Here is a 57,671-nt window from a genome sequence, read left to right as displayed (position 1 = left end):
TTTGTAATGTCGCAGCCTTCTTCGATAAGTAAACGCTTAACTTCCTTGCCTGCAGGACCTGTTTGATGGGTCACCAATGTCTTGCCAAGAATCTCTTCTGCATATGTACGCGCTTCATCAAGATTCTTCGCTACCTTGACTCCGCCGGCTTTCCCGCGGCCACCCGCATGAATTTGAGCTTTGACGACAACAACTTCCGTACCTAACTCCTTCGCTGCTTCCACTGCTTCTTCAACAGTAAAGGCAACCCGGCCATTTGGAACGGATACCCCGTATTGTCGCAATATCTCTTTCCCCTGATACTCATGGATATTCATTTCCCATCCTCCTTATCTACTAAAAAACAACTTTTTAATTTAATGCGTGTTTTCTCTACCATATTACAACAAAATTCTCCTTCGTGCATAATTTTCTTTCACATAATTTTTAAAATATTATTATAATATACTTCTATATCCAGGTTTAAAATGGAGAAAACCTTCTTCTCCGTTGTGTTTTTTCCTTATTAAATTCATATATTTTGGATCTGAAAATCTATTTTCAAAAAAGTCATTACCGTTATAAATCTTTTAAAAACACCTTCATGAAAGCCTTTTCACTATATTAACCCAAAGGTCGATTCATTGATAAATTACTATTACCCTTGTGTTGATTCAAAGGAAAAGCAAAAGGACAAAGCCATGGCCTTGTCCTTTTACAAATACATTAGTATTTTTTTAATATAATGAAAATTCATCAGTGATTTCCCTAATATTCTACATAAACCAACAGTAATCCATTTAGCGATATCATCTGGATAATTTAGGAAACTACCGATTCAGGTCCTTGTCAACTTTATAAATGAATGCGAATACCTCTGCAACAGCTCCATACAATTCTTCTGGAATCGTTTGATTTATATCCAATTGACCTAAAAGTGCAGCAAGCGATTCGTCCCTTTGGATTGGTATATCCAGTTTCATCGCCTTTTCCAGAATAATATCAGCGGTTTTACCTTTTCCCTTCGCCAATATGACGGGCGCTTTAGATGTCTTTTGATCATACTTTAAGGCAATCGCTTCTTTTCGTTTATCATTCATCATATTCGAATATCCACTCCACTATACGAACCGGTTTCTGAAAAAGGAATCGGTTTCCCCCCTTGGTCCCGCTCTTTTTCATTCACGGGATTTACAAAGGAAACCCCTGACAATCTGTAATCCATTTTTTCGAGATTCTCTCTCAGGATGTCAAGATATTGACCGGCTGCCTCTTCAAGGACCGCACCATTCCCATTTATGACCGTCACTTTGATGATTCGGTTTTGAACCTGCATGTCGATGACCGTCTCTTTAAGGCGTTCCAATTCTAAATAAAATAGGACACGGCAGTAATCCGGGTCAATTTTGCCATCTTTTGTTTTTCTTCCGCTCCATTGTAAAGTCAGATCCGTTTGAGCAGATCCCAGATTGAGTGGAACTGTAAGAAGTAAATTCTGAATCGGTCCATTCTCCTGTGAAAGGATCTGTTGCGCAGTAATCCGATTTAGGATTTGCTCGGCCATCTCCTTCATAGATGCCGGAATTTGTTCATTCAGCAATTTAAGCAGCAGCGGTTTAAGTGTCTCCAAATCCTTCGGGAAATCCGCCATATCTTCTCCAGAAAGGTTAATGAGTGCATGTTCCAGCTGAAGACCAAGGATCTTGGTCATTTCTTTCAGCTGATGTGCAACAGAAGGTCCATCGGTGAAATCGATTGTTTGAAACTCAGCTTCCAATATAAGTGAAAGGACTAGCTTCTCATTATTCCTAGCGTATTGGGCCTCAGGAAGCCTATTAAGCGACTGGAACAATAATTCAGCCGCCTTACCCTTCGACTCAGCTATTTGATCTGTGTCCTTATTCAAGTAGCCTATAAGGTCATTCACTTCCATATTTCCTCCTAGTGCCTTTTTAGCTGTTGCTTCGGTAAAAGAACTCTGGAGTAAATGAAAGGCATGAGAGGAAAGTTTTTCTGCAGTAATGTTTTTTCTCGGCATCGAGTGGATATCATGTGGCAGTTTTGCCCCCTCATGTTCATGACCGTTCAATATGCGATTAATAGCAGTATCGATCTCTTCAACTTTTGCAAATGCTCCGCTTTTTGCCTCGGAAAGCAGCTGCAATCCTTGATGTAATTTATCAACCGCTGAATTCTTAGCAATACCTGACCTAGCCTCAGATCCATCAATTAAATTCTCCAGAAAGACAGATTCCGTCATTCCCTTTGGAATGAAACCCGTCTTTTGGAGCAGGGAAAATGCACCGGATTTCATTTCTGGTGTTGAATCGGAATCCAGCCAAGTGGTAACTAGTTTTTGCAAACCGATTTGTTGAAACTGGTTCTGTTTAGCAACGTGTAAGGAGTCCAATACTTCCCTCAGCTTGCCGGCAGTCCTCGTTTCTGCTTCACCATCCTCCAGCTTTTGCTTGAAGCAACTGAGAAGTTTATGGAAAGGTTCACTTTTGGACTGTGTAAATAAAGCATCAAATACATCTTTTACAAAAGGCAGTTGCTGAATGAACATCGTTTTTATTACAGGCAGACCGGCTTCTGCAGCATCAGCAGCTTTTAACCATTGCATGGCGGGCTGAAAAGTATCCTTGGTTATCGGGAGGCGATTTGTCAGGAGATATTCGGCAAGCTTCAATGCGGACGGTTCGGGCGTTATGCCGAGATGAGCGATTAATTTTGCAGCCGTTCCCTTTATGCCGGAATCGTTCAAATCGGGGGAATTTAAAGCTTTTAACACGAGCCGCCCCTCAATTGGGTGCTGCACATGAAACCAATGCCTTTCTCCTGTCCGAAGCGGGATATCGAGAGTGGCAATCATTTTTTGGTGGCCAATCTGTACCTCGGCCGTTTGGTTAGGAAAAACTTTATTCACCTTCCCGAAAAGGATTTGCCCGTTTTTCCAACTAACAATTCCTTTTATTTCAATAGGTGAAGATAACGGTTGACCGATTGTTATGGATTGCACCACTCATCTCCCCCCTTAATCCTTCGTTCTTGCAGCTATTTCCTTAACTGGTGCAAAACTTCTTCTATGCCAAGGTGTAAGCCCGTGCGTGTCGAGCGCTTCTAAATGTTGGCTTGTCCCGTAACCCATGTGCTTTTCAAAACCATATTCCGGATATTTCTCACCATATTCCTTCATCATTCTATCACGGGTCACTTTCGCTATTATGGAGGCCGCAGAGATGCTAATGCTTCTTGCGTCCCCCTTTATGAGCGAAAGCTGCGGAATCGGCACATCCAATTCCATTGCATCGATCAACAAATGATCAGGAAGTTCCGACAGATCGTTCAATGCGGCCACCATTGCCTTTTTCGTGGCTTGATATATATTGATTTCATCAATTACTTCGCTATGTACAACACCTACACCTATGGATAGTGCTTCCTTAAAAATCATTTCATAAAACAGTTCCCTTTTTGCCTCTGGAATCTTTTTGGAATCATTAAGCCCAGGCAAATAAAAAGATTCAGGCAAGATGACTGCACTGGTCACAACTGGTCCTGCCAGAGGTCCTCTTCCCACTTCATCGATACCAGCCAGAATGGAAAACCCCTGTTTTCTCAATTGACGCTCAAACTCCGTCATTTCCGTGAAAACATCCCTTACCTGTTGTTCTTTTTCATAAGCTCTTTGCCATTTGCTTACTAAGTCGGTTACTCCCTTTCGTCCGTCCTCCCGGCATTTCTGTAAAAATAAATCTTCAGGCTCTCTTATTGTCTTTAACTTTGAGGAGATTTCCTTAATGCTCATTTCGGTTATCATCTTTATCACCCATCATATTAATTATCGGCAGCCTTGCTCCCTTTCTACAGTTCAAACAAAAATACGGAGCGGAAAAGAGACATCAAAAAGAGTAAGCCTTTTCGACATCCAATGCTCCAGCTCCGTATCAATCCTTTTCACTGATTGTCTTCAACAATCAGGTCATCGTTAATGTTATTCGGGATATCATTCTCTTCATAATCCAAAGGGACCTCAAACGTAAGCGGACCCATCTTTTCTGAACGGATTTCACGTACGACCAACTCTGCGGTCTTGTCATAATCGATGAACCCTCCAGATGCTAAACAGCCCCTGAACTTTCCGACCGCATCGAACAATTCGAGTGTTTCCTGCGGAATTACATCCAGATTATAACGGGATTTCAATCTATCCGGATATTCTTTTTCCAAAAAGCGAAGGCCGTATAATGAGACTTCATGCAAGTTTAAAATCGTATCTTTGATCGCACCTGTCAACGCAAGCTTCAAGCCTACTTCTTGATCCTCGAATTTCGGCCAGAGAATCCCCGGCGTGTCGAGCAATTCCAATTCCTTGCCAACTTTTATCCATTGTTGCGCTTTCGTGACGCCAGGCGTATTCCCTGTTTTGGCAATGTTCTTTTTGGCAAGCCGATTGATTAAAGTCGATTTCCCCACGTTCGGAATGCCGACTATCATGGCACGGATCGCTCTCGGCTTTATTCCTCTTGACTCCATCCGCTCATACTTCTCTTTTAAAAGTTTTTTGGAAGCAGCTGTAATCTGGTTTAAACCGTTTCCGGCCTGTGAGTTAATGGCAATCGCCGTTTTCCCCTGCGATTTATAATGTTCAAGCCACATATTCGTTTTTACCGGATCGGCCATATCAGCTTTATTCAAAAGGATGACCCTCGGTTTATGCTGAATGATTTCATCGATCATCGGATTTCGTGAAGATGCCGGTATCCGGGCATCCACAAGTTCAAAGATGATGTCGATCAGTTTTAATTTCTCTGTTACTTCCCGTCTTGCTTTGGCCATATGGCCAGGGAACCACTGTATTGTCAATGGAATGCACCTTCCTACTATTCCGCCAATCGAAAGTCTTCGATCGGCCAATAAACTAATTTAGTTTTTCCTAACACTTTATCGTAAGGAACGACACCTACGCCAAAATGGCGGCTATCCTTACTAAAACGGCGATTATCCCCCAGGACAAATAGGTGGCCTTCAGGCACCGTTTCTTGTTCTATGACATCACTTAATGTAAAAGGTTCCGTCAAGTCCCCGCCATCAATCAATTGTTCTTTATATTCATCCAAGTATGGCTCATCATAAGCTTTTCCATTCACGTAAAGAGTATCATTTTTATATTCGACTTTTTCCCCAGGCAATCCAATGACCCGCTTTATGTAATCCTTGCCTTCTGGAGCTTCGAAAACGATAATGTCGAATCTTTTCGGTTCACCGATCGAATAGGAAATTTTATTAACGATCATGCGGTCCGTATCCTTTAATGTCGGCATCATGGAATTACCGTCCACAACAATAGGAGCCAGAAGGAAATAACGAATCAGCGTCGCCGCTATAACCGCGATTATGACCGCCTTTGTCCATTCCCACAATTCATTTTTCTTTTTCGCCATCCTTACACACCCTTTTTGAAGCATATCAACAATTATTTTAACATGTTGCGGACGCTATAGCGAGCAGGATTCTATATAGTTTTCACCGTAAGTGTATTCATCGTTTCTTAAAGTGCAAAAAGGGAGCCTGATAAACAAGCTCCCTTTTTGCATGATACTGTTTGGTTATTCACCTTATGTGGATCATGGTAAACCCGCATGAAGATATTCGAAGAATTAACGACGAATTTCTTTAATACGTGCTTTTTTACCACGAAGTTCGCGTAGGTAATAAAGTTTCGCACGACGTACTTTACCGTGACGGATAACTTCTAGTTTCGCAATTTTTGGTGTGTGAACAGGGAAAGCACGTTCTACTCCAACGCCGTAAGAGATCTTACGTACTGTGAAAGTTTCACTAACTCCGCCGCCACGACGTTTGATTACAACGCCTTCAAACAACTGGATACGTTCACGAGTTCCTTCAATAACCTTTACGTGTACACGTACTGTGTCACCAGGTCTGAATGATGGAAGATCTGAGCGAAGTTGTTCTTTTGTGATTTCGTTAATAAGATTTTGCATCGATTTCAACTCCTCCTGGACGCTCTTGCAAATACTTATTGTTTGCAGCGGAACATCGTTATAAGACTGAGCATTTCGCCCAAGTCACAAGGTATATCCTATCATACTATAAACGTCGATGCAATAGAGATCAGTCTTCTTTTTTAATCTCGGACAATAATTTTTCTTCAACTTCCGATAGTTCATAACTATCGAGCAAATCCGGACGCCGAATCCAAGTTCTGCGCAGGGATTCCTTCATCCGCCATTCATCGATTTTTTTATGATTCCCGGATATTAGCGGATCGGGAACTTTCATCCCCCGGAAATCTGCAGGTCTAGTATAATGTGGATGCTCTAACAAACCAGAAGAATAGGAATCAAGAATCGGGGAGTCAACATTTCCAAGAACGCCAGGCAGCAAGCGCACAACGCTGTCAATAATGACCATTGCGCCCAATTCCCCGCCTGTAAGCACAAAGTCGCCTATCGATATTTCATCAGTGACGACATGCTCCCGGATCCGCTCATCATACCCTTCATAATGCCCGCAAATGAAAATGAGATGTTCCTCTTCAGCTAACTCTTCGGCTTTTTTCTGCGTGTAACGCTCTCCCTGGGGGCAAAGCAGGACTACCCTTGGGGTTAGCTTACCTTGCCCTTTAAGAGCTTCCACGGCATCAAAGATCGGTTGTGCCTTCAATACCATTCCGGCACCGCCGCCATACGGATAATCATCAACCGTCGAATGCTTATTATCTGCATAATCTCGGAAATTGGTCACCTTATAGCTGACAGCCTGCTTTTCCGCAGCCTTTTTTAAGATTGACGAACCAAATACCCCTTCGAACATTTCTGGAAAAAGCGAAAGCACATCGATTTTCATCAGTCTAAAAGTCCTTCCATCGGTGTAATGATGACCTTTTTAGCGGAAATATCCACTTCTTTAACAATTTGTTCAATATACGGAATCAAAATGTCCTTACTGCCAGCTTTCTTAATGACCCAAACATCATTTGCACCAGGCGTAAGAACCTCAATGATTTCCCCAACTTCAATGCCTTCATCCGTAAATACCGAACAGCCGATGATTTCATGGAAGTAGAACTCACCTTCGTCCAATTTACCAAGCTGTGCTTCCTTGACTTTCAGGACCCCGTTCTTAAAAGCCTCGACTTGTCCGACGTTATAATAGTTCTCGAACGTCAATAGGTTAAAGTTTTTATGGGTGCGATGCGACCTGATGACAAGCGGCAAAGGTTTTTTCTCAGTGTCCCTGAACAAATACAGAGTATTTCCCATTTTGTATCGTTTTTCCGGAAAGTCTGTTGAAGAAATAACACGGACTTCTCCTAAAAGACCATGTGTGTTGACAATTTTACCTACATTAAACCATTTTTCCATTCTTTCACCTCTAACGAATTTCCGAGACGATTCCATCTTTAATGACAATGGTCTTCGTTGCCATGATTTCGTCCCAATCTGCCCCAATTTCCACATCAATGATACTTTGAACTTCCCGTTCCTTCAATTCACTTCCGGCAGGAAGGATCTCCAACTGCTCCATTTGAAATTCAAGCAGTTTAATTTTTTCTTGCCTCTGGTTTATTTCTTTTTCGAAATGAGCACGGAGACTAGCAGGTTGGAGAGTTCTTGTTTTTTCAAGTTTTTTCAGTTCAAAGCGAAGCTGTTCACTCTCTTTTTGAAGCTGAAGGCGTTTTGACTTGTATTTCTCGAGGAGCTGATTCTTGCTGGATTCCGTTAATACTTGGTTAACGATTACATTTTGGAGAATTTTCATTCCAGCACCTCCTATTATCTATGATTTCGTATTTCCTTCTAAAAATATGTATGATGGGGTAATCTTTTTGAAATGGGGGTCATTCTCTTAAGTATAACGTAAATCGGTAAAAGATGCGTCTTAAAAGGCGTAAAGTTTAAAGCCCGAATTTGATCAATTGGGATCTAAGCTTTCTTGAAGTACAAAAAAAGGAGGGGAATTAACCCTCCTTATTCGGAAATCTCCAAATAGATTTTCTTCTGCTGTGAAGATCCTGCTGCATATACCACAGTCCGAATCGCCTTAGCAACACGCCCTTGTTTACCGATCACCTTGCCCATATCCTCTTTATGAACGGAGAGGATATAAACAATCCGGTCGGATTCTTCCTTGGAGGTCACGATGACCTCTTCCGGATAATCCACAAGTGCTGAAACAATCGTTTCAATCAGTGCTTTCATCAACTACCGTCGATTACTTGCTGTTTTTTGCAACATGGAATTTTTCCATGATGCCTTGTGTTGAGAATAAGTTACGAACTGTATCAGATGGTTTAGCTCCATCTTGTAACCATTTAAGAGCAAGCTCTTCGTTGATATCAACTTTTGCTGGTTGAGCCACCGGGTTATAAGTTCCTACCACTTCAATGTAACGTCCGTCACGTGGTGAACGAGAATCTGCAACTACAATACGATAGAAAGGAGATTTTTTAGCTCCCATACGTTTTAAGCGAATTTTTACTGCCATTTTAAATAAGCACCTCCGAATAGTTTCACACAAGATAGTATAATATCAAATGTCTTGCATGTTTGTAAAGGTTTTTTTCTTAACAGGTAAAAAAAGTGTTGAAATACATGGCTTCGACCCGTATTTCACCTTAGTTCCGAGCTGAAATAAACCTTACATGAACGGGAATTTAAATCCCTTTTTCTTTCCTTTTTGCATGTTCGTAACCTGTTTCATCATCTTTTTCATTTCTTCGAATTGCTTCAGTAGACGGTTCACTTCTTGAATCGATCTGCCGCTTCCTTTGGCAATCCGTTTCTTGCGGGATGCATTCATGGTTTCCGGATGTTCCTTTTCATGCGTTGTCATTGATCGGATGATAGCTTCAACATGACCGATTTGTTTTTCATCGATCTGAAGGTTGTCCATCCCTTTCATTTTATTCGCACCTGGAATCATTTTCAGAATATCATCAAGCGGTCCCATATTCCGCACCTGACCGAGCTGATCAAGGAAATCATCAAAGGTAAAAGTGGCTGTACGCATCTTTTTCTCTAATTCTTTCGCTTTTTCTTCATCAACATTGGCCTGTGCTTTTTCGATAAGGGTCAACACATCACCCATGCCGAGGATCCTTGACGCCATCCGTTCTGGATGGAACGCTTCAAGTGCATCCAATTTTTCACCCATACCGACGAATTTAATAGGCGTGTTGGTGACTGAACGAATTGAAAGTGCCGCACCACCACGTGTATCCCCATCAAGTTTCGTTAATACGGCTCCTGTCAGGCCCAGCTGTTCATTGAAACTTTGGGCTACATTGACCGCATCCTGACCGGTCATCGCATCGACAACCAGGAAGATTTCATCTGGTTTTGTCAACTCTTTGATATCCTTCAGTTCGCCCATCAAGTTTTCATCAACATGAAGGCGACCTGCGGTATCAATCAACACATAATCATGATGTTCTTCCTTAGCTTTTTCAATTGCCTGTTTAGCAATTTCAACAGGACTGACCTGGTCCCCAAGGGAGAAAACAGGCATGCTTAATTGTTTGCCAAGTGTTTCAAGCTGCTTAATCGCCGCCGGACGGTAAATATCAGCCGCAACGAGCAATGGCTTGCGGTTGTATTTTTTCCTTAGAAGATTGGCAAGCTTTCCGGTGGTCGTCGTTTTACCTGCACCTTGAAGACCTACCATCATGATGACAGTCGGTGGTTTCGAGGCAACGGCAATCTTGCTTTGTTCGCCGCCCATCAGCTCCGTCAATTCTTCCTTGACTACCTTTATTACCTGTTGACCGGGGGTTAAGCTTTTCAGCACTTCCTGACCTACCGAACGTTCACTGACACGTTTTACAAAATCCTTCACGACTTTAAAGTTAACATCCGCTTCAAGCAGGGCCAATCGAACTTCACGCATCATTTCTTTAACGTCCGCTTCGTTGACTTTCCCTTTTCCACGGATCTTTTGCATCGTGCTCTGCAGTCGGTCGGCCAATCCTTCAAATGCCATATTGCCGCCTCCTAATCCAACTTCTCAAGCGTTGTGATTGCTTCTAGCAGCTTCTCTTTTGAAAAGGAATCCTTTTCTATGAGTCCCTTCATATTCGCAATCCACTGGTTACGCTCTTGAAATTTTTGAAATAACAACAGCTTTGCTTCATATTCCTCAAGCATCGCTTCTGTTCTTTTTATATTATCATAGACTGCCTGCCTACTGACTTCGTATTCATCGGCAATCTCGCCAAGAGAGTAATCATCCAGATAGTAGAGGGACATATAGCTCTGCTGCTTCTCTGTTAACAACGATTGGTAAAAGTCATACAAATAATTAATCCGCGTTGTCTTTTCAAGCATCTTAGCAAGCCTCCCTGCTGTTAAGTGAAAACCCTTTACAAGTTTATATTGTAAAGCCTTGTTTATTTGATGTCAAGTTAAACTCCTTACCACTTGTTTGCAAAGCATTATTTTTTTCTTTATTCCGCTTTTTTAGACCTTTATGCAATTGTTTCCCTAATTTGCACAGTGAACGAAAAACCAGAAGAGAATTATCTCTTCCGGCTTACAATTTTTCTTAAACCTCTTCTTTATCGATGATATCAGCAAAAAGGCCATAAACGTATTTCTCAGCATCGAATTCCTGTAGATCGTCCATTTTTTCACCTAGCCCGACAAATTTAACGGGTATGGCCAATTCATTGCGAATTGCCAAAACAATTCCGCCTTTTGCGGTGCCATCAAGCTTTGTTAAAACAATACCGGAAACATTGGTCGCTTCCTTGAATGTTTTTGCCTGAATGAGGGCATTTTGTCCAGTTGTTGCGTCAAGGGCAAGCAACACCTCATGTGGTGCACCAGGTACTTCACGTTCAATTACACGTTTCACCTTTTCCAATTCCTTCATTAAGTTCACTTTATTCTGTAAGCGACCGGCAGTATCACAGATCAGGATATCCGCTTTTCGTGCCTTGGCGGCCTGAATGGCGTCGAACATGACCGCTGCAGGGTCAGAGCCTTCACCCTGTTTGATTACACTGACGCCGACACGCTCTCCCCAAACCTCAAGCTGTTCAATCGCACCGGCACGGAAGGTATCCCCTGCAGCCAATACGACTGATTTACCTTCCATTTTGAATTTATGGGCAAGTTTACCAATGGTCGTCGTTTTACCTACCCCATTAACCCCTACAAACAAAATGACCGTCAAACCCTCTTCTTGTATATTCAGGCTTGAAGTCGCTTCATCATCACCTTGGTAGATTTCCACTAGCTTTTCGGAAATAACGGACTGCACTTCCCTCGTATCAGAGATATTACGAAGCTTTACTTCCCTTTTCAATTGATCAATCAGTTCCATCACAGTATCAAAGCCTACATCTGCCTGTATCAGGATTTCTTCAAGTTCTTCAAAAAAGTCCTCATCCACTTTCCGATAACGGGCAACAAGTTCATTAACCCTTCCAGTAAAGGAATTCCTCGTCTTTGTCAAACCTTGCTTGAATTTTTCCCCTATGGATACTTCTGCTTCGACTGATTTTTCTTTTTCTTTTTCTTCCTGGGTCGTAAATTTCTCTTTTAGCTTTTTGAAAAAACTCATTGTCCCACTTCCTCTAATTCATGAATTTTAAACTTCAATAAAGTTTTCTGATTCTTCCATCCGGACGGAAACAAGTTTGGAGACGCCTGACTCTTGCATCGTAATGCCATATAGGACATCTGCTTCTTCCATCGTGCCTTTGCGGTGAGTAATCACGATGAACTGCGTTTCCCTGCTGAACTTCCTTAAAAATTGACTGAACCGGACAACATTCGCCTCATCAAGCGCTGCCTCGACTTCATCAAGGATACAGAAAGGCACCGGACGCACTTTTAGAATGGAGAATAAAAGGGCTATGGCTGTCAATGCTCTTTCTCCCCCGGATAAGAGACTCAAATTTTGCAGTTTTTTCCCGGGAGGCTGTGCAATGATATCCACACCTGTATTTAGTAAATCATCCGGATTTGTCAGTTTCAGCTCAGCTCTGCCTCCGCCAAATAAAGCTTTGAAGACTTGTTCGAATTCTTCACGGATCGAATAGAAGGTATCCGCAAAGCGCCGCTTCATTTCATCATCCATTTCATCTATGACCTGGAATAATGTATCCTTCGCCTGTTGAAGGTCTTCCTTTTGACTTAGAAGGAATTCATAGCGTTCAGCTACACGTGCGTATTCATCAATTGCACCTAGATTCACCGTTCCCAGTTCCTCGATTGCAAGCTTGATGAGCTTCACCCTTTTTTGAGCTTCTTCTGCAGGCATCATCAATGGATACTGTTCTTTAGCACCTTCAAAGGAAAGGGTATATTCTTCTCTCAAGTGCTCGAGACGATTTTCCAGTTCGACATCCAGACGAGTTAATTTCACTTCTTCATCCTTTATCACTTCGACAATGCCTCTATAAAGTCGATTTTCTTCTTTTAAGGACAGTTCAAGCGATTCAACTTCCTTTAGAAGCTCGTTTTTTTCCTGTTTTTTTATGGTGATTCCTTCAATTGCCCCATTTTTGTCAAGCAATTTCTGCTGAGCCATATCTTCCAGTGACTCTTCCCCGCTTGAGCTGTCTGTCATTTCATTGGTAAGGAGGCCTAAATCATCTTTGTTTTCGGCAAGCCTGCTTGTTTCCTTTGAAAGATCCGATTCAATGCGTTCCATCTTCTCTTTTTGGTTTTGCAGCTGGCCACGCTTGGAGGCAAGCATTACCCTCAGTTCATTCGTTTCTTCAGCAAGGTTCTCCTTTGAGGATTGTTGGGATTGCTTTTGTTCCGTCATTTCGGAAATCAACTTGTCAAGCCCCTCAATTTCCGATTTACATGAGTCCAAAAGTTCTTCCAGCTCTTCAAGTCTTGCTGTTTTTTGCTGCTGTTCTTCTAAATATGAATTTTTATCCAAATCATAAAGATGCAGCCGTTCATTCACATTTCTTTCCTGCAGCTCCACTTCACGGAGTTCACCCTTAAGGGTTTGTTCTTGTAAACGAAGTCTCTCTCCTGTTTTTCTGGTTTGTTCAAGCGTTTGCTCTTGAAGACCCACATCCACTTTGAGCTGTTTGACTTGCTTTTCTAGCTGATTCGTTTTAGCTTCCATGGCAGCAAGTTTTTGTTGGAGCTCTTCCAATTCCGTTTTCCTTGAAAGCAGGGAGGTCGTTTTTTGCTTTAAGGCTCCGCCTGTCATTGAACCGCCTGGATTGACGATATCCCCCTCAAGCGTTACGAAGCGGAAACGGTGCTGCATCATTTTCGCCAAGTCATTTGCGCCTTTTAAATCAGTGGTGATGATCACGGTTCCCAATAGGTTTTCAGCAATCGCTGCATGCCTATCATCATATTGGATCAATGAGGAACCAGTCCCTACAAAAGCGGAATGGCTCTTCAGCATCGATAATTGGTTAGCTGATATCTCTCTTGCCTTTATGACTGATAAAGGCAAGAACGTCGCACGCCCATACCTATTTTTCTTCAAGAAGGAAATGGCTTCCCGTGCATGCTCCTCGCGTTCCACGACAACATGCTGCATGGCTCCGCCCAGAGCCGTTTCGATGGCCGTTTCATATTCCTTTGGAACCTTTATCAATTCCGCAACTGCCCCTTCAATGCCTGGAAGGGTTTCTTTCGCTTTCAAAACCTCTTTTACACCCTGAAAGAAGCCTGCATAATCATCTTCCATTTCTTCAAGCAGTTCCTTACGTGATTTTGCCTGTTGAAGGAATTGATAGGCCTTATAAAGGGTGGTTTCTTGTTTTTGATACGTATCTTTTGCCGCATTCAATTTATTCTGCTGATTTCGGAAATAAGTGACATGCTCTTCAAGTTGCTTGGTCATATTGTCCATCAGCTTTGAATATTCCACTTTTTTAGCAGTGATATCCATTCTTTCGGTTAAGAACTTTTCATTTTCCATGTCAAGTTTAGCATTTTTATGTTCCTGCTGTGTTAGCTGCTGGAGCAGGTATTGTTTTTCGTTTTTAGCCGATGCCTGCTTGTTCAACCACTCGATATAGTCACTCTTTTTCGCTTCGATCATCGCTTCGATATCACTATTGAATAGGCCCAGGCTTTTTTGTTTTTCATGTAAGGTTTCAGAAATCCCCTTCACTTCCAAGTTCAGTGCATTCAGGATTTCCGTTTCTCTTTCCTTTTGCAAAGACAGACGCTCGACAGCAGCCTCACCTTCCACAATCGCTTTTTCCAGCTGTGACTTGTTTTGGGCGGCATTCTTTTTCCGTTCTTTCAAAACTTCTTTACGGCCTTCAAGCTTTTCAAGTTCTTCGCTGGCATTCAGGAGAATTTCCTGAAGACCATTGATCGATGTCTCAAGCGTCGCAAGACTATCCCTTAGCTTTTTGAGATGCGCTTCCCTATCATGAAGCTGTCCTGCCATTTGCTGTTCCATTTCATTATGTTTTTCAAGTTCCTGTGATAGTTTTTCCCATTTTTCATAAAGTTCTTCTATTTCAAAAACGGTTAAAGCCACTTCTATTTGCTCAAGCTCGTCTTTCTTCGCCAAAAATTCCTTGGCGAGGGAAGACTGAATTTTTAATGGCTCCACCTGCCCCTCCAATTCATGGAGGATATCATGGACACGGTTTAAGTTATCCTGTGTTTCCGTCAGCTTCGATTCCGCTTTTCGTTTTCTCGTTTTATACTTCAGGACACCGGCTGCTTCTTCAAAAATCACTCGTCTTTCTTCAGCCTTACTGCTAAGGATTTCTTCCACTTTCCCTTGGCTGATGATGGAAAACGCTTCTCTCCCAAGACCAGAATCCATGAAAAGGTCTATGATGTCTTTCAGACGGCAACCTTGATTATTAATGAAAAATTCACTTTCTCCCGATCGATATACACGTCTTGTCACACTGACTTCATGAAAGTCAATCGGCAGGGAATTGGTCTCGTTATCAAGGGTCAATGATACTTCCGCAAAATTCAACGCTTTCCTCGTGTCACTTCCCGAAAAGATGATATCTTCCATTTTTGCTCCACGCAGTGATTTCGCAGACTGCTCTCCAAGTACCCATCGGACTGCATCGGTCACATTACTTTTACCGCTTCCGTTTGGTCCAACCACTGCCGTGACACCAGGTACAAAATCAATCGAAATTTTCTCTGCGAAAGATTTAAATCCTACAACGTCCAAACGTTTGAGGAACATGACCTTTCCCCCTCTACTGTTCAACTATCTTGTTGATTTTTTTTCTTTTAAAACGATCAATGCATGCTCGGCAGCATGCTGCTCCGCTTCTTTTTTGGACTTTCCTATTCCAGAGCCCAGCTCTTCCCCATTCAAGGAGACGGTCGAAACAAACTCCCGATTATGAGCCGGTCCTTTTTCCTGCAAGATCTTATATTGCAGGACACCGATGGCATCACGCTGGATCAGCTCCTGAAGCTGGCTCTTATAATCCATCACATGAGAAAAAGCACCCTCGTCTATCTTCGGAAACACGACATTCGTCAAAAACTGAACAACTGGCTCTAATCCTTGATCAAGGTACAAAGCACCAATATAGGCTTCGAATACATCCGCAAGCATGGCAGGGCGTTCTCTTCCGCCTGTCATTTCTTCCCCTTTTCCGAGCAATACATATTCCCCGTAAGAAAGACTATTGGCAAAAGCAACAAGTGAAGGCTCACATACAATGGCTGCCCTCAGTTTGGTAAGTTCACCTTCGCTCATCATCGGATATTTTTGATATAAGTATTTAGAGATGGTCAGTTCAAGTACAGCGTCTCCCAAAAATTCAAGCCTTTCATTATCTTCATAAGGCTTACGGCGATGCTCATTCACATAAGATGAATGTGTAAAAGCTTGTTTCAATAAATTTTCATCTTTAAAATAAAAACCCAGATTTTCTTGCAACTGTTTAAATTTATTATCCTTGATTGATGGTTTACGATTATTTCCGTTCCTACGCATCACACAAAACCCTCCACAACGGTTCAAAAAGCATATTTTTCCAATATATAAAAAGAAACCTGGCAGGAATTCCTGTCAAGCTTTCCTATGTACCATCATACATTATTATCCGCTTAAAGAAAACCAATGGCAAAAGACCACTGCCATGCAGGCGGTGCTTACCCGCGTACATGCTCATTCCCTTATCTGACGCGGCATCAAACTTCTTTAGCAATAAGAGAAAGCCCCGTTAAAAAACGGAGCTTTTAGTCAAATGACAATTCATTACATAGTGCTTTGTATGTAATTCACAGCATCACCTACTGTGGCGATTTTTTCAGCGTCATCGTCCGAAATTTCCATATCAAACTCGTCTTCGAATTCCATGACTAGTTCAACTACATCCAGGGAATCGGCACCAAGATCCTCTTTGAAAGAAGCTTCAAGTTTTACCTCTGATTCTTCTACGTTCAAACGATCTACAACGATTTTGGTTACTCTTTCTAATACATCTGCCAATGTGTTCACCTCCCCTCAAGACATTATAAATTAATTTCGAAAAAAATCAAGAAAACTTACATTACCATTCCGCCATCTACATGAAGTGTTTGCCCAGTCATATATTTGCTGGCATCGGAAGCGAGGAAAGACGCCACTGCAGCAATATCTTTAGGGTCACCGAACCGTGCAAGCGGAATTTGGTCCAGCATGGCTTTTTGGACGTCTTCAGGCAATTCCCCGGTCATATCCGTTGAGATGAAACCTGGGGCAATCGCATTGACCGTAATGCCTCTTGAAGCAAGTTCCTTTGCCGTGGTTTTAGTCAAACCGATCACACCAGCTTTAGCCGCTACATAATTAGCCTGCCCTGCATTTCCGCTGACGCCGACGATCGATGCCATATTGATGATCCTGCCGCTGCGCTGCTTCATCATTTGCCTTGTAACCGCCTTTGTGCATAGGAACACGCCTTTAAGATTCGTATTGATCACAGAATCCCATTCATCTTCTTTCATACGCATCAATAGGTTATCACGTGTGATACCTGCATTATTAACCAGGATATCCACTCTGTCAAACTGTTCGATGACCTCTTTGATCATGCTTGTCACCGATTCACTATTTGCAACATCGCATTGGATGGCAAATGCTTTACGGCCCAATGCCTTGATTTCATCAACCACTTCATTCGCTTTAGCTTCACTGCCGGAATAGTTGATGGCAACGTCTGCTCCCTGACGGGCAAGTTCCAATGCAACTTCCCTCCCAATACCTCGTGAAGCTCCAGTTACAAGTGCTTTTTTACCTTCGAGGATCATGCTTGTACCCCCTTCAATTTTTCAATTGTTTTAGTTAGAGTATCTATATCGGAAACCGAATGAATTTGAACGGAACGATCGATTTTCTTTATCAATCCGCCCAATACTTTCCCCGGGCCCACCTCGATGAACGTATCCACGCCCAATTCAAGCAGATTTTTCACGCTGTCTTCCCAAAGGACCGGTGAATACAGCTGTTCGATTAATTTTTCTTTAATTTCAGCAGGTGCTGTAATGGGCTTAGCCGTTACGTTTGAAATGACAGGAATTTCAGCCTGTTTTAAGCTTACTTCATCGAGGACACCCTGTAACTTTTCTGCTGCCGGTTTCATTAATTCCGAATGGAACGGTCCACTCACTTCAAGAGGAAGAGCACGTTTAGCCCCATTTTCCTTGGCTTTTGCACTTGCAAGTTTAACACCTTCGGAGGTGCCTGAAATGACAATTTGCCCTGGACAATTGATATTGGCCAATTGAACGGATTCACCAGCGGCCGTAATTTCAGAAGTGACTTCAGATAGAGCTTCACGTTCCATTCCCAATATCGCAGCCATTGAGCCTTGGCCATTCGGTACCGCAGCTTCCATGAATTCACCACGTTTACGCACTGTATATACGGCATCTTCAAAAGAAATTGCGCCAGATGCCACTAATGCCGTATATTCACCTAAGCTGTGCCCGGCTGTATAATCGGGTTTGATCCCCGCTTCTTCCAGCTCCTTGACAAAAGCATAACTCGTGGTCAATAAAGCAGGCTGTGCATTATAAGTCACCGTTAATTCTTGTTGTGTGCCATTAAAGATCAATTCGGAAAGTGGGAAATCAAGTTTTTCATCTGCTGATCGAAATATTTGCTGAGCACGCTCGTTTTCCTGAAATAAGCCATGCCCCATTCCTATTGATTGTGATCCTTGTCCTGGAAAGACAAAAGCAATTTTACCCATATGTTACTCCCCTGCCTCTATGATTTATTATTGTTTTTCTATCGTCTCCGCAATTGTCGATATGACGTCATTTCCAACCATATCGCGAGTCTGGCGTATTGCATTATAGACTGCATTCGCATCTGAAGAACCATGAGCCTTAATGACAGGGGCCTTCAAACCGAAGAGGCCGGCACCGCCATACTCCGAGTAATCCATTTTATTTTTTATGCCTTTTAGTTCAGGCTTTACCATTGCTGCAGCCAGCTTACTCTTTAGGTTGCTCATCAAGGCCGCTTTCACCATTTTAAATACACCCATAGCAGTACCTTCAAGCGTCTTCAACACCATATTTCCCGTGAAGCCGTCGGTCACGACAACATCTGCCGGCCCGCTTAGGAGGTCCCTTGCCTCTACATTTCCTATAAAGGATATCTCCGATGATTGCTGCAGTAATGTAAAGGCATGCTTAGTCAGTTCATTCCCTTTTTTTTCTTCTGTTCCGATATTAAGTAATCCGACACGGGGCTTTTCGATTCCCCGCACTTTTTGAGCATACACAGACCCCATTATGGCGAATTGAAGGAGATGCTCCGGTTTCGCATCGGAGTTCGCGCCTACATCCAGTAGTACAAAACCTTTGCCATCGATTGTCGGAAGGGTTGGAGCCAACGCCGGACGCTCAATGCCTTCTATCCTTCCGACCACAAACAAGCCTGCAGCCATTAGCGCCCCTGTATTGCCTGAAGAAATGCATGCATCCGATTCTCCGTCAGCCACTTGCTGTGCAGCCAAGACCATCGAGGCGCTTTTCTTGCGGCGAACCGCACGAACAGGTTCATCGGTGCTTAATATTTTTTCATCAGTATGTATAACCTTTATACGGCCATGTTTCACTAAGTATTGGTTAATCTCCGATTCATTGCCTATCAAGGTGATTTCCACATCGGAAAAAGCCTCGACAGCTTTCATCGCTCCCAAAACCTGTGCCTTGGGAGCATTATCGCCACCCATTGCATCTATCGTTATCTTCATTTTCTTTCATCCTTTACTAGCAAGTTAAGAGCGATACATTTCGAACTCGCCTTTAAAAACCAGTTCATTACCCACGTAGCTTCTAACCTCCACCACGGAACGATCGTTGGTGTGGTCCACGTTTTTAACCCTAGCTTTAGCTACCACTCTTTCATTTTCCTTTACAGAACGAGTAAATAAAATGGATGCTTTCGCAGTTAATGCCAATTCATCATTTATGACTGCTACAGCCAATGAATTTGCTTGGGCAAAAAGGTGATGTCCCCTCGCAATTCCATTCCGCTTAAAGACATGCTCCTTATTTATATCCAAAATAGAAATTGCATTGTCATCTAAATTAAGATCAATTACTTCCCCGATGATTTCATCCAAAGGCAATGCCCTGATTTCGTCACTGAATTTTTTCTCGGCCACGCTTTTAATACGTTCACGCAGTTCCGGTATCGATAATTCAAGACGGTCAAGCCTAATGGTCTGGACGCTCACCGAATATTTTTCAGCCAGCTCCTCATCCGTTACAAAAGGATTCTGTTTAATCGTTTCGATTAATAATTGCTGGCGTTCCTTCTTATTTCTTCGCATTTGAAGGTCACCATCCGTAGTATTATGACTAGGTACTAATAGTAGTATATATATTTTAAAAACAGATTGCAAGATATTGAGTAAAATCTCACAATCTGCTATTGGGTTTTTGATTCAGTTCAGTCCAGCTTTTCTCCCGTGAATACTCCCGTTCCCGCTAAATAGTTCCGCAGCGGTGCATACTCAGGGGAATGCCAAAAGCTTTGGGAGGCAATCAATTTTGCAGCATCTTCCCTTGCCACTTCCAAAGTCCTGTAATCATGGACCATGTCGGCTACCTTGAACTCGGGAAGGCCGCTTTGTTTTTTACCGAAGAAGTCCCCGGGGCCGCGTAGTTCCAAATCTTTTTCGGAAAGGGCGAATCCATCGTTTGTCTCGGTCATGATTTTCATCCGTTCTTTGCCGACTTCCGTTTTCGGATCAGCCAGCAGGATGCAAAAGGACTGATCGCTTCCCCGTCCAACCCTTCCGCGCAACTGATGCAACTGTGAAAGCCCAAAGCGCTCCGCATCATAAATGACCATTACCGTTGCATTTGGAACATTCACCCCAACCTCGACAACCGTCGTGGAAACAAGGATTTGAGCTTCATTGGCACTAAACTGCTGCATCACTTCGTCTTTTTCATCCGCGGGCAGCCGGCCATGCATAAGTCCAACTTTGTACCTGTTCGCAAAGTATTGAGTCAGCATTGCATGAACATCGAGAACATTCTGTAAAGAATCGAGTTTCTCCGACTCCTCAATCAATGGACAGATAACGTAAGCCTGTCTCCCTTTCTTTAGTTCCTTTTCGACGAATGTTAAGATCCGATCAAGCATTTGGTGTTTTGCCCAATAGGTTTCTATTGCTTTACGCCCGGCAGGCATTTCATCGATCGTCGAGACGTCCATTTCCCCAAACACTGTAATTGCAAGCGTTCGCGGAATCGGGGTAGCCGTCATGAAAAGTACATCTGGATTTGTACCCTTTTCACGAAGGATCCGGCGCTGCTCCACACCGAAACGATGTTGTTCATCCGTTATGACAAGTCCGAGATTCCGAAAATTCACTTCATCCTGTATCAATGCATGTGTTCCTATCAAAAGATCTAGCTCCCCGGATTCCAGCATTTGCAATAGTTCCTTGCGCTTTTTGCCTTTTACCGAACTTGTCAACAATGCGACCTTCACTCCACTTGGTTCCAACATCGCCTTTAGCGATTGAGTATGCTGCTCAGCCAAGATTTCCGTCGGGACCATTAATGCACCTTGGAAACCTGCTGTAATCGTCGCCTTCAGGCATATCGCGGCAACCACCGTTTTTCCAGACCCGACATCCCCTTGAAGCAGGCGATTCATCCTGTAGGGGGATTTCATGTCATTCATTATTTCCTCGACGACCCTATTCTGAGCGTTCGTCAAAGGAAAAGGGAGAGTTCCAACAAAGGCTTCCAGCTGCTCCATGTCAAACTCCTGGCCAATTCCTTTTGACTGCTCCCGCTGCACTTTACGAAGTGCCTGCATTTTAAGTTGAAACAATAAAAATTCTTCATACACAAAACGGCGGCGAGCCTTTTTCACCTCATTGGCCGATTGAGGGAAATGCATGGTACGAAGAGCGTCGTTACGCGACATCAGCTTGTATGCGGACAATAATTGCGGAGGCAGATTTTCTTCTATCATTGCCCCATATTCAGAAAATGCATTGGAGATAAAACGGCGGAGCCCTTTGACAGTAATGCTGCCCTTCACAGAGTATACCGGTTCGAACTCTTTCTCCCGGCTACGATCGCCAACGTGGCATTCCGAGCCTGTAATGGTTTGGCGATGACGATCCCACTTTCCTGTTACCGTTACGGTTTCGCCTATCGCAAGCTTCGGCTTCAGATATGGCTGGTTAAAAAAAATCACATTTATTAAATATCTCCCAGTTAACACTTTAATCGTAAGCCTGGATTTTTTCTTTCCGAAGTACCCTAATGTAGGCACCGTATGAACTTTGCCTTCTATGGTAACCCGCTCATCATGCTCGACCGTTTCTAAATCCCTCAATCGGTAATCTTCATAGCGATATGGGAGGTGTTCAAGGAGATCCGCGACGGTATGGATCTCCATTTCCCCCAAAGTTGCCGCCGTTTCGGCCCCAATGCCCTTTACTGCTGTTATGGGTTCCTGTAAAGCGGGACTCACTTCTTATTCAGCGGCAAGCCAAAGATTTTGGCTTCCAACTCCCGTCCAGTCGGTGTAGCCGCTAAACCTCCTTGTGCAGTTTCCCTAAGAGCCGATGGCATCGTTTGCCCGATTTTGTACATCGCATCAATCACTTCATCACACGGTATGCGGCTTGTGATCCCCGCTAGCGCCATATCTGCGGCAACCATAGCATTGGCTGCCCCCATGGCATTACGCTTCACACAAGGCACCTCCACAAGCCCAGCAACAGGGTCACACACAAGGCCAAGCATGTTCTTTAATGTGATTGCCATCGCTTCTGCACTTTGTGCAGGTGTCCCTCCTGCCATTTCAACGATGGCTGCCGCCGCCATGCCCGAAGCAGAACCGACTTCAGCCTGACAGCCTCCTGCGGCTCCTGAGATAGAAGCATTATTCGCTACAACAAAACCAAACGCCCCTGCTGTAAATAGAAACTCAATTTTCTGTTCCCGATTCGGCTTTAACTTATTTTGCAAAGCAAAAAGGGTCCCAGGCACAACACCGGCAGATCCGGCAGTAGGTGTCGCACAAATCGTTCCCATGGCTGCGTTCACTTCGTTTGTTGCCACCGCTTTGCTTACCGCATCCAGCAGCAGTTCACCGGATAAGGAATTTCCTGATTTAATGTATGTCTGAAGAAGGACTGCATCCCCTCCCGTCAGGCCGGAAACGGACCGGACACCTTGAAGTCCTTTTTCAACTGCCTGTTCCATTACATCCAGGTTGACTCCCATCTGGCGGATGATTTCTTCACGGCTTTTTCCCGTTACTTCCATTTCCTGTTCTATCATCAGCGTTGAAATTTTTTTTTGCTTTGATTCAGCTAATTCTACTAATTCCGCTACATTACGAAACATGATTTCTTCTCCTTCCTAAGTGGAAACGATTGCCCTATTAATCCACAATCCTCGCTACTTGAGTGATGTCGGGGAGTGCTGTAATTTCAGCGATGACGTGATCCTCCAAGTTTTGGTCCACTTCAATCGTCATCAAGGCCATCTTCCCTTTTTCTTTTCGGGAGACTTCCATCTGGCCAATATTGATTTGATGCTTGGCTAAAATGTTTGAAACATTTGCGATGGCACCGAACCGATCATCATGAACGACGAGTATGGCAGGGTTGTGCCCGGAGAGCCTCAATTTAAACCCGTTCAGTTCGACGATTTCGATTTTTCCCCCGCCTATCGATATTCCGACAAGTTCCAGTTCACCATCATCATCACCAACCGTTATTTTTGCTGTATTGGGATGCTCCGGTACGGCTTCTTCTTCCCGAAAAGTAATTTTCATCTTTTTTTTACGGGCTATTTCCAGCGATTCTTTGATTCTCTCATCAAATGTATCAAAATCAAGTAAGCCTCCTACAATAGCTACATCCGTTCCATGGCCTTTATAGGTTTTGGCAAATGATCCGTAAAAAGAAATGTGGGCCCATTTTGGTTCCCGGTCGAATAAATTCCTGGCAACCCTGCCAATCCTTGCAGCTCCTGCTGTATGGGAACTAGAGGGGCCGATCATAACAGGACCAATTATATCGAATACACTTCTAAATTTCATGACTTGCTCCTCCTTCTATACACTGGGAGTCAGTTTAATAATAAAGCGTGATACATTGTAATTACAATTAAGCTGTCCGTAATCCTTCTTTTCATAAAAAATAAAACTGCATAGCCTAATGACATATGCAGTTTATTGCCTTTTATTTTTTTCAGGACCCTCAAACATTGTGACGATTAAGTCTCCCTCATTTTCATTGATCTCTACTTATTCAATTGAAAAAATGAAAGAATATAAAGGTTGTTTCCCATTATGCACTTCAACTTCAACGTCTTCGAAATTCTCATTACAAAACGCAACAAGACTTTCGACATTTTCAGCAGTGGCATCTTCTCCATATAAAATGGTAAGGATTTCTGAATCTTCGTCAATCATATCGGAAAGAAGATCTTTTGCCGCTTGGGTCATGTCTTTATCCTTCACTTTGATGGTGCCTTCAGCAATTCCCATGAAGTCCCCGGTCTCGATTGCAAGACCATCAATGTTGGTATCTCGGACAGCATAAGTAATCTGGCCCGTTTTCACATGCGAAAGGGCTTCGATCATCGCTTTTTTATTCTCTTCAGCATCAAGTGAAGGGTTGAAAGCCAGCAATGCAGCCATTCCCTGTGGTACTGTTTTCGTTGGGATGACAGTCACATGATCCCCAAGTACATCTGCAGCCTGATTGGCCGCCATGATGATATTTTTATTGTTAGGCAAGATGATCACATGATCTGCATATGCCTCTTCGACAGCTTTAACGATATCCTCCGTGCTAGGATTCATCGTTTGTCCGCCTTCGATGACGGACTTAGCGCCGATGCTTTTGAATAATTCGCTGATGCCAGCACCCATCGCCACTGACACTACAGCGTACTTCTCTTTGGTCGACGGTTTAGTTTGAAGCGGTGTTTTCGTCTCACCTACAATCGCAGTATGCTGTTCACGCATATTATCGATTTTCATTTTTATTAAGCTACCATATTGCTGTCCATAATTCAGGCACGTGCCAGGCTGTTCAGAGTGAATATGTACCTTGACGACTTCATCATCTGATATGACTAATAAAGAATCTCCGTATTCACTTAAATCATTTCTAAATTTTTCTTCATCAAATGATTTATTGACAAGTTTTTCATTTTCCAATCGGACCATGAATTCCGTGCAGTAGCCATACACGATATCTTCCGTGTTCATATGCCCTTGAACATTCATGTGATGTTCGGCATTGATCATGTCATCCATGCTTGGGCCATTTGCAGGTCGGACTGGAAGTGCCTCACCTTTCAGCTCAGCAAGGAAACCTTCATAAACGAATACCAACCCTTGCCCGCCGCTATCAACGACTCCCACTTCTTTTAAGACTGGAAGAAGATCCGGTGTACGTTTTAATGAAGCATTGGCCTCCGTAACGATTTCTTCCATCACCTGAATAAGGTCTATATGCTTTGCTGCTGATGAAACCGCTTGCTTGGCTGCATCTTTTGCAACCGTTAAAATGGTTCCTTCAACAGGTTTCATAACGGCTTTATAAGCTGTCTGAACCCCCGCTTCAAAAGCTTGGGCAAATTCTTCACTATTTATTTCCGATTTATGTTCAATCGCTTTAGCAAAACCGCGGAACAGTTGCGAAAGGATAACTCCCGAATTGCCGCGTGCTCCCATTAGCAGTCCTCTTGAAAGTGAGGCACCCACTTTCCCGATGTGTTCCTGGACGTTATTTTGCACTTCCTTCGCACCCGAAGTCATCGATAAATTCATATTCGTTCCTGTATCCCCATCTGGAACAGGGAAAACATTCAACGCATCAACCATTTGGGCATTAGCCGCTAAATGGTTGGCACCTTGAATGATCATTTCTGCAAAGCGCTTTCCGTTCAAACTTGTAATTGACACAAAACTTTCCTCCTATACTTAAGGGTTCGTCACACGAACTCCCTGTACAAAAATGTTGACGGAATCAACAGCTAATCCTACAGTTTTGTCCAGGGTGTACTTTACCTTTGATTGCACATTATGTGCAACTTCCGAGATTTTCGTTCCATAACTTACGATAATATACATATCGATATGAACTTCTTCCTCTTCTTGTCGGACAATTACACCTTTAGTAAAGTTTTCTTTTCTTAAAATTTCGGCAATGCCGTCTTTAAATTGTTTTTTGGAAGACATTCCTATAATTCCGTAGCAATCCACGGCTGCGCCGCCTGCTACAGTAGCGATAACCTCATTAGAGATATCAATTTGTCCATACTTCGTTTGTAATTCGATAGACATTTTCTTTTCCCTCCCAAAAATCAAATCAACTAAAGACATTTTACTATAATGTCTATGGTTTTAAAAGTAAATGTCTTACGGTACTATATATAATTCAATTTTGAAGTATGTATGTCAAGGTTTTTTTCTTGAAAGTAATTAACTGAAGTATTGCATTCTAACGGTAGGTATGATAAATTATTAAAGTATTTTACAAAGACTTAAGACGACTGCGAAAAACTTAAGCTTGTTGTAGTTAGGAGGGAATTTGACATGGCACGTAAATGTGTAATCACTGGAAGAAGAACTCGTTCTGGTAACAGCCGCTCTCACGCAATGAACGCTAGCAAGCGTACATGGGGCGCTAACCTTCAAAAAGTACGTATTTTAGTTGACGGTAAACCTAAACGTGTATACGTTTCTGCAAGAGCTCTTAAATCGGGCAAAGTAGAACGCGTATAATGTTACGGCATCCTCTTAGGATGCCTTTTTACTTGTAATGGCCAGTATTTAATGGGGATGGTTTCAATTCGTTGATCAGGTCTTTCCTGCATCAAGGAGGGGGCCTTCACCCATTAATGGATGGCCGCCCCTTTTTACCGAAAAAATAACACCTCCCTTAATTTGAGAGGTGTCATGGAGATAAGTATCAGCCTTTTTTAAACGCTCCGAGCATAGCCCTTACCAAACTGCCCAGAACTTTTGGCAATTTAATCGTATAAAATTTCATCATGCCCCTCCTCTTTGCATCCCACAATTAAAGATGAAGTGGAATTTTTCTATTACAACATAAGCTTTTAAGCGGATATAGGATGATCGTAATTATATCCGAATCTGCTCTAAGCATGAATTTTAATCACTGCTTCTTATCACCATTAATATGCCTTTCTCAAATGAAACATTCCCAGATTCGGAAATTAGTTCATTGCTGATGCAAAGCGTCGAACCTATTTCCAAGCTTGCATCATCCAGCGGGTATTTGAAACCCGAAAGTGTAATGCCGGTGACTTCAGCCGTTACGGGGAGCAATGACAAGTATTTCTTATCTTTTAAAGCAGTGACCTCATATGAACCTGCTGTCTTTACCGTGAATATATTTTGCCGATCGACTATGTATATATCCATATCGCCATGATGAGGGAGGACACTTTCTTTTTGGAGCAGCTGGATATTCCCAAGAAAATGGTCCATTCTTCCCCCTGTTGCGCCCAGAATGTGAATTTCACTTGGCTTTTGCCCTATTGCCCATTTAAATGCGATCTCTAAATCCGTTTCATCCTTTTCCGAAGAATATAGATTGATTTGTTCCAGCCTTTGCTCAATTTTCCTGTATTCACCTTCCGAAACTGAATCAAAATCCCCAAAACCGAATCTAGGTTCGATACCTTTTTCAAGCAAAGACCATACTCCCCTGTCAACCCCGACCCAAAGGTCAGTCTTCTCCTTATACCATGTCAGATCCGGCCAAAAACATTCCGGACCTCCAGCCATAATACTAATAATCATCGAAATCATCCTTTTCTTTACATATTCATATCAAAGATCCCTATGTTTGATTGATAAAAAAAGCCGATCACCATCATACGAATATGATAGTGTCGGCTTATATCACTTTCCCCGAATCTTTTGAATCGCTGCTTTTCGATCTTCTTGATTATATATTGCCGAGCCAGCCACAAGGATTGTCGCCCCTTGTTCAATACATAATTTAGCCGTTTCTTCATTTACTCCACCATCAATCTCTATTTCCAGATTTTGATTATACATTTCCGCCATCGCCTTCACTTCGGCAATTTTGGGAAGAACGGATTTAATGAACTTTTGTCCGCCAAAACCAGGATTGACCGTCATCAACAATACCATGTCAATATCTTCGATTATAGGTTGGATCAATGAAGCTGGAGTGGCTGGATTAAGCACCACGCCTGCCTTTACACCAAAAGATTTAATCAATTGGATCGTCCGATGCAAGTGTGTGCATGCCTCTACATGAACAGTTATATAATCGGCTCCTGCTTTCGCAAAGGCTTCGATATAACGATCTGGTTGTTCGATCATTAAATGAACATCAAGCGGAAGCTTTGTTATGGGACGGATAGCATCGACAATTAGTGAGCCTATCGTTATATTCGGCACGAAATGCCCATCCATGACATCTACATGGATTAAATCCGCTCCGCCCCTTTCCACATCAAGAATTTCTTCTCCCAATTTTGCAAAGTCAGCTGATAAAATGGATGGTGCGATTTTAACCATTTTAATACCTCGGCTTTCTATCTCTGATTTCTTCTAGGAATTGCATATAATGTTCATATCGATAACGTGGAATTTCCCCGGCATCAACCGCTTCCTTCACTGCACACTTTGGTTCTTTATCGTGCAGGCAGGCCCTGAATTTACAGTCTTCCCCATGCTTATGCATTTCCGGGAAGCAATAGGATAACCTTTCAGCTTCCATTTCCATGAATTCAAGTGAACTGAACCCTGGAGTATCCGCGACAAGTCCAGAGCCGATATGAATCAATTCAACGTGGCGGGTGGTATGCTTCCCACGTCCCAAGTGTGAAGAAATATCATCCGTCTTTAAAGCCAATTCAGGATTGATTGCATTCAGCAAAGACGATTTCCCAACACCTGACTGCCCGGCAAATACACTGGTTTTTCCTTCTAAATACGGCACTAGTTCTTCAATTCCTCCAGCGGTAACAGAAGATGTTTCCAGGACAGTATAGCCAAGTTTCTGATAGTCTTTGATATACTGAGACAATTTCTTTTGGTTTTCAGCTGTAACCAAGTCCAGTTTCGTCACCACGATAATCGGTTCAATTTCGTTATCTTCAATCAGTACGAGGAATCGATCAAGCAATGCCGGACTGAAATCAGGTTCTACTGCCGAAAAGACAAGGATTGCCTGGTCTACATTCGAGATTTGCGGACGTATCAATTCATTCTTTCGCGGTTTTATTTCGGTCACGGTCCCGTCCGTTTTATTTTCCGCTTCAAAAACAACATAATCACCCACGAGCGGGGTTACCTTATTCTTCCTGAACAGGCCCCTTCCACGGCATTGATAGACCTCATCACCATCAAGGACATAATAAAATCCACTTAATGCTTTGATAATTTTTCCTTCGGGCATAACCACACTCCTAATTAATAAAATTATTCTGGATATGAGACGGATTCGTCAATGATGACCTGATTGTCCCGCATGACTTTATATCCTGCTTTCTTATCTGGGGTAACCATTAATTCGATCGTTCTCTTCGCATCTTGCAATATATAGAATGTTTCTTGTGGCTCCGTCATGCTATTGTCGATATCCTCGATGAAAATTTGTATTTTTTGTGATTTGCCTGGCTCAACAGGATCATACTCGATTTTGATTTCCTCCGTTACACTCTTGGGAGGAATCTCCTCTTTCCCTTTTGAAATGACCACTTTCACAGTACTGCCCTTTTCCACCTTCGTAGCAGGTTCCGGTGACTGGGAAATGACAAGCCCCTCCGCTACGGAATCATCATAGATTTCTTCTTCGACATCGATCTTTATACCACTTTCACTGGAATAATCATCCAGACCAGCTTTATTGAACCCAGTTAAGTTCTTCAAGCTCAGGAGATCTGCCCCTTTACTGACCGTTAGCTCAAGCTCCGTTTCGGATGGTACGACCTCAGTGGCACCCGAGGGCGTTTGTTCAATGATCGTGCCGGCTGCACTGTCATCATATTTTTCGGTCACGCTTATGTTTTTGAATCCCATTTTCTCAAGCAGGGATTTAACATCAGAGTAGTCTCGACCTTCATAGCTTGACAATGAAATCGTCTCTTTACCAATGCTTTGATAAATATCGATGACTGCACCTTCCTTGACCGTCTTACCTTCCTTAGGGTTGGTTTTGATCACAAGACCAGCTTCAACCTCTTCATCTTCAATCTCGATCGTATCTCCAACTTTCAAATCCAATTCAAGCAATTCAGTAATGGCATCATCCAATTCTTCCCCTTTAAGGTCTGGGATCGTCACTTCCTTCGAGACAAGGAGGGGGGGTACAACAAAGACAGATAAAACAGCAAGCAGGGCGAGAACTAAAAAGGTGGTCACCAGGATTGCAGGCATGTTTCTTCGTTTTTTACCTTTATGATCCGACTTGTTTTTTTGTTTTTTCTGTTTCTTTTGTTTCTTCTGTTTCTTTTTCGATTTACTCTCTGCTTCAGAATCAGTTTCCTCATCATCCACATAAACTAAAGTGTTTTTTTCAGGACCCCTTATAATTGTCTCATCGACGCTGGAAAGCTGATCGTCCGTTATGACGGGGATGGCTTTTGTTGCATCATGATCTTCGGGAATGGCAAAAGGCAGTTCATTTGAACGCTCAGGATTAAGCGACGTCCGTATATCATCTTCCATCGAGTCTACGCTTTCATAGCGGTAATATGAATCTTTGGCTGTCGCTTTCAAGATAATATTTTCCACACTCTGGGGTATTTCAGAGTTCCAGCGTTTTGGCGACGGAGTTTCCGATTGTAAATGTTTAAGAGCAATCGACACGGCTGATTCACCCGAAAATGGCAATCTTCCCGTCAACAATTCAAACATGACGATGCCAAGTGAATAAATGTCCGACTTCTTATTTGCCATACCGCCTCTGGCCTGTTCAGGAGATAAATAATGAACCGACCCCAAGACTGCGTTGGTCTGCGTTATGTTTGTTGCACTTAGTGCCAATGCTATGCCGAAGTCCGTAATCTTGACGGTTCCTTCTTTATCAATCAAAATGTTCTGTGGCTTGATATCACGATGAATGATCCCATTATGATGGGCATGGGAAATCGCTGCCGTAATTTGCCTCATGATATCCAAGGCCTCATCAACTGGAATTGGATAATATTTTTGTATGTATTGCTTAAGTGTAAATCCGTCAACGTATTCCATTACAATATAATAGATGGAATCTTCTTCACCAACATCATAAATGCTTACGATATTGGGATGGGCCAAACTGGTTGCCGATTGGGCTTCCCGATTGAAGCGCTTGATGAACTCTTCGTCATTATTAAAATCCATGCGAAGGATTTTCAATGCGACATCCCTATCTAAGATCATATCCCTTGCAAGGTAAACATTCGCCATACCGCCGCCGCCAACCATCTCGAGCAGCTTATAACGGCCGTTGATTCTTCTACCAATCAACATTCAATTCACCTGCTTTCACTTTCTTCAGTAAATTGAACAAGCACAAGTGTGATATTATCTTCCCCACCATAGTGATTGGCCTTATCTATTAATGAATTCGCCTTTTCTTCAAGTGACTGTCCATTGGTTACCGTTTCTTCCAGTTCCTGTTCACTCACTTTATTCGTCAATCCATCCGAGCAAAGCAACAGTAAATCATTTTCTTCGAAGATGACCGTCATAATGTCCATTTCCACTTGCATTTCTGTCCCCAAGGCTCGTAATAAAACATTTTTCCGTGGATGGTTTTCGGCATCTTCCTTCGAAATCTGACCGGAACGGACCAATTCGTTAACGAGTGAATGATCTTCCGTGACCTGCTTAAAACCGCTCTCATTATACAAATAACACCGGCTGTCCCCGATGTTGGCAATCGTAGCAAACTTGTCGGTGCAAATGGCTGCAACAATGGTGGTACCCATGCCCTTACATTCCGTATTCGCTTCTGCATGTTCAAAAAGCAACTGATTGACCGAGAAGATTTGCTGCTTCAGCCAATCCTCGGCCTCATTTGCCGTTTCGATTCCGGTTGATGCTTCCCAGCCCTTTTTCAGAAGGTCTATCGTCATTGCACTGGCTACATCCCCGGCGCGGTGGCCGCCCATGCCATCTGCAACGATGGCAAGGCGTACGCCTTCCGAGTTCTTAAAGATTCCGCCATTATCTTCATTATGCTGGCGGACTTTTCCACGGTCTGTCTTAAATATTGCCCTCATAGGGTCACCTCGTCTCTTCTTTGCGCTCCTTGGCCCGAAGCTGGCCGCAGGCTGCGTCAATATCACTGCCTTGTTCCCTTCGGATCGTTACATTAATGCCGCGCTTCTTCAATGTTTTTTCAAACTCAAAAATTTGGTCCCGAGGTGTTCGTACATAGTTGCGTTCAGGCACATAGTTAACCGGTATTAAGTTGACATGGCATTTTATCCCTTTTATTAAAGCTGCTAATTCTTCAGCGTGCTCCACTGTATCATTCTCGCCACCGAATAGACCATATTCAAAACTTACACGGCGACCTGTTTTTTCTGTATAGTACTTGATTGCTTCGATCAAGTCTGGAAGTTTGTAGGCCTTATTGATCGGCATCAATTTACTTCTCAATTCCGTATTCGGCGCATGAAGGGAAACAGCAAAGTTTATTTGCATGCTTTCTTCGGCAAACTTATAGATCTTAGGAATGATCCCACTTGTGGAAACGGTAATATGACGTGCCCCGATGTTTAAGCCCTTTTCATGGTTTATATTCTTCAAGAATGACATCATATTATCGTAGTTATCAAACGGTTCACCTATACCCATGATTACGACAGAACTAACACGTTCTTCCGATTCGTCAAGTGCTTGCTGAACTTTTACGACTTGGGCAACTATTTCCCCTGATTCAAGATTCCGCTTTAAACCGCCTAATGTCGACGCACAGAATGTACAGCCAATTCTACATCCTACCTGCGTTGTCACGCAAATGGAGTTTCCGTATTCATGGCGCATCAGCACCGTTTCTATCGAATAACCATCTTGGAGTTCAAATAAAAACTTCATCGTTCCGTCATTGGACGTTTGCTGAATCAAGGTTTTCAAAGTTGTGAAGGTGAATTGCGCTTCCAGCTTATCCCGTAATGATTTCGAAAGGTTGGACATATCTTCAAAACTGGAGACACGTTTTTTATAAAGCCAGTCATATACTTGATCGGCCCGGAATGCCTTTTCTCCATTTTGAACAAGCCAATCTTTAATTTGGTGTAGCTCCAATGAGTAAATCGATGGTTTTTCTGGTGTCGTATCTTTTCTTACTCTAGATGATTTAGTGATTTCTGCCATTACAGCACCTTCTTTCTAAAACTCGCAATAAAGAATCCGTCACTGCTAAAATATTGCGGAAAAACTTGCAGCGTATGACCCTCGATGAATGGCTGAACGCTTTCAGGCATTCTTGCGGACAAGGTTGCATCGCTTTCAAAATCCGGGTGGCTTTCCAAAAATGCTGCAGCGACTTTGTCATTTTCTTCTTTATCCACCGTACAGGTACTATATACTAACCGTCCGCCTTGCTTTACAAGCGGGGCAGCCGATTCCAATAATTGTTTTTGTATACTTGAGAGTTTCATTATATCATCTTTTGTTTTAGTGTACTTTACATCAGGCTTCCGGCGCATGACTCCCAACCCGGAACATGGTGCATCGATCAGGACCCTGTCAAAACCTTCCTTATTGAAGTGTTCTTGCACTTTTCTGCTATCAAGGGCCATTGTCTTAATATTGTTTCTGAGCTTTAGGCGCTCCGCCTGCTCTTTAATGAGCTTGACCTTATGCTCATGAAGGTCAAGAGCATATACTTGTCCAGTGGTCAAGCCTTCTGCGATATGGGTCGTTTTCCCTCCAGGTGCGGCACAGCAATCGAGTACAGCATCATTTTCATTCGCACCCAATGCATGGGCAACAAGCATTGAACTCTCGTCCTGAATCGATAAATAACCCAATTTATAGCTTTCCGAATGAGCAAGATTCCCTTTATAGCTGACAATTGCTTCGGGAATGACTTCACTTACTTCAACATCATATCCTTCTTCCGTTAATATGCTGATCAGTTCACGGCGTGAAATCTTTTTTAAATTAACCCGACCCGTCTGTAATGGTGCAGTTAAATTGATTTCACACATTTCCTTGGTTTTTTCATAGCCAAATTGCTCTACCCAACGCTTTACAAGCCAAATTGGATGACTTACTTCTATGGAAAGCCGTTCCAGATCATCTTTAATTTCATCTAAAGAAGGAACACCATTCCTTTGGATGTTTCGGAGGACGCCATTGACCATCGAAGATGTACCCTTGTGTCCGCGTTTTTTGGAAATTTCGACAGCCTCGAAAATGATTGCATGATCAGGCACTTTATCTAAATAGACCATTTGATAAACGGAAAGCCTAAGTAAATTGATGACCCAGCTTTGCGTTTTTTTAGGCTGTTTAATATATGGGCTCAAATAATAATCCAAAGTCATCTTACGCTGTATGGTACCGTAACTTATTTCTGTAAGCAAACCGCTGTCCACGACGGATAACTGGTGCTTTTTAATCAAGTTGTTCAATAATAGGTTACTGTAGGATTGGTTTTTCTCTACAGATTCCAAAATATCGAGAGCGATTTCACGTACTCCCTTTTTAGTTTGCTTCATTCTGTTCTCCTAACTTCATGCCTGCTTTAATGAACGATCCGGCTCCGCGCAAGTAATCTTTCGCCGGCATTTTTTTCTTTCCTGAAGGCTGCAGTTCTGTAACCAGTATTGCCGTCTCATTGCCTGTCGAAACGATGAAACCATCATTTTGTACATCAATGACCGTGCCCGGCGCAGCCTGATTGCCATCTTCCAGTTTCTTTACCTGCCAAATCTTCAAAATGGACCCTTCTAAAGTTGTATAAGCAACAGGCCAAGGATTCAGGCCGCGTACATGGTTATAGATGTCTTCTCCTGATTTCGACCAGTCGATTCTTTCCTCTGACCGCTTGATGTTAGGTGCAAAAGACGCTCTAGCCTCATCCTGCTTGATCGGCTGTAACTCCTCATTAATAAGTTTCGGAAGTGTCTCTGCAAGTAAATCCGACCCTATCTTGCTTAATTTATCATGCAGCGTTCCGACATTATCTTGTTCTTCGATAGCAACTTCCGCCTGAGTCAATATATCACCGGCATCCAATTTTTCCGCCATATACATGATGGTTATCCCAGTCTTTTCTTTCCCCTGTAAAATGGAATAATGAATGGGCGCCCCACCACGCAGTTCTGGAAGCAGGGAGGCATGTACATTAATACATCCGTACTTAGGGGCATCCAGCAATTCATTCGGAAGGATTTGTCCGAAAGCCGCCGTCACCACCAAGTCAGCATTCAAGGAGATAATCTTTTCCAGTTCTTCTTTTTCACGGATTTTTTCGGGTTGATAAACGGGAATCCCATGCTTTTCGGCTTCGACCTTAACTGGAGGCGGCGTCAGCACTTTTTTGCGGCCTACTGGACGATCGGGCTGTGTGACAACAGCGATCACATCATACCCTTCATCAATGATTCTTTTCAATACCGGCACTGAAAAGTCCGGTGTACCCATAAATATTATTTTCGTCATTCTTCTCCATACCTTTCTAACTCTTCTTCCGAAATATACCGGGAAACCTTACTTGTAAATAAAACTCCTTGCAGATGGTCGATTTCGTGCTGAAGGGCCCTTGCAAGGAAATCTTCCGCTTCTATCTCGAAAAAAGATCCTTTTCGGTCTTGTGCCCGGACTTTGACACGGTATGGACGCGTTACTTCGCCATATAAACTCGGGAAGCTCAAGCATCCTTCAACACCTGTCTGTTCGCCTTCCATTTCCAGCACTTCCGGATTAATCAGTTCGATTGCACCTGATCCTTCCTCTATTTCAACGACGGCCACTTGCTTTTTCACGCCAACCTGAGGTGCTGCAAGTCCAACGCCATCCGCCTCCACCATCGTTTCATACATGTTATTTAACAGCTTTGCCAACTTTTTATCAAAACTTGTTACTTTATCGCATTTTTGTTGTAAAATTTTTTCAGGAAACAAGACAATCGGTAAAATAGCCAAAATTAATGGTAACCTCCTAGATATGAAAAACAGCACTTCATTATATAAAAACGCAAGCTGTGACAGCTCGCGGTAATCATCCATCTCTTAAACAATTACATCATGATCTGTGGATTTAAATCTATTGAAATCTGCAGCTGATTCTGAGCGGTTTCTTTTTGGTAATGCTCCAAAAGTGTGCGTAAATGCTGATTCAGGTCCGGCTCTCGTTTGTATTTTATCAGACATTGGTAGCGATATCTATTGTTGATTCGACTAATGGGGGAAGCAACCGGACCTAGTACGATAGAATCCCGATTCAATCGTGAGCCTAAATAATTCGTGATCTTCTCAGTGACACTCACTGTCTTCATTAAATCTTCATGTGAAACGGTAATAAGGACAACATAATAATACGGAGGGTAATGACTTTGCCTCCTTAGATGCATCTCCCGTTCATAAAAAGCATCATAATCCTGAAAGGCAGAAAGCTCGATGCTGTAGTGCTCAGGTGTATAGGTTTGGATGACCACTTCTCCCGGAAGCTGATGACGTCCTGCCCTTCCGCTGACCTGTGTCAGCAGCTGGAATGTCTTTTCCGAAGAACGGAAATCAGGCAGATGCAGCATCGTATCAGCTGAAAGGACTCCAACAAGGGTGATATTAGGAAAATCAAGGCCCTTGGCAATCATTTGGGTGCCTAACAATATATCGGCCTTCCCTTCACCAAAGGCATTCAGTAACCGCTCATGTGAACCCTTCTTACTCGTCGTGTCAACATCCATCCGTATGACCCGTGCTTCAGGGAGAATTTTCGCAAGCTCTTCTTCAACCTTTTGAGTGCCTGTACCGAAGAACCTTATATGTTCACTTTCACATTCAGGGCATGCGGAAGGCATTCCCTCTTCAAAACCGCAATAATGGCATTTCATTATATCATTAAAGCGATGATATGTGAGTGAAATGTCACAATTAGGGCAGTTGATGACCAATCCGCAGCTTCGGCACATCACAAAGGAAGAATGTCCCCTTTTATTTAACATCAGAACTGTTTGCTCCCCCTTCTCAAGCCGGTCTTTCAGCTTGGTAAAGAGCAGCTCCGAAAACATGGAACGATTTCCGGTTCTTAGTTCTTCTCGCATATCTACAATATCCACTGCTGGCAACGCACTTTTATTCATCCTCTGGCTAAGTGTCAATAATTTATAGACATTTTTCTTGGCTCGCGCAAAAGATTCAAGTGTAGGTGTCGCGCTGCCAAGAATAACCGGACACCTATATGATTTTGCTCTTTCAATGGCTACGTCCCTGGCGTGGTACCTTGGCGTTTCTTCTTGCTTATAGCTGGATTCATGCTCTTCATCAATGATGACCAGCCCCAGGTTTTCAAAAGGAGCAAACACGGCGGAGCGCGCGCCCACCACCACTTTTACTTCTTTACGGTGAATTTTCCGCCATTCATCATATTTTTCACCTACGGATAAACCGCTATGCATGACAGCTACCTGCTCCCCAAACCTTTCCTTAAACCTCTTCACCGTCTGTGGAGTTAAGGAGATTTCAGGTACAAGCATGATGGCTTCCTTCCCTTTTTCAATGACAGATGCAATAGCCTGTAGATACACTTCCGTCTTCCCGCTTCCGGTTACACCATATAAAAGGAAAACATCATGTTCATCATGATATATTTTCTCTTGGATAGGCTTCAACGCAGTTGTTTGTTCAGCTGTAAGTGTAAAGGGAGTGGATTTTTCGAAAACACGGTTTTCATAAGGATCACGGTATATTTCTTGATCCATTTCCGCCAAGGCCCCTTTTGACACTAGGGATTTGACGGTACCGCTTGATGTGTTCATCAATTCAAGCAATTCTTTTAACGGAATGGGTTCTTGATGTTCAATAAAGTATTGAAGGAGTTCCTGTTGTTTTTTTGCATTGCTTGACATGGCTGATGCCATTTCTTTCAGTTCCTCAGGGGAAAGTAAAGATTTTATGACACGGACTGTCTTCTTATTAAGTCGGTTTTTCACATTATATACGAGCTCAAGATTGCCATTTTGCATTTCCTTTTGGAAAAGTGAAGCGTTCTCCCCTTCAATCACGTCTTTCCAAGATATTGAATCATTTTTCCCGAAAAGGTTTTGAATGAATGGAGGCAGCTGATCCTTTTTATCTTCAACGACTTTGATCACTTTTTCATACTTTGCTTTCATCGCTGCCGGAAGCATGGCCTGCAGCGCTGAAATTTTAAAACACATCGCCTCTTTGGTCAACCAGTCACCCAGCTGAAGCAATTCATCATTAAGGATGGGCTCCAAATCCATTGGTTCTTTTATATTGCGTAATTTCGCAAAGTCGCTTTTAGCTTTTAAGCCTGTGACGAATCCCTGAACCATTCTTGGACCGAACGGGACGATGACCCGCATTCCGGGTTTGATGACTTGGCTCCACTTTTCAGGTATGCGATAGTCGAATTCTCGATCCGTTTGTTTAGCAGGTACATCCACGATGACGGATGCTATATCCATATGACATCATTCCTTTTGCATGCGAGATACTTCTGCCAGGATGCTTTTAGCTATATCCGCTTTACTCATTTTTGGAAGTTCGGTCGCACTTCCATCTTTATTGTAAATAGTCACGATGTTCGTATCCGTTCCAAATCCTGCCCCTGGGGCGGTAACATTATTGGCAACGATCATATCTGCATTCTTTTTGGCTAATTTCCCTCTTGCGTATTCTTCAACATTGTTCGTTTCAGCCGCAAAGCCTACCAAGAACTGATGAGTTTTATTTTCACCGAGTTCCATGAGGATATCCTTTGTCCGTTCAAATTCCATCACATTTTCCCCTGGCTGCTTTTTCATCTTTTGATCATGATAAATCTTCGGTTTATAGTCAGCCACTGCAGCGGTCATGATTACGACGTCACTGGAATCGAACTGATCGAATACCGCATCATACATATCTGCTGCTGATACCACTGGTATCACTTTGGCCTTGGAGGGCGGTGTCAAGTTCACTGGGCCAGTGATCAATGTCACCTCAGCGCCCATTTCAATTGCCTTTTCGGCTAGGGCATAGCCCATTTTGCCGCTGGAATGATTCGTTACGTAACGCACGGGATCGATTGCTTCGCGAGTCGGTCCTGCCGTTATCAAATATTTCTTTCCTTTAAGAGGCTGTTGGTGTGATTTACGTTCATCGATATATCGATTAAGATGTTCCACGATTGTTTCCGGTTCCTCCAATCGCCCTTTCCCTACATAGCCGCAGGCCAAATACCCTTCACCCGGTTCAATGAATTGATATCCAAACGAACGAAGTGTCTCCATATTTTTCTGAACCGCTGGGTGGGCGTACATGTGCACGTTCATTGCCGGCGCAACCCAGACAGGCGCTTCCGTTGCCAGAAGTGTGGTCGTAATCATATCATCCGCGATTCCATTGGCTACCTTTCCGATGACATTGGCTGTAGCTGGAGCCAACAGGATGATATCAGCCCAATCAGCCAAGTCGATGTGGGCAATGACTGATGAATCCTTCTCATCAAAAGTATCTGTATACACATCATTTCTTGAAAGTGCTTGAAAGGTGAGCGGCGTCACAAATTCACGTGCCGATTCACTCATGATCACTTTAACATGTGCACCTTCCTGAGTTAATTTACTTGTCAGGGCAGCAGCCTTATATACAGCAATCCCGCCGGTGACACAAAGAAGTACTTTTTTATCGATAAGCATGCAAATTTCCCCTAACTATACATTCTATTTTCTTCTAATTATGACGGAAAACCGAAGAAATTTCATTTGAAATGCGCAATAACATATGGATCTTCCTAAACATTCCATACCTCTGCCTGCTTCATCAATGACTTCCGGACTTTATTAAAACCAAAACAAACAGGCCTGACACCTTGGCCGCAGGAAGGAAGCACTTTCCAAATGTAACGCTCCTGTTTGCTTTAGGGTGTCAGGCCCGATAGGTCAAGCTATGTGTTCTTTTAGTTTTCCTCGTAAGAATTATCGTAAGTCAATTTACCGGAATGAATCTCTTCAAGGGCACGACCTACTGATTTATGGGAAACCGGTTTCGTTATGAGGCAATTATCTTTAATTTGCATTTCCCTGGCACGCTTAGCTGCCACTGATACAAGTGAGTATTTTGAATCGATTTTAAGTAATAGAGAATCAATTGATGGATATAACATAATTTATTCCGCCTCCAGCATTTTTTTATATAAAACAGCAACTCTTTCCCGACGGCAATGCTCGGCTATTACAATTGCATTAATTCTAGCACATGCGGCATCCACATGATCATTTTCAACAACATAATCATACAGATCCATAAGTTCTATTTCTTCCTTGGCCACTTTCATCCGTCCTTTTATCGCTTCCTCCGTCTCGGTTCCGCGAGTAACGATGCGGCTTTCGAGTTCGGTCAAACTCGGAGGAGCAAGGAAAATGAAAAGTCCTTCAGGGAATTTCTCCCGGACCTGTTTAGCTCCTTGAACTTCAATTTCCAGAAATACATCTTTTCCGGAATCGATTGTTTCACGGACATAATCCACGGGTGTTCCATAATAATTACCGACGAACTCAGCATATTCCAGCAATTTGCCTTCCTCGATCAGTGCTTCGAATTCCTCGCGTTTTTTGAAGAAATAATCCACTCCGTCCACTTCACCATGGCGAGGCAGCCGTGTGGTCATCGAAATCGAATATTCGAATGCCGTTCCTGGCTGAGAAAAAATCGCCTTTCTTACAGTTCCTTTACCAACACCGGATGGACCGGACAAAACGATTAATAAACCTTTTTCTCTCATATTGTTTCAGTTACCCCTCTTCTACGCTGTCATCTCTATCTTGAAGCCGTGCGGCAACCGTTTCCGGTTGAACGGCAGATAAGATAACATGGTCGCTGTCTGTAATTATAACGGCCCTAGTCCTTCTACCATATGTAGCATCTATTAAGGATCCGCGGTCTCGGGCATCTTGGATGATCCTTTTGATCGGAGCCGATTCAGGGCTCACGATGGATACGATCCGGTTTGCGGAAACGATATTCCCAAAACCAATATTAATGAGCTTAATTGACATTTTTGTCCCCCATTCATACCTATTGTCACCTTGTTAGGTTCATCATAAACCGACTACTCGATATTTTGAACCTGTTCTTTTAATTTTTCAAGCAGACTTTTCATTTCCACCACTTCTTTGGTAATGGCCGAATCATTTGCCTTTGATCCAATCGTATTGACTTCCCTATTCATTTCCTGGACAAGGAAGTCGAGTTTCCTTCCAATTGGTTCACTATGGGTAAGCGTCCTTGAAAATTGCTGTACATGGCTATCGAGTCTGGTCAGTTCTTCATTTATATCACATTTATCTGCAAAAATGGCCGCTTCTGTCACAATGCGGCTATCTTCGATCAATCCTTCAGTCAACTCTGCCAGTTTGATTTCCAAGCGGGCTTTATATTTTTCGACGACTGAAGGTGCATGCATTTTGACCCCTGCTACAATCTCACCAAACTTTTCAAGCTGGCGTTTCATGTCCAAAGCCAGTTCCTGACCTTCCAGATTCCGCATTGTTTTCAGATTTTCCAATGCCCCCGTGACAGCCTTCAATAACAGGGATTCCAAATCGGCAGGAACCGCAGGTACTTCCTCCGTTATGAAAATCGATTCAAGTTGCAGCATATCCTGTAATGTAATGGAACTTTCCAGATTGTATTTTCCCTTGACTTCTTCCATCAACCCCACATACTGATCAGCAAGATCCCAATCGATCTTCACCTTTTTGGAAACCAGGCTCTCACCTTCAACTGTAATGAAGATTTCCACCCGTCCCCTTCTTATGTATTGGTTCGCCTTCTTCTTCACCTTTTCTTCCAAAACCAAAAGCTGGCGCGGCATTCGAATCGTATATTCACAAAAACGATGGTTCACGGTCTTAATTTCAGCAAAAACCTTGACCTGTTCGTTTTCCGCTTCTTCTCTTCCATAGCCCGTCATACTGGTAACCATGGTTCCACATCCTATCAAACATAATGTAGTAATTTAGCCTTTAATATTCATTATATATTAGCTACAGCACGAAAACTTTAGCTCACAAATAAAATACTACAAAAATAAAAAGGCAATAGAGCAAGACTCTACCACCTTAAAGATTATATCATATATCATTGTGCTTTTCTTGCTAAAAAGGTTCCAGCCAGTAAAAAAGTTGGAATGGATGCCATTCCTATTACTAATAGCCAATCCCTTCCCGAAATCGGTACCGTATGAAAGATTGTTTGTAAAGGCTGCACATACATGACGGCTACCATCAATAATAGGGAGGATAATACCGCCCCCACTAGATAAAGGTTACCGAATGGATTTCTCGAGAAGATCGAACGTTCACTTCGGCAATCGAATACATGTATAAGCTGAGCCAATACCAAGGTAGCGAACGCAATCGTTTGTGCATATGCAAGGTTTTCGGGATTTGCACGATATACAACATAAAATGCGATCAATGTAGAAACCCCGATCAGAAAACCGCGTGAAATGATCTTCCAGCCAAGCCCTCTTCCAAAAACACCTTCATTGGCATTTCTTGGATTTCTTTTCATTACATCTTCTTCGGCGGCATCCAGACCCAACGCCATTGCGGGCAGTCCGTCAGTCACAAGGTTCACGAATAAGATCTGGATTGGTATCAAAGGTAAAGGCAATGCACATAGCATCGCAAAAAACATGACCAAGATCTCCCCCACATTGGAAGCAAGCAGATAACGGATGAACTTCCTGATGTTTTCATAAATATTCCTGCCTTCTTTGATGGCCGATTTAATTGTGGCAAAATTATCATCAACCAATATCAAGGAAGAAGCTTCCTTCGCGACATCAGTACCCGTGATGCCCATGGATATACCAATATCCGCTGATTTTATTGCAGGGGCATCATTGACTCCATCCCCTGTCATTGCAACGACATGTCCTTTATTTTGCAAGGCTTTTACGATTTTCAACTTATGTTCCGGGGAAACGCGGGCAAATACCGAAACACTTTCAACAACTTCCTCAAGTTCCCCGACATCCATGTCCGCCAATTGCCGTCCTTCAAGTACACGGTCTTTTCCTTTTAAAATACCAAGTTCTTTAGCTATTGCCTTTGCGGTTATTACATGGTCGCCAGTAATCATGACAGTTTTGATCCCGGCATCCCTGCATTCCTTAACAGCCTGCTTCACCTCCGGACGCGGGGGATCGATCATGCCCTGCAGCCCCATGAAGGTCAAATTGCGCTCAGCTTCCGTTTCATGAAGCAAAATCGTTCCTTTCGGAAGGGATTTATATCCAACGGCAATCATTCGAAGTGCCTGTGAGGCAAGCTCATTCATATCCTGCTGTACCCTTTCCTTACTCTCCCGATTTAATATTTCCGACCTGCCTTCCCAAAGAATCGTATCGGACTGGGCGATCAATACGTCAGGGGCCCCTTTTGCAATTACAAAATGATTATCCTTATCATCCTTCACTATGACACTCATCATTTTGCGGCTCGAGTCAAATGGAAACTCCTTCACTATCGTAAACCCCTTAGACAGGTGTTCCCTTGTCAACCCTGCTTTCATTGCCGCGACCAACATCGCCCCTTCTGTCGGATCACCGTCTAAAATATATTGTTTACCATTCTCCTTTAACTCAGCTTTGTTACAGAGCATGCCGAATGTAATTATTTGCAGCAATGCATTATGGTTTCTCGGGGCAACTGAAACTCCCTCTAAAGAAAACTCTCCGACAGGTTTATAACCAGTACCGCTGACATCCCAAGTTTTCCCTCCACTCCAAACCTTCGTCACCGTCATTTTGTTTTGGGTAAGTGTTCCTGTCTTATCTGAGCAAATCACCGTTGCGCAGCCTAGCGTTTCTACAGCAGGAAGCTTGCGGACAATCGCTTTTTGTTTAATCATACGCTGAACGCCTAAAGACAAGGCTACGGTCACAATGGCTGGCAAGCCTTCGGGAATCGCTGCAACAGCCAATGATACCCCGGCCAAAAACATCGTATAGAGGTCATGCCCTTGAATGACACCAGTCAGGACTACAATTACAGTTAATATTAAAGCCGTGACGATCAAAATTTTGCCTAACTGCTCCAACCTCCGCTGAAGCGGTGTTTCTTTTGTTTCTGCAGTCTGCAGGAGATCCGCAATCTTGCCCATCGCCGTATTCATACCTGTAGCGGTTACGATTCCGACTCCATTTCCTCTTGTCACCATCGTTCCCATAAAAGCCATATTTTCCTGATCACCGATACCTTCGACTTCATTCATCAATGGATCGGAACATTTAACGGCCGGGAGTGACTCTCCGGTAAGTGCAGACTCTTCTATTTCAAGGCTTGAATGGTCGACGATCCGTAAATCGGCACCAATTCGGTCTCCGCTCGAAAACTTCAGGATATCCCCCACAACGACTTCCTTCGATGGGATCTTCAGCCACTGTCCACCTCGAAGCACGTTAACTTGCGGCGCTGCCATTTCCTTTAGGGCATCCAAGGATTTTTCTGCCTTCCGTTCTTGAAAAAAACCAAGTAATCCATTCAAAAAAACAATCGCCATGATGGCAATCGCATCGATATATTCACCCAATATCCCGGAGACCAATGTCGCGGCAAGTAAAACGATGACCATGAAATCTTTGAATTGGGCGAAGAATAAAAGAATGGCAGACTGTTTTTCCCCTTCCTTCAATTCGTTAAAGCCATGCTTTCGCAGCCTGTCCTTTACTTCATCATCGTCCAAACCGTGTGTAACGTTTGTTTGAAGCGCTTTCTCCATTTCTTGATTATTCATTTCCTTGAACTCCATCAAGTATCACACATCCCTTTGAATAGAATGAAATAGGCTCCTGTATACATCTCAACAGGCGCTTTTTGCTTTACCCATCCAACACCTGCCTGCTTACCGATACATAAAACAACCTGCTCTTCTTCCATGATTATTCAGACTCGTCCAAAATAATGCTATAATTAAACAGAATTGCGGAAAGAAGAACGGTGCGGATAATTTAAAGAATGAACGAAAGCTAATCATGATGGATGGTCTAATTTAGGATTTATCTCAGGAACCTATAAAAATAGCATCCATTCAATATTCCCGAACGGCAGCTACAGCTTTCCACCCAGTTCGCTTAAATTTGTGATTAGCTAAAATGGGCAGTCCAATGCACTGATAACGCTTAGCAAAATGAGTATCTTAGAAAATCTTATGTAAAGGAAGTAAAAATAGAATGTCATTTGATGGATTATTTACGAAAGCGATGACGGAAGAAATCGCTTCTATATTAAAAGGCGGCCGAATCAATAAGGTACATCAGCCTTATAAAAATGAAGTAATACTGGTTGTTCGTGCTGGAGGTAAGAACCATAAGCTCTTATTGTCAGCCCACCCAAGTTATTCGAGGGTGCAAATGACCGAAGAAAGCTATGAAAACCCCAAGGAAGCACCCATGTTCTGCATGCTTCTTAGGAAGCACCTCGAAGGCTACACGATAGAAAATATTTATCAATATGAACTTGATAGAATGATCATTTTTGAAGTGAAGGGCCGCAATGAGCTTGGTGATGTCTCCCAAAAGCAGTTAATCATCGAAATCATGGGACGTCACAGCAACATTGTTTTAGTTGATAAAGAACGGAATATGATTTTGGACAGCATTAAGCATGTTTCACATGCAGTTAACAGTTATCGGGCGATACTGCCTGGCCAAGAATATAAGGCTCCACCAGCACAAGAAAAGAATAATCCCTTCGATGCTACGGAGGACGATATCAGGAAGAATATCGACTTCAATGCAGGAAAGCTGGATCGACAGCTTGTTGCCCATTTTTCCGGAGTTTCACCATTAGTTGCAAAGGAAGCCGTCTACCGGGCTGGGCTTGCCAACAGCACGAGCCTTCCTTCAGCATTTTTAAGTATTATCCAGGAAATCTCGGAGGGAAAATATGCCGCCACGATCAAACAAGATGGAAATAAAGAAGTTTTTTATATGCTTTCACTAGAGCATCTGAATGGCAATCAACGTACGTTTCCTTCATTGAGCGAGATGCTCGACCGCTATTATTTCGGAAAGGCAGAAAGAGATCGGGTTAAGCAAAAGAGCCAGGATGTAGAACGTTTCATTACGAATGAAATCGAAAAGAACACAAAAAAAATCGGGAAGCTCGAACGTACATTAAAAGATACGGAACGCGGGGAACAGTATCAGTTGTTCGGTGAGCTGCTTACAGCTAATTTATATCAAATGAAAAAAGGCATGAAGGAAATAGAAGTCGTCAATTATTATGATGAAGATCAAAATATGGTCACCATCCCGCTTGACCCTTTAAAAAATCCATCAGATAATGCACAAAAGTACTTCTCCAGATACCAAAAGTCCAAAAATGCAGTCGGAGTAGTGCAAGAACAAATCGAAAAAACAAAATTGGAATTGGCCTATTTTGAAGCCTTGCACCAGCAGCTTCAATCAGCGTCACCCAGAGATATAGAGGAAATTCGAGAAGAACTTCAAGAAGAAGGATACATTCGGCAAAAAAAGAAAAAAGGCATGAAAAAGCCTGCAAATGCAAAACCGCAGCTTGAAACATATTATGCTACAGATGGAGATCTGATTTTTGTCGGGAAGAATAATAAACAAAATGATTACCTAACCAATAAGTTTGCACGCCGTGATGAAATATGGCTTCATACCAAAGATATACCTGGCTCACATGTTGTCATTCGAAATGAATCGCCAAGTGAAGAAACGATAAAAGAGGCAGCCGTATTAGCAGCTTTCTTCAGTAAAGCCAAGCAATCGAGTTCAGTGCCCGTTGACTTCACACAAGTTCGCCATGTTAAGAAACCGAATGGTTCCAAGCCCGGGTTCGTGATCTATGAACAGCAGCAGACCGTATATATTACACCTGATGCCGATACCGTCATACGCTTAAAGGAAGCGGTAAAGGAGTAAAAAAATAGAGTTGGCCCAATCCTCCGTGATTGGGTCAACTCTATTTTCATGCTGAAATCCAAGCTGTATCAGCCGGATTCTCGCGCCATTTTTTTAGCTTTTCCAATTCATCTGCCGTGATGTACCCTTTTTCATTAGCGACTTTTATCAAAGTCGAGTAGTCACTCAACGAATGGTTAATAATGCCCTCAGCATCGAATTTTTCTTTTCCCTTTTCCAATTCATAAGTAAAGATCGAAACGACTCCTAGAACATCACAGCCTGCTTCCTTCAGCGCGTTAACAGCAGTTATTACACTTCCGCCGGTTGAAATCAAGTCTTCCACAACCACCACTTTTTGTCCTGGAACAGCACGGCCTTCGATTTGATTGCCCTTTCCGTGCTCCTTGGCTTTGGATCGAACATAGCACATCGGTGCATTTAATTTTTCACTTACCCAAGCTGCATGCGGAATGCCGGCAGTTGCTGTTCCTGCAATTAGTTCAGCCTCAGGGAAGTGCTGTTCAATCAATCCCTTCAATCCTTCCGCTATTTCATTACGAACCTCTGGGTACGAAAGGGTTAAACGGTTGTCACAATAAATGGGTGATTGAATTCCAGATGCCCAAGTAAATGGGTCATTCGGCTGTAGGTACACTGCTTTTATTTCCAAAAGATGTTCAGCTATCTTATTATTTAACATGATATTCCCTCCCAAGCTGCTTTCATATCCAAATACGCCCTTAATGGATCTTCCGCTCCCGTTATGGCTCTTCCTACAACGATGGCATCCGCTCCAAATTCCCTAGCCTGTTCAGGCGTGGCAATTCTCTTTTGATCATGCGTCTGTCCTCCTGCATTTCGGATTCCAGGTGTGACCGTTAAAAATTCATGACCGATGCGTTCATGTATGGTCTTTACTTCATGGGTGGAACAGACGACTCCATCCAACCCTGCCTGTTTAGTAAGTTTTGCATAATGGAGGACCGAATCCTCCAGAGATCCGGCAATGTTTTGCTCAATATTCATTTGTTCTTGTGACGTGCTCGTCAGTTGGGTAACCCCTATGCATAATGGACGCTTTTTACCAGCGGACGTTCCCTTATCCAGGCCTTCGATGGCTGCTTCCATCATTTTTTGGCCACCCGCCGCATGTACATTGACCATGTCGGCACCTAAAGTTGCCAATCCTGTCATGGCCATTTTGACCGTATTTGGAATATCATGAAGCTTCAAGTCCAAAAACACATCGTGACCTTGCTCTTTTACGAAAGAGATTATTGATGGTCCATTCTGATAAAATAATTCCATCCCCACTTTTACAGCCAGTTTTTCCGAGTGGAACTGTTTTAGGAATTTCTCCGTTTGAATGAAGTCAGGGAAATCAAGAGCGATAATTAGTGACTGTTTCATTCTGCTTCCAGCTCCTTCCGGTACATTCTGAAATATGGTCAAATCCCAGCTCATCCAACAATTTCGGCAATTCTTCAATGATGGTCGGGCAAACAAAGGGATCCACGAAGTTCGCGGTTCCTACCGCAACAGCACTGGCACCCGCATAGAAAAATTCAATGACGTCTTCCGCTGTAGCGATGCCGCCCATTCCGATTATTGGAATCGACACTTGCTGGCTTACCTCATAAATCATCCGGAGCGCAACTGGTTTTATTGCAGGACCAGATAAACCTCCCGTTCTGTTCGATAGAATCGGTTTACCAGTCTTTAAATCCAACCGCATGCCGACTAATGTATTTATCATTGTCAGCCCGTCGGCCCCGCCTTCTTCTACAGCTTTGGCCATTTCCACAATATCACTGACATTCGGTGAAAGCTTCACATATACAGGAACGGAAGATACTTCCTTGACCGCCTTTGTTACCTCTTTGGCAACTTCCGGTACCGTACCGAAAGCTATGCCTCCTTCTTTTACATTCGGACAAGAGATATTCAATTCAAGTGCTTTTACATTCCCTACCTTGCTTATTTCCCTGGCAACCTTTACATAGTCAGCTATTTGAGAACCTGCAACGTTGGCGATGATGGGAACATCATACCCACCTAGCCAGGCCAGTTCTTCACTAATGACCTTTTCTAAACCTGGATTCTGCAGACCGATGGCGTTCAGCATTCCCGAAGAGGTTTCCGCAACACGCGGAGTAGGGTTACCGAACCTCGGCTCAGGAGTGGTCGCTTTGATCATGATCGCCCCAAGAATATCCAAGTCGAAAAATTGACTGTATTCACGGCCAAATCCAAAGCATCCAGATGCTGGCATGACTGGGTTTTTCAAATGTAATCCTGGTAATTCAACTGAAAGCCTGCTCATAGTACCACCTCTCCTGCCCGGAACACGGGTCCATCGCTGCATACCTTTTTATAACTGAAACCAGTTGGATCATCCCCTGTATGACACACGCAGGCAAAGCATGCACCGATGCCGCAGCCCATCCTTTCCTCAAGGGACAGGTAAAGCTTTTTCTCACGATAGCCCGCTTCCAAAGCTCTTAACATTGGTGTAGGCCCGCAGGAAAAGATTGTTGCAAACTCTTGCTCAAGGTTGTCTATTACAGTCGTAACAAATCCTTTTGTCCCATATGAACCATCCACCGTGGCTATATGGGTATCACCTAATTCACTGAATTCTTTTTCGTAAAAGATGGCGGACTTGGTCTGGAAGCCCAATACATGGATTACATTTACACCTTTCGCAACCAACATCTGTGATAGTTGATACAGGGGCGGGACACCAATCCCGCCGCCAACCAATAATGCCGTTTCTCCCTTTTTGGCCTCATGAACGGGAAATCCGTTGCCAAGCGGTCCAAGAATATCGACCGCTTCCGCCTCTTTACGCTGTGATAACAGCGTCGTCCCTTTCCCTTCAGCCCGGTATATCATCGTGAACTGTTTTTCACTGCTGTTGTAAGAAGAAATTGAAATCGGGCGTCTTAACAATGGCTCAGTGCCTTCTGTTGTCTTGACTTGGACAAACTGGCCTGGTTGCTTCATCTCTGAAACCAATTCACCTTGCAAGGTAAGTTCAAAGATGGATGGGGCCAGCTCCTTATGATTTAACACCTTCATTCTTTCCTTCTTGATCATATATAGCTCACCTCACGACTTTTTTCCGTTTTTCCCATTGCTTCTGCCGAGAAGGTCATGGATTCTATCACTCTTAAAATAGCTTCTGCCGTATCAAGTGATGTTAAGCATGTCACTCCATTTTCAACCGATTCACGTCGGATTCTGAAACCATCCCGGGCCGGCTGCTTGCCTTTTGTCAAAGTATTTATGACAAATTGCGCTTCCCCGTTCCGGATAACATCCAGCAGGTTTGTACCTTCTTCGCCAATTTTACCGACAATCGCAGTCGGGATGCCCGATTGCTGCAATAGGGCCGCAGTTCCGCTGGTGGCTATCAGCTTGAATCCGATATTATGGAAACGTCTTGCTAAAAGTAACGCTTCTTGCTTATCTTTGTCCGATATCGTCAATAACACCGAACCATGCCCCTTAATTTTGAAGCCGGAAGCGACCAACCCTTTATATAAAGCCTTTTCGAGGGTGCTATCTTTCCCCATTACTTCACCAGTCGATTTCATTTCAGGTCCGAGAGAAATGTCCACGCCTCTTAATTTTGCAAAAGAGAAGACCGGCACTTTCACAAAGACCCCAGTTTGTTCTGGCACTAACCCAGATCTGTAACCTTGGCTTTCTAGTGTGTGGCCCAAGATGACCTTCGTGGCTAAGTTAGCCATCGGCACATTCGTAATTTTACTTAAGAATGGAACGGTCCTGCTCGAACGTGGATTTACTTCAATTACATACACTTCTTCATTGCTGATGACATATTGAATGTTCAAGAGACCAATTATATTCAAGCCTTTTGCCAATCGGGTCGTATAGTCGATGATTACTTCTTTTTGTTTTTCCGTTAAATTTTGCGGCGGATAAACTGCAATCGAATCACCTGAATGGACGCCGGCACGTTCGATATGCTCCATGATCCCAGGGATAACCACCGTTTCACCATCGGAAATACCATCGACTTCTATTTCCTTACCCGTTAAGTAGCGGTCTATCAGGACAGGATGATCCGGATTTATTTTCACGGCATTTTTCATGTAATGCAGCAATTCTTCTTGTTTATAGACGATTTCCATCGCTCTTCCTCCGAGAACATACGATGGTCTTACTAAAACAGGGTAACCAATATCTTCAGCGATGACGATCGCTTCATCAACCGATGTTGCGGTTTTACCCTTTGGCTGAGGAATGCCTAAATCCTTCAGTGCTTTTTCAAATTTATTGCGATTTTCCGCCCTATCCAGGTCTTCAAGTGAAGTACCAAGGATTTTCACTCCTCTTTCAACAAGACCATCTGCAAGGTTGATTGCTGTCTGTCCGCCAAACTGGACGATGACGCCTTCCGGTTTTTCCAAATCGATGACATGCATGACATCTTCAATAGTCAATGGTTCGAAATAAAGTTTGTCGGAGATACTGAAATCCGTCGAAACTGTTTCTGGATTGTTGTTGATGATGATTGCTTCATATCCAGCTTCTTTAATGGCCCATACCGAATGTACGGTCGCATAATCAAACTCTACTCCTTGCCCGATCCGAATTGGACCTGATCCCAGGACAATGACACTTTTCTTGTCGGTCACGATGGATTCATTCTCATCTTCATATGTCCCATAAAAATACGGTGTTTCCGATTCGAATTCGGCAGCACATGTATCAACCATTTTGTAAACAGGGATGATTCCTTGCTGTTTCCGGTACTCATAAACGTCAATTTCGGGAACTTCCCATATTTCCGCGATCGTTTTGTCAGAAAATCCTAGTTTTTTAGCCTTTTGCAATACTTCACAATCAAATGAATGTTCTTTAAGCTGCTTTTCAAAGTCGATTATCTTTTTCAACTTATGCAAGAAGAATAAATCGATCTGGCTCCATTCGTGGATGGTTTCGATCGTTTTGCCCCTTCTTAAAGCTTCACCGATATAGAATAACCGTTCATCTCCGGCTTTTCGGATCCGTTTCTCTATTTTTCCATCCTCAAACTCGTCATTCAAGTTAAGATGGTATATACCCGCTTCAAGGGAACGGACAGCTTTTAAGATGGATTCCTCGAATGTACGGCCGATTGCCATGACTTCTCCGGTCGCTTTCATTTGGGTCCCGAGTCTACGGTTGGCGCTTTCGAACTTATCGAAAGGCCAGCGCGGAATTTTCGTAACGACATAGTCCAGTGCCGGTTCAAAGCTGGCATAGGTTTTGCCAGTGACAGGGTTCATCATTTCATCAAGTGTCAAACCAACGGCTATCTTTGCTGCCAGCTTTGCAATTGGATACCCAGTCGCTTTTGAAGCAAGTGCCGAAGAACGGCTGACCCTTGGGTTCACTTCAATGACATAATATTGATAGCTGTTTGGATCTAGCGCAAGCTGAACATTACATCCACCTTCAATTTTCAAAGCGCGGATAATCTTCAAAGAAGTATTCCGAAGCATTTGATACTCTCTGTCACTTAATGTTTGGCTTGGTGCCGCAACTATTGAATCTCCTGTATGGACACCGACAGGATCGAAGTTTTCCATATTACAAACGACTATTGCATTATCATTGGAATCACGCATCACTTCATATTCCACTTCTTTGAAACCGGCAATGCTCTTCTCAAGCAAACATTGGTGAACCGGGCTGCTTTTCAGGCCACCCTCAACGATCTCGATAAGCTGCTCTTCGTTATCACAAATCCCACCGCCTGTTCCGCCAAGCGTGAAGGCTGGACGAACAATGACCGGATAGCCGACTCGTTCAACGAATGTATAGGCTTCTTCCAAGTTATGAATAATGTCGCTGTCAGGCACTGGTTCCCCAAGATCGTTCATTAGCGTACGGAAAAGGTCACGGTCTTCCGCTTGTTGGATAGCCGAAAGTTTGGTACCAAGAATCTGTACATTGCATTCTTCCAGGATTCCTGATTCGGCAAGCTCAACGGCCATGTTCAAGCCAGTCTGTCCGCCCAAGGTAGGTAACAGTGCATCCGGGCGCTCTTTACGAATGATTTTGCTGACAAATTCCAATGTGATCGGTTCAATATAAACCGCGTCAGCCATTTCAGTGTCTGTCATGATTGTAGCAGGGTTAGAGTTAATCAGGATCACTCGATAACCTTCTTCTTTTAAGGCTATACACGCTTGGGTTCCTGCATAATCGAACTCGGCGGCCTGTCCGATGACGATCGGACCGGAACCAATTACTAGGATGCTTTTTATATCAGTGCGTTTTGGCATGTTTTTTCCCCCTTGTTGGTTGCAGCTTCAATCATTTGTAAGAATTCATTGAATAAGTAGTTGGCATCTTCCGGACCTGGTGATGCTTCCGGGTGATATTGCACGGTGAAAGCCGGATACTTTTTATGGCGCAGTCCTTCAATCGTATCGTCATTCAATGCTGTATGTGTCACAATAAGATCTGTACTTTCTATGGAAAGCTCTTCAACTGTATATCCATGATTTTGAGATGTGATGGATACTTTTCCGGTACGAAGGTCCCTGACCGGATGATTCGAACCTCGATGGCCGAATTTTAATTTTGCTGTATCCGCTCCGTTTGCAAGTGCGAATAATTGATGTCCTAAACAGATTCCGAATAACGGCACTTGCGTTTGGATTGTCCGGATCATTTCGAGCGTCTCATGAACACTTTTCGGATCTCCAGGACCGTTTGAAAGCATCACGCCATCCGGATGATATTGCATCACTTCTTCGGCCGTGACGTTATAAGGCACAACCACGACATCACAGCCGCGCTTCGTCAATTCACGTAAAATCCCATGCTTCATGCCGTAATCTACAAGAACTACCCGCGGGCCTCTGCCCGGGCTGGAATAAGGTGCTTTTGTTGAAACCTGTTTTACCTGATTAGAAGGAATCACCGTTGCTTTCAATTGGGAAACCACTTCATTTGCATCTTTATTGATATTGCAAAGTGCCCCTTTAAGTGCACCTGATTTCCTGATGATTCTTGTCAGCTTTCTCGTATCGATTCCGCTAATTCCAGGTATGTTCTTCATTTTCAAATATTCATCTAGTGATAATTGGTTTCGCCAGTTGGAAGGATGTTCTGCTGTTTCCTTAACGACGAATCCTGCTATGGCTGGATTTATGGATTCAAAGTCATCCCGGTTTATCCCGTAGTTCCCGATTAATGGATACGTAAGTGTAACGATTTGACCGCAATACGATGGATCGGATAGAATCTCTTGGTATCCCGTCATTCCTGTGTTAAAAACGACTTCACCTATTTTTTCTACGTCCCCTCCGAATGCTTCCCCAAGGAATACTGTCCCATCTTCTAAAATTAGCTGTCTTTTCATCCTTGAACACGTCCTTTTTCCCAAGCTATTTTTCCTTGTGCAATCGTCATGACTGGCCAGCCATAACATTTCTTTTCATTAAAAGGTGTATTTTTCCCTTTTGAAGCAAACTCTTCAGCATTGATTTCTTTTTCCGTTTCCAAATCGATGAGTACGATATCCGCAGTAGCACCTTCTTTTAGCTCTCCATAAGGAAGGGAGAAACTTTCAGATGGTTTGATTGTCATGAAATCGATCAATTGCTTTAATGTTATGATGCCCTTTTTAACCAATTCGGTGTAAAGCAGCGGGAAGGCGGTTTCCAATCCTACTATTCCGAAAGGAGCCAGCTGCATTCCCTGCGCCTTTTCCTCTGCCGTATGCGGGGCATGGTCTGTTGCTATGAAATCGATGGTTCCGTCAAGCAGTCCTTCAATCAACGCGTCCCGATCTTCACGGCCCCTTAATGGCGGGTTCATTTTATAATTCGTATCAAGTCCCGGTATATCATCTTCACACAATAATAAGTGATGCGGTGTAACTTCGGCTGTAACTCGAATACCTGCACGTTTTGCATCCCTTACCGTCCTTACCGATTCCTTAGTGGATATATGGCACACGTGATAATGGCAGTTAGCCGCTTCGGCAAGAAGGATATCCCGGGCGATATGTACCGCTTCACATGCCGACGGAATTCCATTGATTCCCTGTTCTTTTGAGAATCTTCCTTCATGGACGGAGCCTTTATTGATTAAGCTATTGTCTTCACAATGAGCTACTATGGCCATATCTTGAGCGGCTGCCCGTTTCATCGCTTCCAGCATCATCCCGGCTTCTTGAATTCCTACGCCGTCGTCCGTAAAGGCGAAAGCACCCGTTTGTTTTAATGAAGCAAAGTCGGTCAGCTCCTTGCCTGCTTCCCTTATCGTAATGGATGCATATGGGAGTACCCTGACATGAGCCGTTTCTTCAATCTTCCTGTTAAGCGCCTCAAGGTTCTCCACTGTATCAGGAACTGGCCTTGTATTCGGCATCGCCGCTACCGTAGTGAAACCGCCTCTTGCCGCTGCAAGCGTCCCGCTTGCGATCGTTTCTTTATGTTCACCGCCAGGTTCGCGTAAATGGACATGCAGGTCAACGAATCCTGATGTAATAAGTAACCCTTCAGCGTCAACTACCTTACAATTTTCCGTTGCCAGGTTTTCGCCGATTTTTGTGATGACCTTGCCTTCCATTTCAATGTCCGCTTTTTTGAATGAGTTTTGATTATCTAGCAATACTCCATTTTTGATTACTGTTTTCATGAGTGTTTCCCCCTTCGGATTGTTCAAGCACATTTTTTAATACGGCCATTCTAATGAACACGCCATTCTCCATTTGTTTAAAAATTCTTGAGCGGCTGCATTCGACTAAATCACTGTCTATTTCAACACCGCGGTTTATTGGTGCAGGATGCATGATGATCGCACCCGGTTTCATATTTTTTTCACGTTGTTTGGTCAGGCCGAAACTTTCCAGATAATCTCCATTTGCCTGATCGTATTTTTCAATATGCCTTTCATGCTGTATTCTGAGCAGCATGACCACATCCGAGGAAGCTACCGCATGGTCGATGTCCTCATACCTTCCTAAACTGTTTGTTCTGTCAAACCATTCAGGCGGGCCCGAAAATACGACATTCGCTCCTAAGCGGGTCAATGCTTCTGCATTCGATTTCGCAACCCGACTATGCCTCACATCACCAATTATGGCAATCTTCAGACCTTTGAAACTTTTAAACTCTTGTTTTATCGTCAATAGGTCCAGTAATGATTGGGTTGGATGATTTCCGCAGCCATCCCCTGCATTGATTATTGGAATCCCGATCTTCTCATTCAATTCGTCAAAATAATTATCCTGTTCATGACGGATGATCAAGGCATTTACACCTATTGCTTCTAGTGTTTTAACAGTGTCATATAAGGTTTCACCTTTTAACACGGAGGATGTACCCGCATCAAAAGGAATGACCTCAAGTCCCAATTTTCTTTCAGCCATTTCAAAGCTTGATTTCGTACGTGTACTTGGTTCAAAGAAGAGATTGGCAACTGTGGTCTGCTGCTTTGGATTCCAGCTAGATCCGTTGGCAAAACACTCTGCCTCATGTAAAATTCTTTCAATATCGGTTAAAGTCAATTCATTCATGGTCAATAATTTTTTCATCGATCCTGCTCCTTTCACATTTGTGATGCGGGGCATAAAAAACACCCCGCCATTAAGGACAGGGTGTAGGTCATAAAGAGTGTGAGGTCACGGAATGGTTTACACTTTATCCCGTTCTCATTCTTTACAGCAACACCCTTTTAAGCCTCTCTGGACTTCTTTTAAAAGGTGATTTATTGTTTTGGTGCTGTATCTTATTTTTCAAATATATCTCCGGATATTTTTTCACGGTCCGGAAGAATCAAGTTAAGAAGGATTCCGACGATGGCTGAAAGTGCCATTCCGGAAAGCGATACCGTTTCCGATAGTTGTACGAACGCTCCTCCGATTCCTAACACCAGGATGACTGAAGCTATCATCAGGTTTCTTTTCTTGTCAAAATCGACCTTATTATCAATCAGCATCCTTAATCCGCTTGATGCGATGATACCGAAGAGCAATATGGAAATGCCGCCCATAACCGCGCTGGGTATCGAGCTGATCACTGCTGAAATCTTACCGTTAAAGCCAAAGATGATTGCTGTTAATGCTGCCCCGCCGATGATATACACACTGTACGCCTTTGTCATCGTCAGGACCCCAATATTTTCACCATATGATGTCAGCGGAGGACCACCGATGAAGGAACCAATCATGATTCCTGCTCCATCTCCTAAAATCGAGCGATGCAAGCCGGGCTTTTCCAAAAAGTTTCTGCCGACTACTTTGCTCAGAACCATTTGGTGACCAATATGTTCTGATAAAGTTACGATGGCGACGGGTACCATGATGGCAATGACCTCCCATGAGAAGGTTGGTGTATAGGTTACATATGGCAACATGAAGTCAGGCATTTCCCACCATTGTGCTGACTTGATCGGTTCATAATCTATTATTCCTGCAACAGCCGAACAGGCGTAGCCCACTATGATTCCCATTAAAATCGGGATCAAGTTAATGAATCCTTTAAAGAACACGTTACAGATGATGGTTACCGCTAAAGTGATCAGCGCTATAACTATATATGTGACGCTGTATTTATCTTGCGGATCATACATTGCCATGTCCACGGCCGTTCCGGCAAGGCTTAATCCGATTACGATGATGACCGGGCCCACCACAACCGGAGGAAGTATATTCATTAACCAGCGCAATCCGACTTTTTGGATAATCAATGCTACTATCCCATATATGAACCCTGCTGCAAAACAGCCGATCATGGCCGCCTCCGGACCACCTAATGCCTTTGCCGCGATAATCGGCGTAATGAAAGCGAAAGATGACCCGAGATAAGCTGGTATCTGACCTTTGGTTATCAATAAGTATGAAAGTGTGCCCAACCCGCTTGAAACCAGCGCTACCGCTGGGCTTAACCCTACCAAGAATGGCACCAGCACCGTTGCACCGAACATGGCGAACAAATGCTGGATGCTTAACGTAATCCATTGGCCAGCCTTTGGAACGTCCTCAACATCCAGTACGATGTCTCTTTTCGTTTCTTCCATTTCCGTATCCCCCTCATGAAAATCCCATCAAAACTGCAAAAACCCTCTTTGCAGGTATACAAAGA

The 57,671-nt window shown here is 43.3% G+C and carries 56 protein-coding genes (1 of these 56 running past the window's edge); 2 read left to right on the top strand and 54 right to left on the bottom strand.

Features of this window, described 5'->3' with window-relative positions:
* The 27 genes from sucC to ACQKMF_RS16445 all read right to left on the bottom strand — a co-directional run.
* Positions 1–317 carry the 5' end (the start) of an ADP-forming succinate--CoA ligase subunit beta gene (sucC, locus tag ACQKMF_RS16575; protein ID WP_230177519.1) on the bottom strand. 844 nt of this gene lie to the left of the window's left edge, so 317 of the gene's 1,161 nt are visible here — the first part of the coding sequence; it begins with the start codon at positions 315–317; its stop codon lies off the left edge, out of view.
* A 492-nt stretch (positions 318–809) separates the two neighbouring features.
* Positions 810–1,082, bottom strand: coding sequence for an EscU/YscU/HrcU family type III secretion system export apparatus switch protein (locus tag ACQKMF_RS16570; protein ID WP_402941802.1), 273 nt, complete (start codon positions 1,080–1,082; stop codon positions 810–812).
* Positions 1,079–3,001: a hypothetical protein gene (locus tag ACQKMF_RS16565; protein ID WP_427574088.1), complete on the bottom strand. Its 1,923-nt coding sequence runs from the start codon at positions 2,999–3,001 to the stop codon at positions 1,079–1,081. Before ACQKMF_RS16565 ends, ACQKMF_RS16570 begins: the two co-directional genes overlap by 4 nt.
* A gap of 12 nt (positions 3,002–3,013) precedes the next feature.
* Complete coding sequence (locus tag ACQKMF_RS16560) at positions 3,014–3,796, bottom strand: ribonuclease HII (RefSeq protein ID WP_427574180.1); 783 nt, start codon at positions 3,794–3,796, stop codon at positions 3,014–3,016.
* Positions 3,797–3,936: 140 nt separating this feature from the next.
* Positions 3,937–4,845, bottom strand: coding sequence for a ribosome biogenesis GTPase YlqF (gene ylqF, locus ACQKMF_RS16555; RefSeq protein WP_402941798.1), 909 nt, complete (start codon positions 4,843–4,845; stop codon positions 3,937–3,939).
* 17 nt (positions 4,846–4,862) lie between these two features.
* The gene (gene lepB, locus ACQKMF_RS16550; protein ID WP_101224633.1) at positions 4,863–5,423 is read right to left on the bottom strand and encodes a signal peptidase I; all 561 of its coding nucleotides are present in this window, start codon (positions 5,421–5,423) and stop codon (positions 4,863–4,865) included.
* Positions 5,424–5,639: 216 nt separating this feature from the next.
* A complete protein-coding gene (gene rplS, locus ACQKMF_RS16545) occupies positions 5,640–5,987 on the bottom strand; it encodes a 50S ribosomal protein L19 (RefSeq protein WP_034313702.1) in 348 nt (115 codons plus the stop codon).
* Between the two features lie 130 nt (positions 5,988–6,117).
* Positions 6,118–6,852, bottom strand: a complete 735-nt coding sequence (gene trmD / locus ACQKMF_RS16540) for a tRNA (guanosine(37)-N1)-methyltransferase TrmD (RefSeq protein ID WP_427574085.1) — start codon at positions 6,850–6,852, stop codon at positions 6,118–6,120.
* Positions 6,852–7,370 (bottom strand): ribosome maturation factor RimM, encoded by a 519-nt coding sequence (gene rimM, locus ACQKMF_RS16535; RefSeq protein ID WP_402941793.1) that lies wholly within the window; start codon positions 7,368–7,370, stop codon positions 6,852–6,854. Before rimM ends, trmD begins: the two co-directional genes overlap by 1 nt.
* Positions 7,371–7,380: 10 nt before the next feature.
* A complete protein-coding gene (locus ACQKMF_RS16530) occupies positions 7,381–7,767 on the bottom strand; it encodes a YlqD family protein (protein WP_034313711.1) in 387 nt (128 codons plus the stop codon).
* A 209-nt stretch (positions 7,768–7,976) separates the two neighbouring features.
* On the bottom strand, positions 7,977–8,207 hold the full coding sequence (locus ACQKMF_RS16525; protein ID WP_048684915.1) for a KH domain-containing protein: 231 nt from the start codon (positions 8,205–8,207) through the stop codon (positions 7,977–7,979).
* A 13-nt stretch (positions 8,208–8,220) separates the two neighbouring features.
* Positions 8,221–8,493, bottom strand: coding sequence for a 30S ribosomal protein S16 (rpsP, locus tag ACQKMF_RS16520; RefSeq protein ID WP_057913437.1), 273 nt, complete (start codon positions 8,491–8,493; stop codon positions 8,221–8,223).
* 153 nt (positions 8,494–8,646) lie between these two features.
* The gene (gene ffh / locus ACQKMF_RS16515) at positions 8,647–9,987 is read right to left on the bottom strand and encodes a signal recognition particle protein (protein ID WP_101224630.1); all 1,341 of its coding nucleotides are present in this window, start codon (positions 9,985–9,987) and stop codon (positions 8,647–8,649) included.
* 11 nt (positions 9,988–9,998) lie between these two features.
* Positions 9,999–10,331, bottom strand: coding sequence for a putative DNA-binding protein (locus ACQKMF_RS16510; RefSeq protein WP_101224629.1), 333 nt, complete (start codon positions 10,329–10,331; stop codon positions 9,999–10,001).
* Positions 10,332–10,548: 217 nt separating this feature from the next.
* Positions 10,549–11,571, bottom strand: coding sequence for a signal recognition particle-docking protein FtsY (gene ftsY / locus ACQKMF_RS16505; protein WP_101224628.1), 1,023 nt, complete (start codon positions 11,569–11,571; stop codon positions 10,549–10,551).
* A gap of 27 nt (positions 11,572–11,598) precedes the next feature.
* Positions 11,599–15,162 (bottom strand): chromosome segregation protein SMC, encoded by a 3,564-nt coding sequence (smc, locus tag ACQKMF_RS16500; RefSeq protein ID WP_402941790.1) that lies wholly within the window; start codon positions 15,160–15,162, stop codon positions 11,599–11,601.
* A 24-nt stretch (positions 15,163–15,186) separates the two neighbouring features.
* Positions 15,187–15,927, bottom strand: a complete 741-nt coding sequence (rnc, locus tag ACQKMF_RS16495) for a ribonuclease III (protein ID WP_402942948.1) — start codon at positions 15,925–15,927, stop codon at positions 15,187–15,189.
* Between the two features lie 264 nt (positions 15,928–16,191).
* Positions 16,192–16,425 (bottom strand): acyl carrier protein, encoded by a 234-nt coding sequence (locus tag ACQKMF_RS16490; RefSeq protein WP_034313729.1) that lies wholly within the window; start codon positions 16,423–16,425, stop codon positions 16,192–16,194.
* Between the two features lie 56 nt (positions 16,426–16,481).
* Entirely contained in the window at positions 16,482–17,225 is a 744-nt protein-coding gene (gene fabG, locus ACQKMF_RS16485; RefSeq protein WP_101224625.1) for a 3-oxoacyl-[acyl-carrier-protein] reductase, read from the bottom strand.
* The gene (gene fabD / locus ACQKMF_RS16480; RefSeq protein ID WP_427574081.1) at positions 17,222–18,169 is read right to left on the bottom strand and encodes an ACP S-malonyltransferase; all 948 of its coding nucleotides are present in this window, start codon (positions 18,167–18,169) and stop codon (positions 17,222–17,224) included. The genes fabG and fabD overlap by 4 nt, the downstream gene beginning before the upstream one ends.
* A gap of 27 nt (positions 18,170–18,196) precedes the next feature.
* Entirely contained in the window at positions 18,197–19,183 is a 987-nt protein-coding gene (gene plsX / locus ACQKMF_RS16475; RefSeq protein ID WP_427574079.1) for a phosphate acyltransferase PlsX, read from the bottom strand.
* Between the two features lie 24 nt (positions 19,184–19,207).
* The gene (gene fapR, locus ACQKMF_RS16470; RefSeq protein ID WP_034313744.1) at positions 19,208–19,765 is read right to left on the bottom strand and encodes a transcription factor FapR; all 558 of its coding nucleotides are present in this window, start codon (positions 19,763–19,765) and stop codon (positions 19,208–19,210) included.
* Positions 19,766–19,884: 119 nt separating this feature from the next.
* Positions 19,885–21,936, bottom strand: coding sequence for an ATP-dependent DNA helicase RecG (gene recG / locus ACQKMF_RS16465; RefSeq protein ID WP_427574077.1), 2,052 nt, complete (start codon positions 21,934–21,936; stop codon positions 19,885–19,887).
* Positions 21,933–22,817, bottom strand: a complete 885-nt coding sequence (sdaAA, locus tag ACQKMF_RS16460; protein ID WP_101224621.1) for an L-serine ammonia-lyase, iron-sulfur-dependent, subunit alpha — start codon at positions 22,815–22,817, stop codon at positions 21,933–21,935. Before sdaAA ends, recG begins: the two co-directional genes overlap by 4 nt.
* A gap of 37 nt (positions 22,818–22,854) precedes the next feature.
* A complete protein-coding gene (gene sdaAB, locus ACQKMF_RS16455) occupies positions 22,855–23,517 on the bottom strand; it encodes an L-serine ammonia-lyase, iron-sulfur-dependent subunit beta (protein WP_101224620.1) in 663 nt (220 codons plus the stop codon).
* 207 nt (positions 23,518–23,724) lie between these two features.
* Positions 23,725–25,395: a DAK2 domain-containing protein gene (locus tag ACQKMF_RS16450; RefSeq protein WP_230177530.1), complete on the bottom strand. Its 1,671-nt coding sequence runs from the start codon at positions 25,393–25,395 to the stop codon at positions 23,725–23,727.
* Positions 25,396–25,413: 18 nt separating this feature from the next.
* Positions 25,414–25,776 carry an Asp23/Gls24 family envelope stress response protein gene (locus ACQKMF_RS16445; protein ID WP_034313762.1) on the bottom strand — a complete coding sequence of 121 codons (363 nt, stop codon included), beginning with the start codon at positions 25,774–25,776 and terminating at the stop codon, positions 25,414–25,416.
* Between the two features lie 252 nt (positions 25,777–26,028).
* On the opposite strand from ACQKMF_RS16445, the gene rpmB reads away from it, so the two are divergent.
* A complete protein-coding gene (rpmB, locus tag ACQKMF_RS16440; protein WP_034313767.1) occupies positions 26,029–26,217 on the top strand; it encodes a 50S ribosomal protein L28 in 189 nt (62 codons plus the stop codon).
* Between the two features lie 187 nt (positions 26,218–26,404).
* Here rpmB and spoVM read toward each other — a convergent pair whose 3' ends face one another.
* From spoVM to ACQKMF_RS16350, 18 genes are all read right to left on the bottom strand, one after another.
* Positions 26,405–26,485 (bottom strand): stage V sporulation protein SpoVM, encoded by an 81-nt coding sequence (gene spoVM, locus ACQKMF_RS16435; protein ID WP_034313769.1) that lies wholly within the window; start codon positions 26,483–26,485, stop codon positions 26,405–26,407.
* Positions 26,486–26,607: 122 nt separating this feature from the next.
* Positions 26,608–27,261: a thiamine diphosphokinase gene (locus tag ACQKMF_RS16430; RefSeq protein ID WP_427574075.1), complete on the bottom strand. Its 654-nt coding sequence runs from the start codon at positions 27,259–27,261 to the stop codon at positions 26,608–26,610.
* 102 nt (positions 27,262–27,363) lie between these two features.
* Complete coding sequence (gene rpe / locus ACQKMF_RS16425) at positions 27,364–28,011, bottom strand: ribulose-phosphate 3-epimerase (RefSeq protein ID WP_427574073.1); 648 nt, start codon at positions 28,009–28,011, stop codon at positions 27,364–27,366.
* A gap of 1 nt (position 28,012) precedes the next feature.
* Positions 28,013–28,894, bottom strand: coding sequence for a ribosome small subunit-dependent GTPase A (gene rsgA, locus ACQKMF_RS16420; RefSeq protein WP_427574071.1), 882 nt, complete (start codon positions 28,892–28,894; stop codon positions 28,013–28,015).
* 23 nt (positions 28,895–28,917) lie between these two features.
* Positions 28,918–30,951, bottom strand: a complete 2,034-nt coding sequence (gene pknB / locus ACQKMF_RS16415; RefSeq protein WP_427574069.1) for a Stk1 family PASTA domain-containing Ser/Thr kinase — start codon at positions 30,949–30,951, stop codon at positions 28,918–28,920.
* 5 nt (positions 30,952–30,956) lie between these two features.
* Positions 30,957–31,706 carry a Stp1/IreP family PP2C-type Ser/Thr phosphatase gene (locus ACQKMF_RS16410; protein ID WP_402941771.1) on the bottom strand — a complete coding sequence of 250 codons (750 nt, stop codon included), beginning with the start codon at positions 31,704–31,706 and terminating at the stop codon, positions 30,957–30,959.
* A gap of 4 nt (positions 31,707–31,710) precedes the next feature.
* Positions 31,711–32,805: a 23S rRNA (adenine(2503)-C(2))-methyltransferase RlmN gene (gene rlmN / locus ACQKMF_RS16405; RefSeq protein ID WP_101224613.1), complete on the bottom strand. Its 1,095-nt coding sequence runs from the start codon at positions 32,803–32,805 to the stop codon at positions 31,711–31,713.
* Positions 32,805–34,157, bottom strand: a complete 1,353-nt coding sequence (rsmB, locus tag ACQKMF_RS16400) for a 16S rRNA (cytosine(967)-C(5))-methyltransferase RsmB (protein WP_427574067.1) — start codon at positions 34,155–34,157, stop codon at positions 32,805–32,807. The genes rlmN and rsmB overlap by 1 nt, the downstream gene beginning before the upstream one ends.
* Entirely contained in the window at positions 34,144–35,103 is a 960-nt protein-coding gene (gene fmt / locus ACQKMF_RS16395) for a methionyl-tRNA formyltransferase (protein ID WP_427574065.1), read from the bottom strand. Before fmt ends, rsmB begins: the two co-directional genes overlap by 14 nt.
* Complete coding sequence (def, locus tag ACQKMF_RS16390) at positions 35,100–35,585, bottom strand: peptide deformylase (RefSeq protein ID WP_101224610.1); 486 nt, start codon at positions 35,583–35,585, stop codon at positions 35,100–35,102. Before def ends, fmt begins: the two co-directional genes overlap by 4 nt.
* 95 nt (positions 35,586–35,680) lie before the next feature.
* Positions 35,681–38,092, bottom strand: a complete 2,412-nt coding sequence (gene priA, locus ACQKMF_RS16385; RefSeq protein ID WP_427574063.1) for a primosomal protein N' — start codon at positions 38,090–38,092, stop codon at positions 35,681–35,683.
* Between the two features lie 6 nt (positions 38,093–38,098).
* Complete coding sequence (coaBC, locus tag ACQKMF_RS16380; protein ID WP_427574061.1) at positions 38,099–39,307, bottom strand: bifunctional phosphopantothenoylcysteine decarboxylase/phosphopantothenate--cysteine ligase CoaBC; 1,209 nt, start codon at positions 39,305–39,307, stop codon at positions 38,099–38,101.
* Between the two features lie 260 nt (positions 39,308–39,567).
* The gene (rpoZ, locus tag ACQKMF_RS16375; protein WP_101224607.1) at positions 39,568–39,774 is read right to left on the bottom strand and encodes a DNA-directed RNA polymerase subunit omega; all 207 of its coding nucleotides are present in this window, start codon (positions 39,772–39,774) and stop codon (positions 39,568–39,570) included.
* A gap of 3 nt (positions 39,775–39,777) precedes the next feature.
* A complete protein-coding gene (gene gmk / locus ACQKMF_RS16370) occupies positions 39,778–40,392 on the bottom strand; it encodes a guanylate kinase (protein ID WP_034313809.1) in 615 nt (204 codons plus the stop codon).
* Positions 40,393–40,402: 10 nt separating this feature from the next.
* Positions 40,403–40,666: an extracellular matrix/biofilm regulator RemA gene (remA, locus tag ACQKMF_RS16365; RefSeq protein ID WP_034313813.1), complete on the bottom strand. Its 264-nt coding sequence runs from the start codon at positions 40,664–40,666 to the stop codon at positions 40,403–40,405.
* A 53-nt stretch (positions 40,667–40,719) separates the two neighbouring features.
* Positions 40,720–41,595, bottom strand: a complete 876-nt coding sequence (locus tag ACQKMF_RS16360) for a YicC/YloC family endoribonuclease (RefSeq protein ID WP_101224606.1) — start codon at positions 41,593–41,595, stop codon at positions 40,720–40,722.
* Positions 41,596–41,750: 155 nt separating this feature from the next.
* The gene (locus ACQKMF_RS16355; protein ID WP_427574178.1) at positions 41,751–44,429 is read right to left on the bottom strand and encodes a calcium-translocating P-type ATPase, SERCA-type; all 2,679 of its coding nucleotides are present in this window, start codon (positions 44,427–44,429) and stop codon (positions 41,751–41,753) included.
* Positions 44,429–44,557 (bottom strand): hypothetical protein, encoded by a 129-nt coding sequence (locus ACQKMF_RS16350; protein ID WP_260357047.1) that lies wholly within the window; start codon positions 44,555–44,557, stop codon positions 44,429–44,431. Before ACQKMF_RS16350 ends, ACQKMF_RS16355 begins: the two co-directional genes overlap by 1 nt.
* Positions 44,558–44,850: 293 nt before the next feature.
* Between ACQKMF_RS16350 and ACQKMF_RS16345 the strand changes: the two genes are divergently transcribed.
* Entirely contained in the window at positions 44,851–46,572 is a 1,722-nt protein-coding gene (locus ACQKMF_RS16345) for an Rqc2 family fibronectin-binding protein (RefSeq protein ID WP_402941761.1), read from the top strand.
* A 46-nt stretch (positions 46,573–46,618) separates the two neighbouring features.
* Here the strand turns inward: ACQKMF_RS16345 and pyrE are convergent, their stop codons facing one another.
* The 9 genes from pyrE to ACQKMF_RS16300 all read right to left on the bottom strand — a co-directional run bounded on the left by pyrE (position 46,619) and on the right by ACQKMF_RS16300 (position 57,606).
* Positions 46,619–47,254 (bottom strand): orotate phosphoribosyltransferase, encoded by a 636-nt coding sequence (gene pyrE, locus ACQKMF_RS16340; protein WP_101224604.1) that lies wholly within the window; start codon positions 47,252–47,254, stop codon positions 46,619–46,621.
* Entirely contained in the window at positions 47,248–47,964 is a 717-nt protein-coding gene (gene pyrF, locus ACQKMF_RS16335; protein ID WP_402941759.1) for an orotidine-5'-phosphate decarboxylase, read from the bottom strand. Before pyrF ends, pyrE begins: the two co-directional genes overlap by 7 nt.
* Positions 47,936–48,877 (bottom strand): dihydroorotate dehydrogenase, encoded by a 942-nt coding sequence (locus ACQKMF_RS16330; protein ID WP_101224602.1) that lies wholly within the window; start codon positions 48,875–48,877, stop codon positions 47,936–47,938. Before ACQKMF_RS16330 ends, pyrF begins: the two co-directional genes overlap by 29 nt.
* Positions 48,874–49,653, bottom strand: a complete 780-nt coding sequence (locus ACQKMF_RS16325; protein WP_101224601.1) for a dihydroorotate dehydrogenase electron transfer subunit — start codon at positions 49,651–49,653, stop codon at positions 48,874–48,876. The genes ACQKMF_RS16330 and ACQKMF_RS16325 overlap by 4 nt, the downstream gene beginning before the upstream one ends.
* Positions 49,650–52,856, bottom strand: coding sequence for a carbamoyl-phosphate synthase large subunit (carB, locus tag ACQKMF_RS16320; RefSeq protein WP_402941756.1), 3,207 nt, complete (start codon positions 52,854–52,856; stop codon positions 49,650–49,652). Before carB ends, ACQKMF_RS16325 begins: the two co-directional genes overlap by 4 nt.
* Positions 52,835–53,941 carry a carbamoyl phosphate synthase small subunit gene (locus ACQKMF_RS16315; protein ID WP_101224599.1) on the bottom strand — a complete coding sequence of 369 codons (1,107 nt, stop codon included), beginning with the start codon at positions 53,939–53,941 and terminating at the stop codon, positions 52,835–52,837. The genes carB and ACQKMF_RS16315 overlap by 22 nt, the downstream gene beginning before the upstream one ends.
* Positions 53,938–55,224 carry a dihydroorotase gene (locus tag ACQKMF_RS16310; protein ID WP_260357044.1) on the bottom strand — a complete coding sequence of 429 codons (1,287 nt, stop codon included), beginning with the start codon at positions 55,222–55,224 and terminating at the stop codon, positions 53,938–53,940. The genes ACQKMF_RS16315 and ACQKMF_RS16310 overlap by 4 nt, the downstream gene beginning before the upstream one ends.
* The gene (locus ACQKMF_RS16305; protein WP_427574055.1) at positions 55,187–56,122 is read right to left on the bottom strand and encodes an aspartate carbamoyltransferase catalytic subunit; all 936 of its coding nucleotides are present in this window, start codon (positions 56,120–56,122) and stop codon (positions 55,187–55,189) included. The genes ACQKMF_RS16310 and ACQKMF_RS16305 overlap by 38 nt, the downstream gene beginning before the upstream one ends.
* Before the next feature lie 194 nt (positions 56,123–56,316).
* Positions 56,317–57,606, bottom strand: a complete 1,290-nt coding sequence (locus tag ACQKMF_RS16300; RefSeq protein WP_101224597.1) for a solute carrier family 23 protein — start codon at positions 57,604–57,606, stop codon at positions 56,317–56,319.
* Positions 57,607–57,671 lie beyond the last annotated feature (65 nt).

Origin of the sequence: Peribacillus sp. NPDC101480, assembly GCF_050277335.1 — a bacterium.
Taxonomy (GTDB): Bacteria; Bacillota; Bacilli; order Bacillales; family DSM-1321; genus Peribacillus.
Note: the sequence above shows the minus strand (reverse complement) of the source record. Positions and strands in the feature narration are given on the sequence as shown.

Excerpts from the sequence above, each read along its gene's own strand:
- ACQKMF_RS16570 (WP_402941802.1), bottom strand. The coding sequence starts at position 1,082 with ATGATGAATGATAAACGAAAAGAAGCGATTGCCTTAAAGTATGATCAA.
- lepB (WP_101224633.1), bottom strand. The coding sequence starts at position 5,423 with ATGGCGAAAAAGAAAAATGAATTGTGGGAATGGACAAAGGCGGTCATA.
- rplS (WP_034313702.1), bottom strand. The coding sequence starts at position 5,987 with ATGCAAAATCTTATTAACGAAATCACAAAAGAACAACTTCGCTCAGAT.
- trmD (WP_427574085.1), bottom strand. The coding sequence starts at position 6,852 with ATGAAAATCGATGTGCTTTCGCTTTTTCCAGAAATGTTCGAAGGGGTA.
- rimM (WP_402941793.1), bottom strand. The coding sequence starts at position 7,370 with ATGGAAAAATGGTTTAATGTAGGTAAAATTGTCAACACACATGGTCTT.
- ACQKMF_RS16530 (WP_034313711.1), bottom strand. The coding sequence starts at position 7,767 with ATGAAAATTCTCCAAAATGTAATCGTTAACCAAGTATTAACGGAATCC.
- ACQKMF_RS16525 (WP_048684915.1), bottom strand. The coding sequence starts at position 8,207 with ATGAAAGCACTGATTGAAACGATTGTTTCAGCACTTGTGGATTATCCG.
- rpsP (WP_057913437.1), bottom strand. The coding sequence starts at position 8,493 with ATGGCAGTAAAAATTCGCTTAAAACGTATGGGAGCTAAAAAATCTCCT.
- ffh (WP_101224630.1), bottom strand. The coding sequence starts at position 9,987 with ATGGCATTTGAAGGATTGGCCGACCGACTGCAGAGCACGATGCAAAAG.
- ACQKMF_RS16510 (WP_101224629.1), bottom strand. The coding sequence starts at position 10,331 with ATGCTTGAAAAGACAACGCGGATTAATTATTTGTATGACTTTTACCAA.
- ftsY (WP_101224628.1), bottom strand. The coding sequence starts at position 11,571 with ATGAGTTTTTTCAAAAAGCTAAAAGAGAAATTTACGACCCAGGAAGAA.
- smc (WP_402941790.1), bottom strand. The coding sequence starts at position 15,162 with ATGTTCCTCAAACGTTTGGACGTTGTAGGATTTAAATCTTTCGCAGAG.
- rnc (WP_402942948.1), bottom strand. The coding sequence starts at position 15,927 with ATGCGTAGGAACGGAAATAATCGTAAACCATCAATCAAGGATAATAAA.
- fabG (WP_101224625.1), bottom strand. The coding sequence starts at position 17,225 with ATGATCCTCGAAGGTAAAAAAGCACTTGTAACTGGAGCTTCACGAGGT.
- fabD (WP_427574081.1), bottom strand. The coding sequence starts at position 18,169 with ATGGGTAAAATTGCTTTTGTCTTTCCAGGACAAGGATCACAATCAATA.
- plsX (WP_427574079.1), bottom strand. The coding sequence starts at position 19,183 with ATGAAGATAACGATAGATGCAATGGGTGGCGATAATGCTCCCAAGGCA.
- fapR (WP_034313744.1), bottom strand. The coding sequence starts at position 19,765 with ATGCGAAGAAATAAGAAGGAACGCCAGCAATTATTAATCGAAACGATT.
- sdaAA (WP_101224621.1), bottom strand. The coding sequence starts at position 22,817 with ATGTTTCGTAATGTAGCGGAATTAGTAGAATTAGCTGAATCAAAGCAA.
- sdaAB (WP_101224620.1), bottom strand. The coding sequence starts at position 23,517 with ATGAAATTTAGAAGTGTATTCGATATAATTGGTCCTGTTATGATCGGC.
- ACQKMF_RS16445 (WP_034313762.1), bottom strand. The coding sequence starts at position 25,776 with ATGTCTATCGAATTACAAACGAAGTATGGACAAATTGATATCTCTAAT.
- rpmB (WP_034313767.1), top strand. The coding sequence starts at position 26,029 with ATGGCACGTAAATGTGTAATCACTGGAAGAAGAACTCGTTCTGGTAAC.
- spoVM (WP_034313769.1), bottom strand. The coding sequence starts at position 26,485 with ATGAAATTTTATACGATTAAATTGCCAAAAGTTCTGGGCAGTTTGGTA.
- ACQKMF_RS16430 (WP_427574075.1), bottom strand. The coding sequence starts at position 27,261 with ATGATTATTAGTATTATGGCTGGAGGTCCGGAATGTTTTTGGCCGGAT.
- rpe (WP_427574073.1), bottom strand. The coding sequence starts at position 28,011 with ATGGTTAAAATCGCACCATCCATTTTATCAGCTGACTTTGCAAAATTG.
- rsgA (WP_427574071.1), bottom strand. The coding sequence starts at position 28,894 with ATGCCCGAAGGAAAAATTATCAAAGCATTAAGTGGATTTTATTATGTC.
- pknB (WP_427574069.1), bottom strand. The coding sequence starts at position 30,951 with ATGTTGATTGGTAGAAGAATCAACGGCCGTTATAAGCTGCTCGAGATG.
- ACQKMF_RS16410 (WP_402941771.1), bottom strand. The coding sequence starts at position 31,706 with ATGAGGGCAATATTTAAGACAGACCGTGGAAAAGTCCGCCAGCATAAT.
- rlmN (WP_101224613.1), bottom strand. The coding sequence starts at position 32,805 with ATGGCAGAAATCACTAAATCATCTAGAGTAAGAAAAGATACGACACCA.
- rsmB (WP_427574067.1), bottom strand. The coding sequence starts at position 34,157 with ATGAAGCAAACTAAAAAGGGAGTACGTGAAATCGCTCTCGATATTTTG.
- fmt (WP_427574065.1), bottom strand. The coding sequence starts at position 35,103 with ATGACGAAAATAATATTTATGGGTACACCGGACTTTTCAGTGCCGGTA.
- priA (WP_427574063.1), bottom strand. The coding sequence starts at position 38,092 with ATGGATATAGCATCCGTCATCGTGGATGTACCTGCTAAACAAACGGAT.
- coaBC (WP_427574061.1), bottom strand. The coding sequence starts at position 39,307 with ATGCTTATCGATAAAAAAGTACTTCTTTGTGTCACCGGCGGGATTGCT.
- rpoZ (WP_101224607.1), bottom strand. The coding sequence starts at position 39,774 with ATGTTATATCCATCAATTGATTCTCTATTACTTAAAATCGATTCAAAA.
- gmk (WP_034313809.1), bottom strand. The coding sequence starts at position 40,392 with ATGAGAGAAAAAGGTTTATTAATCGTTTTGTCCGGTCCATCCGGTGTT.
- remA (WP_034313813.1), bottom strand. The coding sequence starts at position 40,666 with ATGTCAATTAAGCTCATTAATATTGGTTTTGGGAATATCGTTTCCGCA.
- ACQKMF_RS16360 (WP_101224606.1), bottom strand. The coding sequence starts at position 41,595 with ATGGTTACCAGTATGACGGGCTATGGAAGAGAAGAAGCGGAAAACGAA.
- ACQKMF_RS16355 (WP_427574178.1), bottom strand. The coding sequence starts at position 44,429 with ATGGAGTTCAAGGAAATGAATAATCAAGAAATGGAGAAAGCGCTTCAA.
- ACQKMF_RS16350 (WP_260357047.1), bottom strand. The coding sequence starts at position 44,557 with ATGGAAGAAGAGCAGGTTGTTTTATGTATCGGTAAGCAGGCAGGTGTT.
- ACQKMF_RS16345 (WP_402941761.1), top strand. The coding sequence starts at position 44,851 with ATGTCATTTGATGGATTATTTACGAAAGCGATGACGGAAGAAATCGCT.
- pyrE (WP_101224604.1), bottom strand. The coding sequence starts at position 47,254 with ATGTTAAATAATAAGATAGCTGAACATCTTTTGGAAATAAAAGCAGTG.
- pyrF (WP_402941759.1), bottom strand. The coding sequence starts at position 47,964 with ATGAAACAGTCACTAATTATCGCTCTTGATTTCCCTGACTTCATTCAA.
- ACQKMF_RS16330 (WP_101224602.1), bottom strand. The coding sequence starts at position 48,877 with ATGAGCAGGCTTTCAGTTGAATTACCAGGATTACATTTGAAAAACCCA.
- ACQKMF_RS16325 (WP_101224601.1), bottom strand. The coding sequence starts at position 49,653 with ATGATCAAGAAGGAAAGAATGAAGGTGTTAAATCATAAGGAGCTGGCC.
- carB (WP_402941756.1), bottom strand. The coding sequence starts at position 52,856 with ATGCCAAAACGCACTGATATAAAAAGCATCCTAGTAATTGGTTCCGGT.
- ACQKMF_RS16315 (WP_101224599.1), bottom strand. The coding sequence starts at position 53,941 with ATGAAAAGACAGCTAATTTTAGAAGATGGGACAGTATTCCTTGGGGAA.
- ACQKMF_RS16310 (WP_260357044.1), bottom strand. The coding sequence starts at position 55,224 with ATGAAAACAGTAATCAAAAATGGAGTATTGCTAGATAATCAAAACTCA.
- ACQKMF_RS16305 (WP_427574055.1), bottom strand. The coding sequence starts at position 56,122 with ATGAAAAAATTATTGACCATGAATGAATTGACTTTAACCGATATTGAA.
- ACQKMF_RS16300 (WP_101224597.1), bottom strand. The coding sequence starts at position 57,606 with ATGGAAGAAACGAAAAGAGACATCGTACTGGATGTTGAGGACGTTCCA.